Below are 57521 nucleotides of genomic sequence, written 5' to 3'. Positions count from 1 at the left end.
TTGGCGAAGGGTCGCGACAAGCCTGCGCGACGAACTCGGTCTGGCCACGGTACTGCTCGGCGGCCCGGCGGACATCGCTGCCGCTGCGCGCATCGCTGCCCCGGACAACGGTCTGATCGACCTGACCGGTAAGACGAGCCTGCGCGACAGTGCAGCGATCGTGTCCCGGGCCTCCATCGTCATCGGCGTCGACACCGGGCTGACGCACATGGGCATAGGCTTCGACCGGCCCACCGTGGCCATCTTCGGTTCGACCCGTCCCTATCTCGATCCGGTCCGGACAAACGTTCGTCCGATCTGGCTGGGCCTCGCCTGCTCGCCATGCAGGAGGCGTCCGACCTGCGGGGGTGCCTTCACCTGTCTGACGGACATCACGCCCGATCACGTCATGGACGAAGTCGGCGTACTGCTCGGTGAGCGTTCCTGCGCAGACACGATACCCCGTCCCCCGTTCTCCACTTCCGAGCCAACCACACTTCGGAGCATACGATGCCAACTCGCAATCTGACAGTCCTGCATGTAGAAGCGGGCAAGCACTTCTACGGTGGGGCGCTGCAAGTCGTCCTGATCATCGAGGGGTTGCGTCGACGGGGTATACACAACGTATTGGCCTGTCCGACCGGCAGCGAGATCGCACGCGCCGCAGCCCCTTTCGCCGAGATCGTCGAGATGCCGATGAACGGCGATGCGGACATTGGCATGGTTTTCAGGCTGAGCAAGCACATGCGCAGACTCGATCCGGATGTCGTGCATCTTCACAGCCGTCGTGGCGCAGACCTGTGGGGTGGCGTGGCCGCCAGCATGGCTGGCCTTCCCTGCGTGCTGTCGCGCCGCGTGGACAATCCGGAATCGCCAACGCTTGCGGCCCTGAAGTATTCGCTGTTCGATCAGGTCATCACAATCTCTGACGGGATCCGGGACATCCTCATAAACGAGGGCGTGCCTGACCACAAGGTGAGCACGGTACGCAGCGCGATCGACGCGTCGGGCTGGACTGCAGCAGTCGACCGGTCAGCATTTCTGACCGAGTTCGGTTTGCCGGAGGATGCACTCACAATCGGCATGATCGCGCAGTTGATCAGGCGCAAAGGGCATCGCCACCTTTTGGACGCCTTGCCGTCGGTGCTCGGCGAGTTCCCGAACGTCCATGTGCTGATGTTCGGACAGGGACCGATGGAGGCCGAACTTCGCGCGAGCATCAGCGTACGCGGACTCGAACATCGCGTCCGGCTGGTCGGCTTCCGGCGCGACCTCGCGCGCTGGATCGGTGGCCTGGACGTGCTCGCCCACCCCGCCGACATGGAGGGCCTCGGGATCGCGCTGCTACAGGCCGCGGCCGCCGGCGTACCGGTCGTTGCGAGTCGCGCGGGCGGCCTGCCCGAAGCGGTCGAGGACGGCGTCACCGGCCTGCTGAGCCCGCCGGGAGATCCCGTCCATGTCGGCTGGGCGCTGCGCACCCTGCTCGGCGACAAGGCGATGCGCGACAGAATGGGTCGCGCAGGGCGAAGACGGATCGAGCGCGAGTTCTCCATCGACGCAATGGTCGATGGCAATCTCGCCGTTTATCAGGACTGCATCCTGAACTGGGAGATGAAGCGTGCCGGTGGGCTCACTGCACGTCATAGCTAGCCGCGAGATGGGCGGCGCCGAGCGGTGGTTCGCGCGTTTCGTCCGTGCGCTTCAACGCGCCGGAGATCCGGTGAGAGCGCTGGTGCGCACCGGCAGCGACCTGTCCCGTCACCATCTCGACGGCATCGACACGATGAGCCTGCCGATGCGTACCGTATGGGACCCGATATCGCGCGGACAGGTCAGCCGGACCGCTGCACGCTGTGACGCGCCGATCGTGCAGACCTACATGGGACGCGCCTCTCGGCTCACACGGCTGTCGCGCACCTCCGGCAAGATCCATGTCGCGCGGCTGGGCGGCTATTACGGGCTTCACGCGTTCCGCCATGCGCATGCTTGGGTCGGCAATACACAGGGATTGTGCGACTGGATGGTTCACGAAGGTTTCCCCGCCGCTCGGGTGTTCCACATTCCGAACTTCGCCGAACCGGCGACGATCGCGTCGGCGCGGGAAAACGCCGAATTACGGGCGTCGATCGGTCTGACCGACGATTGGATGCTCCTGCACCCGGCCCGTTTCGTCCCGGTCAAGGGTCATGCGGAACTGCTTAAGGCGATCGCGCGGTTGCCCCGCACGATTGCGGGCCGACGTGCGCGCCTCGTGCTCTTGGGCGACGGTCCGTTGCGCGGACGACTCGAGCACCAGGCACGTGGTCTCGATCTGGGTGACCGTATCGTATGGGCCGGCTGGACGCAGTCGCCGGACCGATGGTTCCAGGCGGCCGATCTGGTGATCTTTCCTTCGCGCGAAGAGGAGACGCTCGGCAACGTGATCCTGGAAGCCTGGAGCCATCGCAGACCCCTTGTTGCCACAGCCTTTCGCGGCGCCCGGGAACTGATCAGACAAGGTGAAGACGGGATCGTCGTCCCCTGCGACGACTCCGAGGCCCTCACCGATGCGATCGTGTACGCGCTGACCGACGATGCGCTACGCAGCGAACTGGCCAAGCACGGAGCGCACCGGGTCGCGCACGAGTTCACGGAATCGGCCGTCGTGTCGCGCTATCGCGAGCTTTACCGCGCGCTTGCCCGAGCATGATCATGACCCGCCATCTCGAGGCCACTGTCCGATCGCTATCGATCAGTATCATGATGTATCACCAGATCGGTCCGTTCCCGAAGCTGAACCGGACAATGAACCTTCATCGCTCGACATACTGCCGTGTGGAACGGTTCAGGGCGCAGATGGGCTGGCTGGCACGCCACGGCTACACGGTGCTGTCGATGGACCAGGTGCTCGCCTGCGTGACCGGCCACAGGACCACACCACCACGTGCGGTTGCACTGACCTTCGACGATGGTTACGAGAACTTCGCCGAGCACGCGTGGCCGATCCTCAGGAGCCATCGCTTCCCCGCAACCGTCTATCTCATCTCTGGGCTGATCGGCCGTCCATCGAGCTGGTTTGCTGCCGACGGTCGCGATACGCCGCCGTTGATGTCGGGCGCACGCATCCGGCAGCTTGCCAGCGAGGGCTGCACCTTCGGCGCACACACGGTCAGTCATGCGAAGCTCGCAGAGCATGATACCGCGCGCATCCGCAGCGAAGTTCGCGATTGCAAAACCCAGATCGAGGATGTGCTCGGGCAGCGAATCAATCACTTCTGCTACCCCTACGGCAGCCATGATCTGCGCTGCCTCGACGCGGTTGCAGCGGCGGGCTATGCAAGCGCGACGACCTGCGTCCGCGCTTCCGCGAGCCTGGGCGACGACCCACTCGCGTTGCCGCGAAAAGCCATCTCCTATGGGGACAACCTGCTCGGCGTCGCGTGGAAGCTGCACATGAAGAACCACGCCAAGGAAGCGAAGGTGCGACGACCAAGGCAGATCGATCGGTGCGAACAGATCGACGCAGCGGCCACCGTTCAGGCGGATTCAAACGCGTGTAACATGTAACGTGCATGATCGGAGCGTCACTCTCACAGGAGACACGATCATGTCCTACCGTGAATTGGTCCATCAGCGCGATGCCGAGACGCTGGGCATCGTCAGACAGGCCGGCATGCTGGCCCTCGAGGCCGCCGAGGCGTTCGGCCGGTTGTCGCTGGAAACGCTGCACAATCGCGTGACCGCACACCACCAGTGGTCGCTCGCCCTCGCCGACGGACAGCCCGTCGACCTGCAGATACCGGAACACACGCATCACTACCTGCACAGGTCGTTTCACATATTCACCGAGCATTACTCGCAGTGGATGCGCCTGGCCGAGGCCCAGATGCAGATCGCTCAGCGCAATGCGCACGAGACACTCGAGCGCCTGCAGCAATGGTCGCCGCACGGGACCGAGTTCGCCGCACAGACCCTGGATGTGGTCGTCGACGCAACCGAGCATTCAGCCGAAAGCCTTGCGGACGCGAGCGTAGCGATCACGCAGGCGATGGACGCGCGCATCGCAGAGGCGCAACCGACGCGGCCGAGATCCACGCGACGCAGGATCAGCGGCACCTAGAGACGTAACGAAAACATGATCTGGATCATGGACACGTGGCACGCGATGACATGACCATCGGGGTTCATCCACCGCCGGAGCTGCGTGATGGACCCCACACGCCCACAACCCGTCCCTGTATCACGCCGTGATCTGATCGCATCGCTGTCCGCAGGGTGGGCGTCGTTCAGACTCGCACCGATGCTGAGCATGGGCTTTGCGGCCATCTTCAGCGTGATCGGCACCGTGCTGATCTCCGGTGCGATCGGCCTGGGGCTTGCGCCCATGAGCTGGGCGCTCGCTGGCGGATTCCTGCTGGTCGGACCGGTCATCCTGTCGGGATTCTTCGGCATCACCGCCGCGCTGCGCGAGCAGCGCAAACCCGCATTGCGGGATGTCGTGCGTGGCCTGGGCAGCGCGCCGCGCGGGCTGGTCGGACTGTCGCTGGTGTGCATCCTGCTGTTCGTGATCTGGATGACCGATGCCGGCATCCTTTACAGCTTCATGGTGGGCGACACCGCCAGCGAATGGGTGACCATTGTGCCGCTGACCGAAGCACTGCTGCGCTTCAAGCTCGGCGCCTTCACGATGGGTGCGGTCTTCGCGCTGATCGTGTTCTGCATCAGCGCCTATTCGGTGCCGTTGCTGCTGCAGCGCCGCGCCTCCCTGGTCACCGCGATCAGCGCCAGCGTGCGTGCGGTGTTCATGAGCCCGACCACCCATTTCGCCTGGGCCGTGCTGCTCGCGGTCGTGATCCTGATATCCGCGATGCTGACGCCACTGCTGATCCCAGCTCTGCCGCTGCTCGCGTTCGCGAGCGAGGAGCTGTATCGACGCACCTTCCCGCAGTAGAAGGCGCTCACCATGCCGCTTCCAGGCGTCTTGATCCGCATCATTGCACACCGCCCCAAGCCATGATCGAATGGCCTTCCAGGCTGTCCAACCCAGGTCTTTCGAGGTACATGATGCGTATAGCGTTCGCCGTTGCGCTGCTAATCGTGAGCAGTCCGTCCCTGGCCGAAACGTCGGTCGACAAACCCCTGCGCATGCCGGGCCTGTGGCAGATGAGCGCGGTCGTCAACGGTGTTCCGGACACGGTTCGAGACTTTCATTTCTGCGTGGAGAAGGACGCCGACCAACCGCTGGCGCACCCGAGCGTGTCGGTTCCCGACTGTGCAGGCCAGAGCTGGCGGCAGGATCGCCTGACCAAACACTTCAGCGCGAGTTGCGCAGACGATTCCGGAACCGTCACCATGCGTGGCGAGTTCGGCGGAGACTTCCAGTACAACTTTCAGGGCGACCTGACGCTGCAGTACGATCCGCCGCGCGAGGGCTTGTCGGACGTCACGATCCACTACGAGGGTCGGCGTCTCGCGCCGTGCAAGGACACGCTCAAACGCGGCGTCTTCCTGATCCAGGGCCAGGACGGCATCGGCAACCTCAATCTCTCCCAGTAGCGCTGCGCATCACACGCGGTTTACCACCCCACGCGTCGATCGACCCAGAGTCGCTCGGTTCCGGTGGGTCAGGCTCGCGACGACGCTGCAGTGACAACGGCGTCGCCGGACTTCCAGCGCCGCAACTCGGCGAGCCACGCGTCGGGACGTTCGACGATGGTCGAGACCTCACCCGACCACACCTTTCCGGCGTCGCCGTCCAGCGTGATCACATCACCTTCGGCCAGGGTCTCGCCGCCGAAGCGCGCTCGCGCATACTGATCGTCACATTGCAGCGCAGAACAGCCCACCAGGCAAACCTTGTTCATCTGGCGCGCGACGACGGCCGCATGGGACGTACGCCCGCCCATCGCGGTCACAATGCCGTCGGCGATCGCGATGCCCTCGATGTCGCCTGTCGCGATGTCGTCGCGCACCAGGATCACCGGCTGTCCGGCGGCATGCATTTCGCGCGCGCGCTCGACCGACAGCGCGATACAGCCGCTGACCACGCCCGGGCCGGTGGACAGCGCCCGCGCGAGTGGCGCCTGGTCGGGCGTGGTTGCGCGGCGTCGCCGCACCACGGTCTCCGCATCGATTCCGTCCAGTCGCGCAATCGCTTCGCCGGGCGTGATCAGGCCTTCCTTCGCCTGCTCGACCACGATCACGACCGCTGCCCAGGGGGTGCGCTTGCCGGTCCGACTCTGTAGCAAATACAGCACGCCGTCCTCGACCGTGAACTCGAACTCCTGCATGTCGCCGAACTCCGCTTCCAACAAGGTCGCGACCTCCTGCACCTCGGTGGCCACCGACGGCAGGCGTTGCGCGAGCAGGTCGGCCTCGCCCAGGGCGTGGCGACCGGACACCACGTCCTCACCCTGAGCGTTGAACTGGAAATCAACGTAGAGGCGCTTTTCGCCGGTGGCCGGGTCCCGGGTGAACGCAACGCCTGAACCGGACGTGCCGCCGCCGTTGCCGAACACCATCATCTGCACCGTCACCGCAGTGCCGAGATCGTCCGGAATGTCGTTCAGGCGGCGAAAGCTGGCCGCCTTGTCGCTCTCCCAGGAGTCGAACACCGCTTCGGTGGCCCGCAGCAACTGATCCTTGGGCGACTGCGGAAAGTCGCGCCCGGTCAGCCGCCGGAACAGGTCCAGGCTCTCGCGCGTGATCTCGCGCAGCGCATGGAAATCGAGTTCGGCAGGGGTAGTCACGCCAGCCACGGCCAGATGCGGCTCGACCAACTGTTCGAACGCGTTCGGCGACAGCGCGAAAACCACCTCGGCATAGCTCTTGATCAGGCGGCGATACGAATCCCACACCAGTCGCGGGTTGCCGGTCGCGCGTAGCAGGCCGTCCGCAGTCGCATCGCACAGCCCGATGTCGAGCAGCGTTTCCATCATGCCGGGCATCGACACCGGCGCGCCCGAGCGCACCGATACCAGCAGCGGGCGCCTGGTGCCGCCGAAGAACCGGCCGGTACGCTGCTCCAGGCGTCGCACATGATCGGCCAGCACCGCCTCGAGCCCTGAAGCCCGATGGTGTTGCTCACGCCACGCACGGCACCATGCAGTCGACAGCACGAAGGCCGGCGGTACCCGCATGCCGGCACCGGCCATGCGCGCAAGGTTCCAGGCCTTGAATCCGAGCGTGTCCGGCGACCCGGTCGGCGTCGGTGCACCCGCGCCGAAATGAAAGATCTCGTCGGCCAGATTGAATTCGTCCATATCCGTTCTCCTCATGCCGCAACGCGCGCAAGCACCTGGTCACGCAACAGTTGCACGCAATGCATCAGCGCGTCGGTCGCGCGCTCCAGGTTCGCCGCGATCGCGTCGAGCACGTAGAGCTGGCGCGACTCGATCGGCTCCGCGAGCAATGCGTGGCGAACCTGTCGCAGCGTGTCGTCGGCCATCTTCTCGAAGTCGACGACGCGATGCACCGCCTCGAGAAAGTCCTGCATGTCCTCGCGTGACATGCCCCGCCGCAGCACGCGCGCCGCGATCAGGGCCTTCAGGTACTCCTGCGTCGCCGACAAGGTCAGTCCATGCAGTGAAGCGAGCGGACCGATGGCCACGTGCACGTCGAGCCGACCCGGAATCAGCGTGCAATGAAACGCAGCCTCCTCCAGCTCGTCCGGTACGTCGTCCGCGCAGCGTATGATGTCGAGCAGCGTTTCGGCCTCCTCGACCTGTCCGCCCGCCTCATGCACGCGAATCACGAGTTCGTCGGCGCGGCGCTCCCAGAACTTTGCCCGCCGCGAATGAATGCCCATCAACCGATCGAAATCGGCAGACTCCAGTTGCAGCCAGCCATCGCGCAGACAGGACGCGATCTCGACCGTATATGACGCATGTTCGACGAGGAGATCGAACAGACCCTGCTCGGCGCTGCGGAAGTTGCCGAACAGTTCGGCACGCAGTTCGTCCCGCACTAGTTCGACCGGTCTGCCGGCGAGCATCGCCTGGCTGCAGATGCGCAGCGCAAACTGCAGAAACTCGCGCGCGCGCTCCAGGCCGATGATCTGGTAGAGCTGTTCGCCGTAGCGAAACGCGCCCCGACCGACCAGCTCCAGCGTCTCGAACAGCATCTGCTGCCCGCCGCAGCGCAGGAACGCCATATGGCCCAGATCGTTGGCAGCGGCCCATGCGAGCAGTTCGCGGGCCTCGTTCTTGGGCAGGAAGACCTTGATCTGCTTGCGCGCCTTGTTCCAGTCGATCAGGAACACCAGCCTGGATCCGAGCATCTGCAGAAACTGAAGCATCCCGGCACGGTCGCGCGCGACATGGCGGCCGACGCACAGATGATAGACGCCGTCCTCCATGCTCTGGTCGGCACGCGAGCGCGCATCCTCCCATTCGACCTTCCAGCCCCGGAACATGCCCTGGAAGAACAGCAGGCGCTGCAGATGCACGTCGGTGTAGGTCACGCTGACCGAATCCTCGCGCACATGCACGACCAGCACGTGCGCGTCGGTGGTGCCGATGTCGTTCTGGATCACCAGTACGTCGCCGGAGCGGGTCGCGGTGGTGCCCAGACCGGGATGCTCGAACTTCAGCGGCGCGGTGCGATGGATGCCGGCCATGAACGCACGCACCAGCTCCCGGTCGTCCGCAGCGATACCATAGACCGCGGCGCCGTCGACATGCTCTGCGGCCAGCCAGTTCTGCATCGTGTTGAGCGACTTGTGCGCATCCATGACCACCAGATGAAGGCTGTCACCGGCACTGCGGTCGCCGGACGTGATCGTCGCGATCGCATCCTCGTCCACCCAGTCGTCCCGGGGCGGTACCAGGCGCTCGAGCAGCCGCTCCAGCCGCCGGGAAAGCTCCCCCGCGGATGCGAACTCGGCTTCGTCGCCGACCGAAGCGAACGGCGCGAGCATGGCCTGCATGTCCTCGAAGATACCTGCATAGATGAGTTCCGCATTCGGTATGCGGTAGCCATCCGACTCGGCCACCGTCGCCCCGACCGCCGCATCCAGCTCAGCCGGCTCCACGCCGCTGGCCAGGCGCTCGCCGCGCAGTCCAGAGAACGGCAACTCGGGACGCCTGGCGTGCATTCGGGCCGCCTGCAGCAGCGCGAAACGGTACTTGAGACGATCATTGGCCGCCAGCGCACCATTGACCAGCGCCGGCAACGCGATGGCCTGCTCACCCAGGGCGAGAACAATCTTGCTCTTGACCGTCACGATCCGCCTCCATGCTTACGATAAGCCCCAAAGCTTAGCGTCTGCAGATTGCGTCTTCATTGCAGCATCCTGGCCATGACAGAGCGATCCGGATGCTCATGCGCTCATAAACGATTCTTAGCACAGCCTTCGACTCCGTTTGTTAGAATCCGCTTCGTCCAAATTCAAATGACGCGGCGGCCCATGGCTCAAGAGATCGAACGACGATTCCTCGTTCTGGACACCCACTTCCTCGCCGGATGCCGTGGCGAGCGGATCTTGCAGGGTTATGTCGCGAAGGAAGCCGGCGCGATGACGACCCGCGTCCGCATACGTGGCGAGCGCGCCTTCCTGACCCTCAAGGGTCCGAGCATTGGCATCGCCCGCGACGAATATGAATACCCGATTCCGCTTCCCGATGCCCGCGAGATCCTCGCACGTTACTGTTCTGGGCGCGTCGTCGAAAAGACGCGGCATGTGGTGCCCTTCGGGCGACATGCGTTCGAGGTCGACATGTTCCATGGCCGCCATGCCGGTCTGGTCATCGCCGAGGTCGAACTGATGCATGCTGCGCAACCGGTTCAATGTCCGCCGTGGCTCGGGCCCGAGATCACGGCCGACAAGCGCTTCGGCAATTTTGCGCTGGCGTCCAGCCCGTTGCCGGTGCTGGGTCTGGTGCCACCGGCCTGTGTTCACCGTCACGCAGGAGCGTTTCCCGAGGCGGGTCGAGACGGCCGTCACTGACCGGTTGCGGCCTGCCCGAAGGGACGGCCCGTCCTGACTCGCGCCCAGGCCGACCGCCTCCGCGCCGATTCAACCCAGATCCAGGGCATGCCGCACGCGTGCGCTCAGTTCCTCCGGCGTTCGGGAGATCACGTCCTCGGGCACCTCGAAGCGCGCCGTCAGACGCTCGAAGCCCTCGAAACCGTATGACACGATGAACGGATGCATGCCGGTGGCGGTGGCCGCGACGAAGTCCTTGTGCTCGTCCCCGCACGCGTAGGCACGCGCCGGGTTGATGTCGAACTTATTGCGCGCCTGCCGAAAGAACGGCGCCTTGCTGTCGCGCAGTGCAATGCACGCGGTGAAATCCAGGCCGGCCGAATCGATGCCACTGCGCTCGAACAGGCGCTTCAGCGTAACGTCGGGCTCATTGGTCACATTTCGGCTGACCAGCCCGACCCGGATGCCCGGAGCCGCAATCAGCGCATTGAGCAGATCCGCGAGACCGGGATAGATGCGCGCGCGCTCGCGGTAGACGTCGGTCAGCGTATCGAGCAGATCCTTACGCCGGCGCTTGCCGAACTGCTTGCGCAGATTGCCCGGAAACTCCCGCAGACCACCGAGATACTTGAACAGTGCGCGTCGCTTCTGGAAGCGATCGAGATCACCGATGCGCATGCCATGCGCGGCGAAAGTCTCGTCGATCGCGCTGAACGCGTCGATCAGCGTGCCGTCCGCATCGAAAACCACCAGGCGATCGGTACTCCCGAACATCACTTCCCTCCCGGCCCGGCCACGGGCCTTTCAGACAACTGCTCACCATCGGCGCCGGATCGCCCCTGTACCGCATGTCGTGCGGGATCGCCCTTAACGTCAGCGCAACCTTCGCATGCGAGGCTCGATACTTGAGTCAGGGTCATCGACCGCGACGAATACCGACCCGCCCCACCGCGCACCTCAGGCGCCACTCGCTTCCACGCATCCATGACGGCGACACCCCGATGACCCAACTGCGCGTTCTGATGGTATCCGATGTGTATTTCCCGCGCGTGAATGGCGTATCGACATCGATCGAAACCTTCGTCAGAGCACTGCCCGATTTCGGGGTCGATGTGACCGTGGTCGCGCCACGCTACGGCTCGGAGCCGAACACACCCGGCATCATCCGCGTTCCGGGGCGCCCTGTGCCGCGTGATCCCGAAGACAGACTGCTCAACTGGCGCGAGATGCATCGCCGCACCCGCGACGCGGCCGCAAGATGCGATCTGGTGCATATCCAGACGCCCTTCGTCGCCCATTACGCAGGACTGGCCGCGGCAACCGCAAACCACCTGCCGGTGATGCTCACCTACCACACGCTGTTCGAGGAATATCTGCACCACTACGCCCCGATGCTGCCTGCGAAGCTGCTGAAGTACGTCGCCCGGCGTTTCTCACGCGCGCAATGCAATGCGATGGATCGCATCGTCGTGCCGTCGAGCGCGATGCGCGAGCGCCTGCTCGCGTACGGCATCCACCGACCGGTCGAGATCCTGCCGACCGGCATTCCGCTCGACGACTTCGAAGGTGGCGACCGACGACGTTTTCGCGCGCGCCACGCCATTGCGGAGCACGCGCCACTGGCGCTGTTCGTCGGCCGGGTCGCGCACGAAAAGAACATCGGTTTCCTGCTCGACGTCACCGCGACGATGCGCGCCAGAATGCCAGACTTCATGCTGATGATCGCGGGCGAGGGGCCCGCCCGGGCCCCGCTCGAACGCGACGCGAAGCGCAAGGGCCTGACCGGAAACCTTCGCTTTGTCGGCTATCTCGATCGCCATACCGAACTGCCGGACTGCTACGCGGCGGCCGACGCGTTCGTGTTCGCATCCAGGACCGAGACCCAGGGCCTGGTGCTGATCGAGGCGATGGCCGCCCGATTGCCGGTCGTAGCTCTGGCCGAGATGGGGACCCGCGACATCCTCTTGCCGCAGCAGGGTGCGATCGTCGCGCCGGACGACGTAGACGGTTTCGCCACCGCACTGCACACGCTGCTGCAGGATCACGACCTGCACCGACGCCTCGCCGGTGACGCGAAAACCTTCAGCCAGAACTGGAGTTCGGCGGCCATGGCGAACCGACTGGCGGCGCTCTATCGCGACATTCTGGATGGGTCTGCACGGCGACCGACGGGCGACCGCAGGATCCGCGCTGACGCATATGTAGCGGATCGAAACCAGGCCTGAATGACATCCAGCTCCGCAGTCAAGCCCCATCGCGGATGAAGCCGATCAAATCATGGCGCGGTCGCAGCTTCTAAAGCCCGGGACGAACGATGGACGCCGGACGTGCAAGCGCCTGGCGTCTGTCCGTCGGGTTTCAGCCGCCGCCGAACAACCGTCCGAAGATGCGCGCGCCGCCGATGTAGGTGCCCATCGCCGACCCCAGCGTGGTCAGCAGAAACACCAGCAGCACGCGTGACACCCGGTTCTTCCACCAGCCCTTGAGTTCGGTCACGTCGCGGCGCAGCGTTGCGAAATCGCTGACCTGCGGTTTGCGCAGATAGAGTTCGACCGCGGCGGTGACGAAGCCGATGCCTATCGTCGGGTTCAGCGAAGTCAAGGGGGCGCCGAGGGCCGCGGCCAGGATGGTCAGCGGATGCGCCAGCGCAATGATGCCGCCGATTGCGGCCAGTCCTCCATTGATCAGAATCCAGTCGACTACCATCTGGTAACCCAATTGGGTGTTGCGCGTGAATCCGAACACGAAGCCGGCCAGGATCACGCCAATGATGACCCAGGGCAGCACCTTGGGCCAGCGCGCCTTGGGCGGGGACTGTTCCAGTTCTCGCAACGTCTCGGCGGGGGATTCCGTGCGCGTCTCCAGGTAGCGCGTGATGCCTTTCAGATGACCGGCGCCGACCACCGCCAGCACCTTGCGCGCACGGCCTTCGTCGACGATCTGCTGCAGGCGCGCTGCCATGTAGCGGTCACGCTCGTCGATCACCGGGCCGTAGATCGCTTCGGACTGTTCGGCGAACTCACTGAAGGTCGATTCGAGTACGTCGCCCTCCTTCAGCTTCTCGATTTCGCTCTCGGCTATCTTGTCCTTGCTCATCACGCCCGCGAACAGACCTGCGATCAGTTCGGTCCGCTGCCACCATGGCACCGCCTTGTAGGCACGTCGCAGCGTGAGACCGATCTCGCGGTCGATCAGCGCCAGCGTGAGGCCGCGATCGAGCGCACCGTCGATCGCGGCGCGCATCTCGGCGCCCGGCTCGATTCCGTACTGGTCGGCCAACCGCTGCTGGAAGGCGCCGAGCGCGAGGCTCGCAGCCACCATCGGCACCTTGCCGGAGCGAATCACGCTGAAAAGATCCAGCTTCCCCATCGCCCCCGGATCGACCATTGCGCGCTGACGACTGGCGCACAGTTCGATTGCGACGGTGTCGAAATGACCGGCATCGATCAACGCGGTGACGGTCCGGGCGCTCGCAGGGGATACATGTGCGGTGCCCAGCAGCGTGATCTCGACCGCACCGATGGTGAGCTGACGATGCGGTTCCTGTGCCAGCAATGCTTGCAGGTTCGATGACATGGGTTGGCAATCTACGAAAAGAGGGGCTTGGTGCAGCTTTCAGGCGGGTCTTTTCGGCCGAACGACGCTCAACGCGCCGCTTCGGCCCGCAGGCGCGGCAGGCACCGGAACAGCGCGGCGATCGTCTTGCCGTCGGTGATCCGGCCATCGTGCACCGCCCGTTCGGCCTCGTTCGCGTCGAACGGCAGCACTTCGAGGAATTCGCCCTCGTCACGCGCGTGGCCGACCTCGGTGAGCTCACGCGCCAGGAAGATCTCGATTCGCTCGTCCGAATAGCCGATGCACGGATGCATGACGCCGACGTATTCCCAGCGCGCTGCGGTGTATCCGGTCTCCTCGCGCAATTCGCGCTGCGCGCAGGCGAGGATGTCCTCGCCCGGTTCGATCTTGCCGGCCGGCAACTCGAAGAAAGCGCGCCCGAGTGGATAACGGAACTGCCGCTCGAACAGCAGTTGCCCGCCGGGGAGCACCGCAGCCACGACGACGGCACCGGGGTGCCGGATGTACTCGCGCATGGCCTCGGCGCCATCCGGAAGTCGCACCCGATCACGACGAACGTCGAGCAGCACGCCGCGGAAGACGTTCTCCGAGGCAAGCACCGTCTCCGCCAGCGGATCGTCGTCACGATGGCCCTGAGCGCCGACCTCCGCGAACCCTTCGCCTGCGCAAGGCTTCATCGAATCACAGCGATGCGATCAGCGCATACGCGCACAACGACATCAGACCCTGCGGCAGCAGGCCCAGAACCGCGATCGCCAGGCCATTGGCCGACAGCATGACCCTCACGTCGCTCGGCGCATGGATCGGCGAACTGTCCTCCGGCGCATCGAAGTACATGACCTTGACCACCCGCAGATAGTAGAACGCACCGATCAGCGACATCACCACCGCGAGCACGGCCAGCCAGATGTAGCCGGCGGCGATCACCGCCTGCAGCACCGACAGCTTCGCGAAGAAACCGATGAAGAACGGCACGCCGGCCATCGAGAACATGATGATCAGCATCATCAGCGCGAACCACGGCGAGCGCCGGCTCAGACCCTTGAAGTCATCGATGTTCTCGGCCTCGAAGCCGGCACGCGACAGCAGGATGATCATGCCGAACGAAGCGAGGCTCATGATCACGTAGGACACCGCGTAGAACATCGCCGAGCTGTAGGCATTGAGCGCGAAATTGCGATCGCCGTCGACCACGCCCGACAGCAGCCCGAGCAGCACGAAGCCCATGTGCGCAATGCCTGAGTACGCCAGCATGCGTTTCAGATTGGTCTGCGCGATCGCGGCGAAGTTGCCGAGGATGATCGACGCCACCGCGAGGAACATCATCATCGACTGCCACTCTTCGGCGAGTTCGAACAGGCCATACACCAGCAGGCGCATCGCCATCGCGAATGCGGCCAGTTTCGGCGCGGTCGCAATCATCAGCGTGACCGCGGTCGGCGCGCCCTGATAGACGTCCGGCACCCACATGTGGAAAGGCACGACCCCGAGCTTGAAAGCGAGGCCGGCCATCAGAAACACCACCCCGAACACCAGCACCGTCTTGTTCGCCGACTGATGGTAGATCGCCTGCGCGATGCCGGAGAACTCCATGCTTCCGGTCGCACCGTAGATCATCGACATGCCGTACAGCAGCAGACCGGACGCGAGCGCACCGAGCACGAAGTACTTCATCGCCGCTTCGGTCGAGCGGACCGACTCGCGGTCGAAGGCCACCATCGCGTACAGCGACAGCGACATCATCTCCAGCCCCATGTACATCGACAGCATGTGGTTGGACGTGACCATCACCATCATGCCCAGCGTCATCAGCAGCGTGAGCAGGAAGTACTCGGGTCGGTCCATGCTGCGATCGGCAAGATAGCCGCGTCCATAAAGCAGACCGATCGCGACCGCGAAGTAGATCAGCAGCTTCAGGAAGTCGCCCATCAGATCGGACACGAACATGTTGCTGAAGGTCAGCACCACCTGGCCGTCCAGCGTCGCGACCGTGATCACGGCCGCCACCAGCAGGGTGCCCTGCGTCAGGTAGTAGGCAAGGCTGCGTGCGATGCTGCGCGCGAAGGTGCTCGCCAGCATGATCACCAGCGCCATCACCGCGACGAAGATCTCGGCCGCTGCGGGGTAGAAGTCGGGGACAACAAAGTTCATCTTCTGACCAGTCCGGTAAGGGTTCTGAGCTGCTCTGTCAGAGCTTGCTCACGGCAACGTGCCGCAGGAGTTGATCGACGGAGGCATGCATCACCTCGGTGAAGGGGAACGGATACAGGCCCATCGCCAGCACGCACGCCGCCAGCACGAGCAGAATCGCGAACTCGCGTCCGTTGATGTCGGTCAGTTGCGCGACATGGTCGTTCGCGACTTTGCCGAACACCACCCGCTTGTACATCCACAAGGTGTAGGCCGCACCGAGGATCAGCGTGGTCGCGGCGACGAAGGCCACCCAGAAGTTGAACTGCACCGCACCGAGCACGACCATGAACTCGCCGACGAAACCGCTGGTGCCGGGCAGACCCGCGTTGGCCATCGCGAACAGCATGAAGAAGGCGGCGAACTTGGGCATGGTTCGCACCACGCCACCATAGTCCGCGATGTCACGCGAGTGCATGCGGTCGTACAGCACCCCGATGCAGAAGAACATCGCGCCCGACACGAAGCCGTGAGAGATCATCTGCACCAGCGCGCCCTCGATGCCGAGGCTGTTGAACATGAAGAAACCGAGCGTCACGAAGCCCATGTGCGCAATCGACGAATAGGCGACCAGCTTCTTCATGTCGGTCTGCACCAGCGCGACGAAGCCGATATAGACCACCGCGATCAGCGACAGCGCGATCACCAGCGGGGCCATCGCCTGCGCGGCATCCGGCACGATCGGCAGCGAGAAACGCAGGAAGCCGTAGGCGCCGAGTTTCAGTGCGATCGCCGCCAGCACCACCGACCCACCGGTTGGCGCCTCGACGTGCGCGTCGGGCAGCCAGGTGTGGACCGGCCACATCGGCACCTTGACCGCGAATGCGATCAGGAAGGCCCAGAAGATATAGGTCTGCGCGCTCATGCCCAGCGGCACCTGGTGCCATTCGAGGATACTGAAGCTGCCCCCGGCCTGCATGAACAGGTACAGCAGCGCAACCAGCATCAGCAGCGAACCCGCCAGCGTGTAGAGGAAGAACTTGATCGCTGCATAGACCCGGTTCGCGCCACCCCAGATACCGATGATCAGGTACAGCGGGATCAGCGACGCCTCGAAGAACACGTAGAACAGCACACCGTCGAGGGCCGAGAAGATCCCGTTCATCAGGCCCGACATGATCAGGAAGGCCGCCATGTACTGGGCGACCTTGTCCTGGATCACCTGCCAGCCGGCAGCCACCACGATCACCGTGATAAAGGCGTTGAGGATCACGAACAGCATCGAGATGCCATCCACGCCGAGGTGGTAGTTGATGTTGAAACGCGGGATCCACGACGCGTATTCCTGGAACTGCATCGCGCTCGTGCCGGTATCGAACAGCGCGAACAGCGGGATGGTCACGGCGAAACCGAGCAGCGCGACGGCCAGGGACAGTCCCCGCGCAAGCGGCGCGTTCCGGTCCGAGCCCGTGGCGAGCACAAGCAGTCCGCCCAGGATCGGTATCCAGATCGCGAGGCTGAGAAGTGGCATACCCGTCATTGTTGCTTTCCGTTCAGTGCGCCCGGCAGGGCGTGTTTTTCGGTACGAAGGATTCGTTTCAAGCCGCTCAGCCCAGGTTGAACCAGAAGGTGAGCATGATGAACAGACCGATGATCATCGCGAATGCGTAGTGGTACAGATGTCCGCTCTGGAACAGCCGCGACAGCTGCGCGAGCCAGCCGACCAGACGCGCCGACCCATTGACGATCACGCCGTCGATCAGACCCCGGTCACCACCCTTCCACAATCCGGCACCGAGCAGACGCGAGCCGCCGGCGAAGACCACCTCGTTGAAGCGGTCGAAGTAGTACTTGTTCTCGAGCAGCGTATGCAGCGGCTGGAAGCGGCGCTGGATCGCTGCCGGAATGTCCGGACGCTTCATGTAGAAGAACCACGACAGCGCGACCCCGCCGATCGCGAGCCAGAACGGCGCGGTCTGCAGACCATGCAGCGCCATGCCGAACGCGCCGTGGAAGGCGGCCTCGAGTTCACGCAGCCCGACATGGTTGTCGGCGACATGGATGGCGCTACCGAACCAATCCCCGAACAGCATCGGCTCGATCGTGAAGAAGCCGATCAGCACCGAAGGGATGGCCAGCAGGATCAACGGCACCGTCACCACCCAGGGCGACTCGTGAGGCTTCTGACCCGGCGCGAGGCCGTGGTGATGGTCGGACGCCGGTTCCTCGTCGTTATGATCACCATGATGGTCGTGATGTGCCTTGCCGAAGCGCTCCTCGCCATGGAAGACCAGGAAGTACATGCGGAAGGAATAGAACGCGGTCACGAATACGCCCAGCATCACGCAGAACAATGCGTAGCCCGCACCCGGGATGTTCGCCGCATGCACCGCCTCGATGATCGAGTCCTTGGAATAGAAGCCGGAGAACAGCGGGAAGCCGATCAGCGCCAGCGACCCGAGCAGGGACGTGATCCACGTGATCGGCATGTACTTGCGCAGGCCGCCCATGTTGCGAATGTCCTGGTCGTGGTGCATACCGATGATGACCGAGCCCGCCCCCAGGAACAGAAGCGCCTTGAAGAACGCATGCGTCATCAGATGGAACACCGCCGCCGAATAGGCCGATACACCCAGTGCGACCGTCATGTATCCGAGCTGGGACAGCGTCGAGTAGGCCACGACGCGCTTGATGTCGTTCTGCACGATACCGAGGAAGCCCATGAACAGCGCGGTGGTCGCGCCGATCACGAGCACGAAGGACAGCGCCGCATCCGACAGCTCGAACAGCGGCGACATGCGCGCCACCATGAAGATGCCGGCGGTCACCATCGTCGCGGCGTGAATCAGTGCCGAGATCGGGGTCGGGCCTTCCATCGAGTCGGGCAGCCACACATGCAGCGGCACCTGGGCCGACTTGCCCATCGCGCCGATGAACAACAGCACGCAGATCGCGGTCATCAGCGGCCAGCCGGTCACCGCCATGTTCATGCCGGCCAGTTCGCCGGCCTTGGCAAACACCTCCGCATAGTTGAGGCTGCCTGCATAGGCAGCCACCAGACCGATGCCGAGCAGGAATCCGAAGTCACCGACCCGGTTGACCAGAAAGGCTTTCATGTTCGCGTAGATCGCGGTCGGTCGGTCATACCAGAAACCGATCAGCAGGTACGACACCAGGCCGACCGCCTCCCAGCCGAAGAACAGCTGCAGGAAGTTGTTCGACATCACCAGCATCAGCATCGAGAAGGTGAACAGTGAAATGTAGCTGAAGAAGCGCTGGTAGCCCGGGTCCTCCGACATGTAGCCGATCGTGTAGATATGCACCATCAGCGACACGAAGGTCACGACCAGCATCATCATCACGGTCAGCGGGTCGATCAGGAAACCGATCTCGAAGGTCAGCCCGCCGCTTTCCATCCACACGTAGATCGAACCGTCGAAGGTGTTGCCGGCCTGCACGTCCTGGAAGATCACGAGCGACGCGATGAACGCGATCGCGACACCGGCGATGGTGACCATGTGGGCGCCGGCGCGGCCGATGGCCTTGCCGAACAGGCCGGCCACGATGGCGCCGAGCAAGGGAGCGAGCGGAACCAGGAGATAGAGCGCTTTCATGTCGTTAACCCTTGAGGCTGTCCAGATCATCCACGTGGATGGTCCGCAGGTTGCGGAACAGCACCACCAGGATCGCGAGGCCGATCGCCGACTCGGCCGCTGCGACGGTCAGGATGAAGAAAACGAAGATCTGCCCCGCCAGATCACCGAGAAAGTGCGAGAACGCGATGAAGTTCATATTCACCGCGAGCAGCATCAGTTCGATCGCCATCAACAGCACGATCAGGTTCTTCCTGTTAAGAAAGATACCGACCACGCTGATCGCGAACAGGATCGCGCTCAGGATGAGAAAGTGCGAAAGCGACAGCATTCAAGACTCCCTGGTCGCCCCGGCTTCCCGCCGAGGCTGTTCGTATTTCTTGTCGTGACTCTTATTCTTTCTCGGCCGGCATGGACACCAGTCGCACGCGGTCCGCGCGTTTGGCGCCGACCTGCTCGGACGGATTAAGATAGTGCTTGCCCTTGCGCTTGCGCAACGTCAGCGTAACCGCGGCGACCATCGCGACCAGCAGCACCAGCGAGGCCAACTCGAACGGGTACACATATTCCGTATATAGCAGGCGACCGATCTCGCGGGTGTTGCTGTATGCCTCGGTCGCGGGCGGCGGCTCGGGCATCGCCTGGTAGCCGAAATAGCTACCGCCGAGCACCAGCGCCATCTGCACGACGAGCAGCACGCCGACCAGCGCCGCGACCGGGAGGTTGCTCCAGAAGCCCTGCCGCAGGCGCTCGATGTTGATGTCCAGCATCATCACGACGAACAGGAAAAGCACCATCACCGCCCCGACATACACCAGCACCAGCGTGATCGCGAGGAACTCCGCCTCGAGCAGCAGCCACAGGCCGCTCGCGCTGAAGAAGGACAGCACCAGGAACAGCGCGGCATGAACCGGATTTCGGGCGGTGATCACGCGCAGGGCCGCGAAGATCAGGATCGCAGACATCACGTAGAAGACGAAGGTCTTGAATTCCATATTCTCTCTGGCGCCGATGGCGCCTTCCCCTTAACGATATTTCGCGTCGGCCTGCCGGTCCGCCGCGATCTGGGCTTCGTGCTTGTCCCCGACCGCGAGCAGCATCTGCTTCGTGTAATACAGGTCGCCGCGCTTTTCGCCGTGATATTCGAACACGCGCGTCTCGACTATCGCATCGACCGGACAGGCCTCCTCGCAGAAGCCGCAGAAGATGCACTTGGTCAGGTCGATGTCGTAACGGGTCGTTCTGCGTGAGCCGTCGTCACGCTGGTCGGACTCGATCGTGATCGCCATGGCCGGACACACCGCCTCGCACAGCTTGCACGCGATGCAGCGCTCCTCGCCGTTAGGATAGCGGCGCAGCGCATGCAGGCCGCGGAAGCGGTTGCTCTGCGGCGTCTTCTCTTCCGGGAACTGCACGGTGATCTTGCGGGCGAACAGATGCCGCCCGGTCAGTGCCATGCCCTTGACCAGTTCCTTCAGGAACAAGCTACCGATGTAATCCTTTGCACCCATCTTGAGCCTCTCAGTTCCAGATCGACAGCGGGGTCATCATCCACACTGCCACGACGATCACCCACACCAACGTGATCGGGATGAATACCTTCCAACCCAGCCGCATGATGTGGTCGTAACGGAAGCGCGGGAAGGTCGCACGCGCCCACAGGAACAGGAACAGGATGAACGCGGTCTTCAGCGCCAGCCAATGGAACCCGTCTGGCAGGAAACCCACGGGCGACAGCCAGCCGCCGAGGAACAGCACGGCGGTCATCACCGACACCAGGATCATGTTCGCGTATTCGCCGAGGAAGAACAGCGCGAAGGACATGCCGGAGTACTCGACCATGTGACCCGCGACCACCTCGGCCTCGCCCTCGACCACGTCGAATGGTGCGCGGTTGGTTTCGGCAATGCCCGAGATCACGAAGATCACGAACATCGGAAACAGCGGCAACCAGTTCCAAGAGAACACCGACAGGCCCATGTCGGCAAAACGGCCCTGCCCCTGCTGCAGCACGATGTCGCTGAGGTTCAGACTGGCCGAGATCAGCAGCACGCAGATCAGCGCGAAACCCATCGCGACTTCGTAGGACACCATCTGCGCCGCGGCCCGCATGGCACCGAGAAACGGATACTTGGAGTTGGAAGCCCAGCCGGCGATTATGACACCGTAGACTTCCAGGGACGTGACCGCGAGCAGAAAGAGCAGCCCCGCGTTGACGTTGGCCAGCACCACCCCTTCCGAGAACGGGATCACGGACCATGCGACCAGCGCCGGCGCGAGCGCGAAGACCGGGCCGAGAATGAACAGGCCCTTGCTCGCCCCGGACGGGATGATGATCTCCTTGAACAGCAGCTTCATGCCGTCGGCGATCGGTTGCAGCAATCCGGCCGGTCCGACCCGGTTCGGACCGATCCGCACCTGCATGAAGCCGATGATCTTGCGTTCGGCCAGCGTCAGGTACGCGACACACAGCATCAGCGGCGCAATGATCGCGAAGATCTTGACCAGCGCCCACAGCGGCGCCCAGGCCCAACCGAAGAACTCGGCGACGGGTTGCAGCATTCCATCCATCAGACACGCTCCAGGCTGATCAGTCCGCTCAAAGCACCGAGCGAAGCGGTGGTCGGATGCGCGGCTGCGACACGCACGCAGTCGGCGGCGACCCGGTCGTCAGCGACGACAGTCAGTTCCGCCGCCGCGTCACCCTGACGCAAGCGCACCCGCGTGCCGCCTTCCAGACCGAGCACGGCGAGCGTGGCCGGATTGACCCGCGCAACCGGCGCCGCGGCGTCGCGGGTGCGCTGCAGCGAACCGGCGCGCCGCACCAGAGGATCGGCAAAATACAGCGGCACGTCCGCCACACGTTCGAGCTGACCGGCCTGGACGACGTGATTCGCGATTGGCAGGCCGTCGATACGGTTGTTCAGGCGCTCGATCGGATTCGCCCCGAGCGCATCACGCGCCACCGCTTCCGAATCCTCGTAGTCGAAACCGCTCAGCGACAACAGGTTGCCGAGCACGCGCAAGACCTTCCATGCCGGGCGCGTATCGCCCCGGGGCCGCGCGACGGCGGCAAAACTCTGCACGATGCCGGCACAATTGACGAAAGTGCCCGAGGTTTCGCTGAACGGCGCGATCGGCAGCAGCACATCGGCCGTTTCGAGCAGCGCCGGCGAGCAGAATGCCGACAGCGCAACGACCAGGCGGGCATCGCCCAGAGCGCGCATGGTCGCGAAGCCATCGGCGAAATCGAGATCCGGCTCGCCGTTCAGCAGCAGATAGGCCTTGCGCGGCGACGCGATCATCCCGTTCGCATCCAGTCCGTCGCGACCCGGCACGGCACCGGCGAGGTATCCCCCGACGCTGTTGGCCGCCTCGCCGATGACGCCGAACACACCGTCGGACAGGCGCGCGATTTCCTGCGCGACCGTCATCAGTTCACCCGCACGCGCATGCTGCTGCGCGAGATTGCCGAGCCATACCGCGGCTTTGCGACCGCCGGCGAGTTCGCGCGCGATCGCCTGGGCGTCCTCGGAAATCGCTTCCGGGCGCAACGTCGCGAAAGCGTCATCGACAGCGGTGTCCTTGAGTTGGGCCAGCGCAAAAGCGACCTGCACCAGGGTGCCGACCATCGCGGACGGCGCGACCCGCGCGCGCGCCGCGATCGGCAGCAGCCAGTCGTCCGCAGTCGGATGAACGACGCTGACCCGCAGGCCCCGCTTGGCGGCCTGCCGCACACGCTGCGCCAGCAGTGGCGAGTCCTTGCGCAGGAAGCTGCCGACCACCAGCAGACGGTCCAGAGTGCCGACCGCATCGATGTCCATGCCCAGCCACGGAATTCCTGCCCGCAGCGCATCGGCACCGAAATCCGACTGACGCAGGCGGAAATCGACATTGTCGCTGCCGAGCGCACGGGCAAGCTTCTGCAGCAGGTGGAGTTCCTCGACGGTCGAATGCGGCGATCCGAGCGCGCCCAGCGCAGCCGGACCGTGCTCGCCGAGGACCGATCGGATGCCATTGGCGGCAAACTCGAGCGCCGCCTGCCAATCCACCTCGCGCCACTCGCCGTCGTGACGGATCATCGGCGCGGTCAGGCGATCATCGCTGTTCAGCCCTTCGTAGGAAAAACGATCCTTGTCCGACAGCCAGCACTCGTTGATCGCCTCGTTCTCCAGCGGCAGCACGCGCTTGACCACGTCATGCTTGACCTGCACGATCAGATTGGAGCCGAGCGAATCGTGCGGACTGACCGACTTGCGTCGCGACAATTCCCAGGTGCGGGCGGCGAAACGGAAGGGCTTGGAGGTCAGTGCACCAACCGGGCACAGGTCGATGATGTTGCCGGACAGTTCCGAATCGACCGTCTTCTCGATGAAGGGCATGATCTCGGCGTGCTCGCCACGGAAAGCCTGGCCGAGTTCCATCTCGCCGGCAATCTCCTGCGTGAAACGCACGCAACGGGTGCAGTTGATGCACCGGGTCATGTCGGTGGCCACCAGCGGGCCGAGGTTCTTGTTGAATACGACCCGCTTCTCTTCCTCGTAGCGGGACTGGCTCGCGCCGTAGCCGACCGCTAGATCCTGCAGCTGGCATTCGCCGCCCTGGTCGCAGATCGGGCAGTCCAGCGGATGGTTGATGAGCAGGAACTCCATCACCCCCTTCTGCGCCTTGATCGCCTGCTCGGAGCGGGTAAAAACCTTCATGCCGTTGGTCGCCGGCGTCGCGCATGCCGGCAGCGGCTTCGGCGCCTTCTCGACCTGCACCAGACACATCCTGCAGTTGGCCGCGATCGACAGCTTCTTGTGATAGCAGAAATGCGGGATGTAGATTCCGGCCTTGTTCGCGGCTTCCATGACGGTGACACCGTCATCGACTGTCACCGCCTTACCGTCGATTTCGATTTCTAGCATGAGGGGCTCACGTAGATTTGACTTCCCTGGTATTGCACTTCAGGCGGCACCAGACATTTCTTGTGCTCGATGTGATACCGGAACTCGTCACCGAAATGCTTGATGAAGCTTTGCACCGGCATCGACGCGGCGTCACCGAGGGCGCAGATGGTGCGGCCCATGATGTTGGTAGTCACCGAATTCAGCAGATCCAGGTCGTCCGGGCGACCGAGTCCGTTTTCGATCCGGTGGACCACGCGATACAGCCAGCCAGTGCCCTCGCGACATGGGGTGCACTGTCCGCAGGACTCTTCGAAATAAAAGTACGACAAGCGCTCGAGCGCCTTGACCATGCAGGTCGTCTCGTCCATCAGGATCACCGCACCGGACCCCAGCATCGACCCCGCCTTGGCGATCGAGTCGTAGTCCATCGTGCAGTCCATCATGATGTCGGCCGGCACCACCGGGGACGACGATCCACCCGGAATCACGCCCTTGAGCTTGCGTCCGCCGCGCATGCCGCCGGCCATCTCGAGCAGTTCGGCAAACGGGGTGCCCATCTCGATCTCGTAGTTGCCGGGACGATTGACATGTCCGGACACCGAGAACAGCTTGGTCCCGCCGTTGTTCGGCTTGCCCAGCTCCAGGAAGCCTTCCCCGCCCATGTTCATGATGAACGGGATCGACGCGAAGGTCTCGGTATTGTTGATCGTGGTCGGCTTGCCGTACAGGCCGTAGCTGGCCGGGAAAGGCGGCTTGAAGCGCGGCTGTCCCTTCTTGCCTTCGATCGATTCGAGCAGCGCGGTCTCCTCGCCACAGATGTAGGCGCCGTAGCCGTGATGCGCGAAAAGTTCGAACGAGAAGTCGCTGCCCAGGATGTTCTGGCCGATGAAACCGGCTGCACGCGCTTCGTCCAGCGCCTCCTCGAAACGCTGGTAGATCTCGAAGATCTCGCCGTGAATGTAGTTGTAGCCGCGCGTCGCACCCATCGCGTAGGCGGCGATCGCCATGCCCTCGATGACGCTGTGCGGGTTGTAGCGCAGGATGTCCCTGTCCTTGAAGGTGCCGGGCTCGCCTTCGTCCGAGTTGCACGCCACATACTTGTCACCCGGAAAGGCGCGCGGCATGAAGCTCCACTTCAGGCCGGTCGGAAAGCCTGCCCCGCCGCGTCCGCGAAGTACCGACGTTTTGACCTCGGCGATCACGTTATCGACAGGAACCTTGTCGTCGATCAGCCGCCTGAGCGCCGAATATCCGCCACGGGCAACGTAGTCTGCCAGGCGCCAGCTGCGGTCGCCGTCGAGGCCGGCAAGAATGAGATTGCGCTCGCTCATTTGGTGTCCAGATCGGCCAGCATCTGGTCGATCTTCTCCTTCGTCATCCAGCTGCACATACGGTGGTTATTCACCAGCAGCACTGGCGCATCGCCGCAGGCCCCCATGCACTCGCCTTCCTTCAACGTGAACCTGCCGTCGGGCGTGGTCTCGTTGAAGCCTATGCCGAGCCTGTCCCTGAGGTAGTCTGCAGCATGCACGCCCCCCGACAACGCGCACGGCAGGTTGGTGCATATCGTGATCTTGTGGCGGCCGACCGGCTCCAGGTCGTACATGTTGTAGAAGCTCGCGACCTCGAAGGCGGCGACCGCCGGCATGTCGAGGTAGTCCGCCACGAAGCCGATGGTTTCGGTCGATAGCCAGCCCTTCTCGACCTGCGCGATCCGCAATGCAGCCATCACCGCCGACTGCTTGCGGTCCGCCGGATACTTCGCGATCTCGCGATCGATCTGTTGCAGTGATTCCTGACTCAACATGTCTTGCCCGTCTTCCCGATTAGCTGCGATCCGTATTGTCCGGTCTGCCCTTAGCGGTCGATCTCTCCGAACACCACATCCATCGTGCCGATGATCGCGACGACGTCCGCGATCATGTGGCCGCGCGCGATTTCGTCCATGGCCGCAAGATGTGCGAAGCCCGGGGCCCGGAGCTTGATGCGGTAAGGCTTGTTGGCACCGTCCGACACCGCATACACGCCGAACTCCCCTTTGGGATGTTCGATGGCCGCATAGACTTCGCCCTCCGGTACATGCATGCCTTCGGTGAAGAGCTTGAAATGATGAATCAGCTCTTCCATGTTCGCTTTCATCTTCTCGCGCGGCGGCGGGGCCACCTTGTGGTTGTCCACGATCACCGGCCCCGGATTGTTGCGAAGCCAGTCTATGCACTGACGGATGATGCGGTTGGACTGCCGCATCTCCTCCATCCGGCAAAGGTAGCGATCGTAAGAGTCGCCTGTCTTGCCGACCGGGATGTCGAAATCGAGCCGATCGTAGACCTCGTAGGGCTGCTTCTTGCGCAGATCCCAAGCGATGCCCGAACCGCGCAGCATCGGCCCGGAAAAGCCCCAGGCCAGCGCCTGTTCCGGTGTGACCACGCCGATCCCGACGGTGCGCTGCTTCCAGATCCGGTTGTCGGTCAGCAGTGTCTCGTACTCGTCGCAGTATCTGGGGAACCGGTCAGTGAAGTCCTCGAGAAAATCGAGCAGCGAACCCTGACGCGTCTCGTTCAGCTCGCGCACCAGCTTCTCGTTCTTGAAGCGATTGACCTCGTATTGCGGCATGCGGTCTGGCAGGTCGCGATAGACCCCGCCCGGGCGGTAGTAAGCGGCATGCATGCGCGCACCCGACACCGCCTCATACACATCCATCAGGTCCTCGCGCTCCCGGAAAGTGTACAACACCATCGTCATCGCGCCGATGTCGAGCGCATGGGTGCCGATGTTGAGAAGGTGGTTCAGGATGCGGGTGACCTCGTCGAACATCACGCGGATGTATTGCGCGCGCTCCGGGACCTCGATACCGAGCAGCCGCTCGATTGCCATGCAGTAAGCATGTTCGTTGCACATCATCGACACGTAGTCGAGTCGATCCATGTAGGGGACGGACTGCACCCAGGTGCGGGTCTCGGCGAGTTTCTCGGTGCCGCGGTGGAGCAGACCGATATGCGGATCCGCGCGTTCGACGACTTCGCCGTCGAGTTCAAGGACCAGTCGCAGCACACCGTGCGCGGACGGATGCTGCGGGCCGAAGTTGATAGTGTAGTTGCGGATCTCAGCCATGGCCGACGTCCCCGTAGTTCTCTTCGCGAACGATGCGCGGCGTGGTCTCGCGCGGCTCGATGGTGACCGGCTGATAGACCACCCGACCGGCCTCCGGGTCGTAACGCATCTCGACATAGCCTGAGATCGGAAAATCCTTGCGGAACGGATGGCCGACGAACCCGTAGTCGGTCAGGATGCGGCGCAGATCGGGATGGCCGCTGAACATGATGCCGTACAGATCGAACGCCTCACGTTCGAACCAGTTCGCGCTCGACCAGACCGACACCAGCGAATCGAGAACCGGGAAGGCCTCCTCGACCGCATAGGTGCGCAGGCGCAGACGCCAGTTGTGCGTAATCGACAGCAGATGAACCGATACGGCGAAGCGCAGCCCGCCGCGTTCGCCGTTGCTGTAGGTCGAATAGTCCAGCCCCGACAGGTCCATCAGCTCCTCGAACCCCAGCTCCGGCTGATCGCGCAGCGTCTGCGCCACCCACAGGTAGCGATCCGCCGCGACCTCGATGGTCACTTCACCCCGGTCGGTCACGACCGACAGCAGGTCGTCTCCGAAGCGCTCCCGGAGCAACTGGACCAGACGTTCAAGCTTTGCACTCATGAATGGACCCCGTCAGCGCGCGATGGTGTTGGTGCGCTTGATCTTGTTCTGCAGCTGGATGATGCCGTAGAGCAGCGCTTCGGCCGTCGGGGGACAGCCGGGTACATAGACATCGACCGGCACGATGCGGTCGCAGCCGCGGACCACCGAATAGGAGTAGTGATAGTAACCCCCGCCATTGGCGCAGGACCCCATCGAGATCACCCAGCGCGGCTCGGCCATCTGGTCGTAGACCTTGCGCAGTGCCGGCGCCATCTTGTTGCACAGCGTGCCGGCGACGATCATCAGGTCGGACTGGCGCGGACTAGGGCGAAACACCACCCCGAAGCGGTCGAGATCGTACCGGGAGCAGCCCGCATGGATCATCTCGACCGCACAACAGGCCAGACCGAAGGTCATCGGCCACAGGGACCCAGTGCGGGTCCAGTTGATGACCGCATCAAGCGAAGTGGTGACGAACCCTTCGCGAAACACCCCTTCAATGCTCATACCTTACTCCCAGTCGAGTGCGCCGTTCTTCCACTCGACGATGTAGCCGATGACCAGCACGGCCAGAAACACCATGACCGAACCGAACACGAACCATGCCACTTCGCCGGCCGCGATGAACTCCTGAAACACGGTCGCCCATGGAAACAGAAAGGCGATCTCCAGATCGAACAGTATGAACAGAATGGCGATGAGGTAGTAGCGCACGTCGAACTTCATGCGGGCGTCTTCGAACGCCTCGAAACCACACTCGTAAGGAGAGAGCTTTTCGCCGTCGGGGCGATGGGGCGCAAGGAGGCGACCCAGGATCAGCGGCACGAAACCGAAGCCGAGCCCCACGAGGATGAACATCAGAACAGGAAAATAACTTCCCAGCATCGCGCTACCCCGTGTCAGATCGATTTTTTATCCACATCACAAAACACGATTTTTGTGCTTTGCAACATGACGTCGTCCGCACAGGCGGGCGATCTTTGTTTTTTGGTGCCGACGGTGAGACTCGAACTCACACGGCCTAAGCCACCACCCCCTCAAGATGGCGTGTCTACCAATTTCACCACGTCGGCACAGCTTGTTACAGATGCGGGATTATACGTACTTTTGCGCAGTGCGCAAATCCCGCCCAAATGCATTTCGGCTTACCGGGGGATGGATCCGGCGCGCGAATCACCCCCTTCGGCCGGAGCCGTCGGGATCGCCTCAGCCCCGGACGGCGCAGGCACGGGCGACACGCTTTCCATGATACTCGCCGGCGGCGCGGTCACGGTGCTTGCAAGATAGGCCAGCCCGAGGCTGGTCAGGAAGAACACCGTCGCGAGCATCGCGGTGGCGCGGCTCAGAAAGTTGGCCGAACCGGATGAACCGAAGATACTGCCGGCCCCCCCGCCTCCGCCTCCGCCACCACCGAAGGCCGCGCCCGCGTCCGCACCCTTGCCATGCTGCATCAGCACGAGACCGATCACACTCAGGCCGACGATCACGTGTACCGTCAGCACAATCGAAAATACGTAGCTACCCATCTGGTCCTGTCACTCCGTCGTCAAATCATGCTCGACCTGCCGGCGCCTGCCCGACAAATCGCCAGAAACTCGTCTTCGACCAGTGATGCCCCACCGATCAAGCCACCATCGCAATCCGGGAGCGCGAACAACTCCGCAGCATTGTCTGCCTTGACGCTGCCGCCATAAAGAATCGCGACGCCCGCCGCATCGGCGACCCGCTCCGCGAGCCAGCTCCGCACCCACGCCAGCACCGCCTGCACCTGCTCCGGCGATGCGCTGCGGCCGGTTCCGATCGCCCATACCGGCTCGTAGGCGATCACCACATCGGACAGCGCGGTCGCATCTAGGCACGCAGCGATCGCATCGAGCTGCCGACCCAGCACTGCCTCGACCCGCCCCCCATCCCGCTCGGCCAGCGTCTCGCCGATGCAGATGATCGGCGTCATGCCGGCCGCACGCACGACCTCGGCCTTGTCCGCCACGAGACCGTCGGTCTCGCCGCACAGGCTTCTGCGTTCGGAATGACCGACGATGACATACCGGCATCCGACGTCGGCCAGCATGCCGACGCTGACCTCCCCGGTGTACGCACCGTCCTGATATGCGCTGACATTCTGCGCACCGACACTCACCGTCGATCCCTGCAGCACCCCAGCCGCCAACGGCAGATAGGGATAAGGCACACAGATCGCACAGCGAACACCGCCAGGCGCACCGTCTCGCACCGCCGCAAGAAGCTCGCGCGCAAACGATGCGCGACCATTCATCTTCCAGTTGCCGACGACAAGCGAGCCTTTCATGTGCGCGCCTCGGAAAAGCCGTGAATTATAGCCGGCCGGCCGGCTGCCGGCAAAACATCCTGACGGGCCGGTTCACTAAAGGCCCTGAGTGGCCGGGATCAGCGCCCACCGGGACGTTCGCGCGCCAGCATACCGCCTCGGCCCCCTGCTCGAGCAGATTCAGGAAAAACCGCTCCGCAGCCTGTGCCGCATCCGAACAAACCGAACCCAGCACCACGCGGGACAGGCGCCCGGAAACGGGCAGCTTGGCCTGCACCGGGATGAGCAGCAAAGGAACGCATGTCAGCCGGGCGAAAAGTCGACCGCCACGACGATGTGTCTGAATCCCTGCATGCGCTTCTCCTCGTCCTCCGACATCGGCATTGACTCACTCCGGCGGAAGCACCGGGCCCTCGACCACCAGTCTCTTCCAGCGCCCGAACCCATCCAGCCCCACGCTCAACCCGACCTCCCGCAGCGAACGCTCGACATGGATGCGAATACCTTCCACCATCGATATCGAGTATTCCGATGGATCGCGTGGAGCGCCCAGCTCCGCAACCGGCACGCGCGCCGATCCGCCACAACAGCCATGCTTCAGGGTACAGCGCACCGTCAGGTCACCGCCGTGCAGTGCGACCCACGATGACGTCGACGGATCGATGGCGATCGCACTCATGCGCGTGCAGGCACCGCGGCCGGAAATCGATCACGGGTCCGGTTGGCGATGCGCACCAGCGCCAGCATGACCGGCACCTCCACCAGCACTCCCACCACGGTCGCAAGCGCCGCGCCGGACTGCAGGCCGAACAGTGCGATCGCCGCAGCCACCGCCAGCTCGAAGAAATTGCTCGCCCCGATCATCGCACCCGGCGCCGCGACATTGTGCGGAACCTTCCACGCCTTCGCCCAGCCGTACGCGATGAAGAAAATCAGGAAGGTCTGCAGCGTCAGCGGGATCGCGATCAGCAGGATGTGCAGCGGATTGTTCAGGATCACCTCGCCCTGGAACGCGAACAGCAGTACCAGCGTGACAAGCAACGCAGCCGGCGTCACCGGGCCGATCCTGCGCAGGAACACGTTGTCGAACCACTCGATGCCGTGCTTGCGAATCAGCATGATCCGCGTCGCGTAACCGGCCGACAGCGGGATCACGATATACAGCAGCACCGAAAGCGCCACCGTATCCCACGGCACGACGATGTTCGACACGCCGAGCAGGAACACGACGATCGGCGCGAACGCGAACAGCATGATCAGGTCGTTCACCGCCACCTGCACCAGCGTATAGGCCGCGTCTCCGCGGGTCAGGTAACTCCACACGAACACCATCGCGGTGCATGGCGCCGCACCGAGCAGGATCGCACCGGCCAGATACTCGCGCGCAAGGTCTTCCGGAATGAAGGGCTGGAACACCACGATCAGGAAGAACCATGAGATCGCGAACATCGTGAAGGGCTTGATCAGCCAGTTCACCGACGTCGTGATGACCAGCCCCTTGGGCTGGCGCCCCACACCGAGGATCGCGGCGAAGTCGATCTGCACCATCATCGGAAAGATCATGGCCCAGATGAGCACCGCGACCGGCAGCGAGACCTGCGCGTATTCCATCTTCGACAGCGCGTCCGGCACCGCCGGCAGCAACTGCCCGAGAGCCACCCCGGCCACGATGCACAGTGCCACCCATACGGTCAGATAGCGTTCGAAGAATCCCAACCCGCCGCCTTCGACGGGCTCCTTGTCTTTGTCAGTCATCGATGCACCCGTTATTCCAACAATCAGTGATCGTCACGCACAAAAATGCGGCGAAGGTCGCCCGACCATGGCTTTCAGCCGCGCGCTGTCCCGCCTGATCTGACCCGATTGACACTGGGCTTCGACCGCAGCGTCGACGATCGCCCGGCCCCAGTCGGGAAGATCCCCGGCCAGCCGATAATGAACCCACTGCCCCCGGCGCTCGTCCATCACCACTCCGCCCTCACGCAGCATGGCCAGATGGCGTGAAATCTTCGGCTGAGAGAGTTCGAGCGCGTGGGTGAGTTCGCAGACGCACAGCGACTGCTCCATGCGCAGCAATACGACGCAGCGCAAACGGGTGGGATCGGACAGCAATCGAAACAGCGAATCGGGGCTCATGACTGGAGAGCCTAGCATATATGGATTATCAGATATATCGTCGCGTGCAACCGACCTTCAGACGACGTGAACCGGTCCGGCACCGCGCGCGGCATGCCCGTCCTTGACCTCGCCCGAGCTGATGCGTAATGGCTGTCGTCGAACCGCGGCATCGGGCTTCTGCTTTGTCAGCGTTGCACTACACTGAAAAGGCAATAACCATTATTTCACTGGAGACAACATGGACGTCATCGCCAACATCCTCGCATCCTTTCGCAGCAACATCCCGGCAAGCAGCAAGACTGCGGTCGCAATCGACCGGGGTGCCACGCCTGAGGAGATCTCGACGCTGGCCACCGAGGAAGGTCTGCACGCGCTCGCCGGCGCGTTGTTCGAGGCCTGTGAGCAGGGTCTGGATGCAGAAACCGGCCAGGACCAGAGCGTCAGCAGCGTGATCGACGCTCGTCTGCATGAGTTTCGCCTGCAACTGCCCAAGGACTCCGAAACCGCGAAGCTGATCGACGCGGGCGCGTCGCTCGAGGAAATCTCGGAGGCAGCCGAAAAGGAAGGTCTGGACTCGCTGGCTGCGATGCTGGTCGAGGCCGAGCAGGAGGGTTCGCTGGGCAAGGCTTGATCGACGCCCGCATCGTCCGTCTTCTGTCGGGCCGGCACTGCATGCCGGCCCGAGGCAGATCCGCTGTCGTCGTCAGCCGCCGAGTCCGGGCACCCGTTGCTGCAGTGCGTCGCGCTCCTCGGCTTTCGGCGCTTCGACGATCGCGCGCAGTTCGAGCTCGAACACCAGCGTTTCCTCCGGCCCGACCGGTCCGCCGCCGACCACGCCGTATGCGAGTTGCGGCGGGATCACGAGCCGGACGTACGAACCGACCGGCATGCCGACCAGCGCCCGCTGCCATCCCGCGATCGTCTTCGCGATCGGTACGATCGCCGGGTCGCCACGGCGGAAGGTATCCTCGAACACCCGCCCGTCGATATGGGCGCCCCGATAATGCACCTCGACCCAGTCCTCGGCGGCAGGAGTCGGACCTTCGCCGACTGTCCGGAACTCGACCTGCAGCCCGTCCGGCAACTCGATCACACCTGGCCGGGCACGATTGGCACTGCGGTAGGTCGCCCCTTCCTCCGCATTCAGATCGGCCAGCAGCACCCGCGACTCGATCTGCTCCGGCGTGAGCCCGCAGCTGCGCGCAAACACGGCGACCATCACCAGCGCGGCCAGACTGAACAGGATCGCCCTGAGCATCAGCGCTGCACCGCCCCCGCCATCAGTCGAGGCCGCCCGGTCGCTGCGGCACGCCCGACGACCGCTCGGCCGCCCACCCCGGCGCCTGACGCTCCAGCGCCCAGCGAACCGTCCGCTCCAGCACGGCCTGGCGCTCGGCGTCACCGAGCGTCTCATTCAGTGCCTGATGGATGCGCGCACCCGTCTGGTCCCCGCCCGATGCGGCCAGCGCAGCCCAGAAAGCCGCCTCCCGCACGTCCACCGGCACGCCCGCACCGTCCAGATACATCTGCGCGAGCCAGCCCTGCATCTGCGGATGCCCGTCCTCGGCGCTGATGCGGGTGTACCGCGCCGCGAGATCCGCATCCTGAGGATGACCGCCGATGCCTTCCACATAGAGACGCGCGAGGAAGAAGGCCGCGAGCGACTGACCGCTTTCCAGCGCGGGTTCGAGCAACGATCGGGCCTCGTCGACCCGTTCGACCGCAATTCCGCCGACCGCATCCGCAATCAGCACCGAAGCCAGCGCGATGTTGGCCGGGAGATAGCCACCGTCGATGCCATGCCGGAACCAATGTTCGGCGCGGGCACGATCGGGTGTGAGCTCGGAGCGACCGAGGTACATCCACCCGAGCTTGATCGAGAACTCATGCACGCCGCCCTCGGCCAGTACTGCGTAGTGACGCGCCGCCGCCTCGTGATCGACCGCTACGCCATGGCCATGTTCGTACATCCAGCCGAGGTAGGACTGCGCGCGCAACGACCCCAGCGCGGCGGCGCGCTCGAACTCGTCCCGCGCACCGCTCCAGTCGGGCGGGTTCTGCTGCATCAGGACGTGGGCCTTGGTTTCGATCGTCCGCACGTCGGCGGAACCGGTCGCAGCATGCACGGCCGGACCGAGCGTCCACACGAACGCGGCCAGCAGGACGGCCGCGAAGCGAATAATGGCGCGCTTGCTCAACCGTAGCGCCCGGTGATGTAGTCCTCGGTGGCTTTCTTCTCGGGACTCACGAACAGTTTGCGGGTGTCACCGTACTCGATCAACTCACCCAGGTACATGTACGCGGTGAAATCCGACACCCTCGCCGCCTGCTGCATGTTGTGGGTCACGATCAGAATCGTGAACTGCTCCTTCAACTCCTCGACGAGTTCCTCGATCTTGGACGTCGAGATCGGATCCAGCGCCGAGGTCGGCTCGTCGAGCAGCAGCACTTCGGGTTCGATCGCGATCGCACGGGCGATGACCAGACGCTGTTGCTGGCCGCCGGACAGGCCGAATGCATTGGTCTGAAGCCTATCCTTGACCTCGTTCCACAATGCGACGCTCTTCAGCGAATGCTCCACGACCTCGTCGAGCACGTTCTTGTCCTTCACGCCCTGCAGACGCAATCCGTATGCGACGTTCTCGTAGATCGACTTCGGGAACGGGTTCGGCTTCTGGAAAACCATGCCGATCTTGCGCCGCAATTCGGCCACGTCCACATGCTTGGCGTAGATGTTCTCGCCGTGCAGGTTGATCGCGCCCTCGATGCGGCAGGAGTCCACCAGATCGTTCATGCGGTTGAAGCAGCGCAGCAACGTCGATTTGCCGCAGCCCGACGGACCGATGAAGGCGGTCACGCGCTTGGCCGCGACCTTCATGCTGACCGACTTGAGCGCCTTGTCGTTGCCGTAATAGAGATCGAGGTTCTCGACCGTGATCGCGATCTCCTCCTTGTCGAGCGACAGGTGCTGACGATCGGTGTCCGAGAAAAGTCCGGCGTTCATGCCGCTCGGCTTCCTGGCGATCTCGGGGGTGGCAAGCTGGTTCATCGTGTTTCTCCGATCCGTATCTGAGTTCTGCATGGCTGGTTGACCTGGGAACGCCGGCGATCAATCGCCCTCTGCACGGTACTTCTCGCGCAGATGGTTGCGGATGGTGATCGCACTGAGGTTGAGCGCGATGATGAGCAGCACCAGGATCAGCGCAGTCGCATAGACCAGGGCTTCGGCCGCTTCGGCGTGCGGACTCTGGAAACCGACGTCGTAGATGTGGAAGCCGAGGTGCATGATCTTTCGTTCGAGGTGGATGAACGGGAAGTTACCATCGATCGGGAGCGTCGGCGCGAGTTTCACGACGCCGACCAGCATCAGCGGCGCGACCTCGCCCGCGGCCCTCGCGATCGCCAGGATGAGCCCGGTCATCATCGCCGGCGTCGCCAGCGGGACAACCACCTTCCACAGCGTCTCGCCCTTGGTCGCGCCGAGCGCGAGTGAACCCATGCGGATCGTCGAGGGAATCCGCGACAGGCCCTCCTCGGTCGATACGATCACGACCGGCAGCGTCAGCAGTGCCAGCGTCAGCGAGGCCCAGAAAAGGCCGGGCGTCCCGAAGGTCGGGGCCGGCAGCGCCTCCGGATAGAATGCGCTGTCGATCGCGCCTCCGAGCACATAGACGAAGAAACCGAGGCCGAACACGCCGAACACGATCGATGGCACCCCGGCGAGGTTGTACACCGAGATCCGGATCGCCTTCAGCAGCGCTCCCTGCTTCGCGTATTCGCGCAGGTAGATGGCCGCGAGCACACCGAACGGCGTCACGATGATGGACATCACCAGCACCATCACGACGGTGCCGAAGATCGCCGGGAAGATGCCACCCTCGGTATTGGCCTCGCGCGGATAACCAAAGATGAAGTCGAAGAAGGACCTGACGTAGAAACCGACCTTGGCCGGAATCGACATGTTGTTCGGCTGCCACGCATTGACGATGCGATCCAGACCGACGGTGACCTCGGTTCCGTCCGCGACGACGAGCACCAGCGCATCGCGTTTGACGTCGGCCAGCAGTTCGTTCAGCCGGGCCTGCAGCACCGCATACTCGGCGTTCAGCGACTCGCGACGCTGCGCGAAGTCGCGCTCGAGCTCAGGGGTCAGCGTGCCGCGCAGTTCGGCGCGACGCTGGTCGAGGCGCACGCGCTCCAGCCTGAAGTTGATGTTGCCGATCGCACCGCGCTCGATGCTGCGAATCTCGTCGAACAACGCATTGCTGCGCTTCAGCCGCGTCTGAAACTCCGGCCACAAGGTATCACGCTCGGCAATCACCTGCCCGTGCTCGAGCAGACGCATCGGAAAGCCGTAGAAATCGCCCCATTCACGCCGCTCGAGGACAGCGATCTCCTTCGGGAACGTCCATTCCCCCATGAAATCGGCGACGAAAAACGTAAAGTCACGACCGGTCACGTCCCGGTTGCCGAGCTTCAGCAGATGCCGGGTCGCCAGGAGCTGGTCTTCCGGAAGCCGGACACCCGCTTCTCGCAGCGACTGCGCGGTCAGCGTCTCGGACCTGCGCAGTTCCCCGATCACGCGGACCTGCTCGCCATTGGGCTGCAGATACGTCGTGCTGATGACGTTGTGCGGCCAGAAATGGCCGAAGCCCCGCACCAGGATCAGCGCCAGCAGGCCGAACACCATGATCATGCTGATGCTGACCGCGCCACCGTTCAACCAGATCCACGGAGATCCGCTTTTCCACCACTGTTTCATTTCATCGACCTCGTCGGATCTGATCAAAGGGACGCGTAGCGCTTGCGCAGGCGCTGGCGCACGACTTCAGCCGCCGTGTTCAGCACAAAGGTGAAGGCCAGCAGCACCAGCGCGGACAGGAACAGGACCCTGAAGTGGGTCGAACCGACCGCCGTCTCCGGCAGTTCCACCGCGATGTTCGCGGCCAGTGTGCGCATGCCCTCAAAGATGTTGAAGTTCACGATCGGACTGTTACCCGAGGCCATCAGCACGATCATGGTCTCGCCGACCGCACGGCCGAAGCCGATCATCACCGCCGAGAAGATGCCTGGACTCGCGGTCAGCAACACCACGCCGACCACGGTCTGCCAGCGGGTCGCGCCAAGCGCGAGCGAACCCTGGGTCAGGTGTCGCGGCACGTTGAACACGGCGTCCTCGGCGATCGAGAAGATCGTCGGAATCACCGCGAAACCCATCGCGAGCCCGACGATCAGCGCGTTGCGCTGGTCGTACGGGATGCCGACGTTGGTCAGCCACTGCCGCATCGAGCCGTCGAAGTAGGTCACCTCGATCCAAGGACTGATGCCGATCGCGAACCAGCCGGCCACGAGTACGACCGGAACCAGCAACGCCGCCTCCCAGCCGCCCTGGATCACGTTGCGTACCGATGCGGGCGTGTGGCTGATCGCATAACCGAAGATCAGGATGGCGAGCGGGATGAACAGCAGGCAGGTGATCAGGATCGGCAGGTTGTTCTCGATATAGGGCGCGAGCCAGATGCCCGCGAGAAAACCGAGAATCACCGTCGGCAAGGCCTCCATCAGCTCGATCGACGGCTTCACGATCTTGCGCATCGGCACCGACATGAAATAAGCGGTGTAGATCGCGCCCATGATCGCGATCGGCGTGCCCAGCAGCATCGCGAACAACGCAGCCTTCAGCGTTCCGATCGACAGGGGCACCAGGCTCAGCTTGGACTCGAACGCGTCGTCGGCTGACGACGACTGCCAGATGTACGCCGGCGCATCGCGTCCCTCGTACCAGACCTTGCCCCACAGCCCGCTCAGTGAGGTCTGCGGGTGGGGATTGTCGATCGCGAGTACCTGCACGGCACCGTCCGTACCGCTTTCGACCAGCGCGGTGCGATTGATCGGCGACATCGCGATTCGGTTGATCGGCCTGTCCGCCACATCGACGATCTTCAGCGTCACGCTCGAAGTCGCGTAATGCAGGCCGACCGAGCCACTCGCGTCACCCGCCATGAAACCCTTGCGGCTGTGCTCGGGCTCAATGAAGGTGATCGCGCCGGGTTGCGATCTGAACGACCGGATCTGCGTCAGCCTCATCGATCCCGAGGCTTCGTCGCGCACCAGAATCCATTGCGCCAGGCTGCCATCCGAGCCGCCGACGATCACCGACCGCGAGCCCACGAGCATCTCTGCGGCCGTCACCTCGACACCCGCGGGAACGAGCTCCATCCGCTCGACCAGTCGCGGACTGTTGCGATTCACGATATCAAAGTGATGCAGCACGCCGGACACGTCGATTGCAAACAGATCACGCAGCGATTCGTTGACCAGCAACTGGCGCACCGGCGCGCCGATGTTGGGAAGATTGAAGTCCTGGCGCCGGATCTCGATGGTACCGGTCAGCATGCTGGTCGACGTGCTGAACAATGCCATGGAGATGTCGCCGTCGGTCGTACCGGCAGCGACGATGTAGCCGCCGCGTCCATCGACGATCTCCAGCGCGGAGTACTGAGCACCGCCCTCGTGCCCGAAGGTCAATGGCTCCTCCCCGAGCGGAAAGTTCAGGCGCGGTGTGACCACGCGCACGCCCTGCGGATAAGTCAGTTCGTAATCGACTCTGACCGGCAGGATCGATCCATCCGAGAAGCCATACACGAACAGACTCTTGCGGCTCTCCGAACGACCGAAGCTGGTGATCGTCGCATCCTCCGGCATCGGCACCTGCTGACGCGACAGTACGCGACCGTCACGCGCGTCGAAGAATGTGATGACCCCCGACCCGGCGAACCGACCACCGATCTCTTCGAAGCGGTCCAGCGTCAGATGTAGCGTCGGCGAGGCATGATCGTCGCCCGGCACGGTGAACACCACCGTGGGTTCGACGCTCACCGGCTTCAGCAGCGGCAGCGTTTCGTAGAACAGATAAAGGAAGATCAGCGCCAGCGCGACGATCACACCCAGGCCACCTGCACCGACCCCGTACCGGGACAGGCCATCGCGAAAACTCCGGCGCTTCCGCAATTTCTGCCGCTCGCCCTCGCTTGGCAACAAGGACTCGCGCGTGGCCGGACTCTGGGGCGCAATCGCTGACATGCTCATCTACTCCTGATGTCGGGTCGGAACAACAACGAGAAAAAGCCGGTTCCTCGGCAAAAAACGGGGCTTCGTCGCATCCACGACGAAGCCCCTTATCAACTCAGGGCGCTGTTATTCGAGCCCTTTCTCCTTGCGGAAACGCTCGGCGACGGTGGCCGGTATGGTCACGTAGCCGTCACGATTCACGACCTCCTGCCCGTCCTTCGAAAGCACCATGCGGAAGAACTCCTTCTCCAGCGGCGCCATGCCGGTGTTCGGATTGGCGTTCGCATAGACGAGCAGGAAGCGCGCCAGCGGATAGGTGCCATTCACCGCGTTCTCGCCGTTGGCTTCGGCGTAGCCGCCGCCGTGCTCCTTGGACAGCGGCACGACACGCACGCCCGAGGTCTTGTAGCCGATGCCGGAATAGCCGATACCGTTGATCGTCTGCTCGACACCGCGCACGACCGCCGACGAACCCGGCTGCTCATTGATCGTCGATTTGAAGTCACCGCCGCACAGCGCGTGCTCTTTGAAGAAACCGTAGGTGCCGGACACCGCATTGCGGCTGTAAAGCGTGATGTCACGATTGGCCCAGCTGCCGGTCAGGCCGACCTGGCCCCAGGTCGTGATGTCGTCCGCGTAGCCACAGGCGCGCGTCGCGGAGAAGATCGCATCGACTTGCGGAAGCGACAGACCCTCGATCGGGTTGTCCTTATTCACATACACGGCGACCATGTCGATCGCGACCGGGACCTCGGTGGGCGCATAGCCATGACGGTCTTCGAACGCGCGGATCTCGGACTCGCGCATCGGGCGGCTCATCGGGCCGAAGTTCGCGGTGCCTTCGATCAGCGCCGGAGGAGCGGTCGAGGAACCCGCGCCCTGGATCTGGATATTGACATTCGGGTAGAACTTGGCGAACTCTTCGGCCCACAGCGTCATCAGATTGTTCAGGGTGTCCGATCCGATCGACGTCAGGTTGCCGGAAACACCGGAGACACGCTCGTAGTTCGGCAGGGCCGGATCGACGTCGGCAGACGCGATTCCGGCGGACAGCCCCAGCGCGGCGGCAATACCCAGGACGAGGGTTTTTTTCAGCATCATGTCAATCTTCCTCTCAGGTGAGTGATGGCCACGAACCAGGCGCGTCCGATCGACACGCCCAAGTTTCGAGAACCCGATTGTCACGATGCAAGGTTACAAAAAGATTAAATTCACAATTCGATGCGTAAGGCACGGCCTGGCTTCGACCCGGTTACGGCGCCCCACCGACCGTCGACCGACTCGGCGCAACCGTGTCTGCCAGGCTTCCGGCAGCGCGTAGGGCTCAGCCTGCGGCCTTCTCGACCGCGGATGCGATGCTGTGCGCCAGACGCCCGACCTGTGACGCGTCCCGCCCCTCGACCATGACCCGCAACAGCGGTTCGGTGCCGGACGGACGCAGCAACACCCGCCCGCTGTCACCGAGCTCGGAAACCGCGACGCGGGTGGCCGCATCGATGGCCGGATCGGCGCGCCAGTCGAAGCCGCTCGCGAGCCGGACGTTGACCAGCTTTTGTGGATAGAAGACCAGGTCGCCACACGCATCGGCGAGCGTCTGGCGATGCCGCTTCAGCGCCGACAGGACCTGCAGTGCCGACACGATGGCGTCTCCGGTGGTGTGCCAATCGAGGCAGATGATGTGGCCGGAGTTCTCGCCGCCCAGCCTCCAGCCGCGTGACTGCAGCAGTTCGAGCACGTAACGATCGCCGACCTTGGCCCGGTCGAAGGGCACACCGAGGCGGCCGATCGCATGTTCGAACCCGAGATTGCTCATCAGCGTGCCGACCACACCGTCAAGGCGACCCTGGGCCTTACGATCGGCCGCGATCACGTAAAGCAGCTTGTCGCCATCGTAGATCTCGCCGGCCGCATCCACCATGACCAGCCGATCCCCGTCCCCGTCGAGCGCGATGCCGATGTCCGCACCGCTCGCCAGCACCGCATTGCGCAGGCTCTCCGGCCGGGTCGCGCCGACGCCGTCGTTGATGTTGAGGCCGTCGGGTTCGACACCCACCGAATGGACCTCCGCCCCCAGCTCATGGAAAACGCTCGGCGCGATGTGATAGGCCGCACCATGCGCGCAGTCGAGCGCGATCTTCATGCCACGCAGGTCGAGTTCGTTAGGGAAGGTGCTCTTGCAGAACTCGATGTAGCGACCGGCCGCATCCTCGATACGGCGGGCCTTGCCGAGTTTGGTCGACTCGACGCACCCCATCGGCTGATCCACGTGCTCCTCGATCTCGATCTCGACGCTGTCGGGCAGTTTGGCCCCCTCGGCCGAGAAGAACTTGATGCCGTTGTCGTAAAATGGGTTGTGCGACGCCGAGATGACCACACCCGCCTGCAGCCGCAACGCCCGCGTCAGGTAAGCGACGGCCGGGGTCGGGACCGGGCCGGCGAGCATCACATCGACACCGGCTGCGGCGAAACCGGACTCCAGCGCGGCCTCCAGCATGTAGCCCGAGATGCGCGTGTCCTTGCCGATCAGCACCGCCGGACGCTCGCCGTGCGGCAGATTCTCACGCCGAACCAGCGCCAGTCCGGCCGCGTAACCGAGTCTCATCACGAATTCCGGCGTGATCGGCGCCTCGCCGACCAGTCCCCGCACACCATCAGTCCCGAAATACTTGCGCCCCATCACCCGTCACCGTCGTTGATCAATTGACCAATTATGACATCAAGCCAGCGCGGAACCGCACGCATTCAGTGTCCGCATGTGACAGCATTCACCGTGACCGCCAAAGCAAAACCGGCCACGCAGGGCCGGTTTCGTCATTGATTGCAAGGGGGCGTCAGGCCACGGGCGCCGGCGCATTCGGCTCGGCCCCCGGCGCGTCGTCCTTCGGACGCGGCGGCGGAGATGCAACCTGCTTCGGCGGACGCGGAGGACGACCTTCGACGATGTCGTTGATCTGATCCGAATCCAGGGTTTCCCACTCCAGCAAGGCTTGGGTCATCGCCTCGATCTTGTCGCGGTTCTCCTCGATCAGGCGACGCGCAAGCGCGTACTGCTGATCGATGATGCGACGGATCTCGGCATCGACTTTCTGCATCGTGGCTTCCGACACGTTTCGATGCGTGGTGACCTGGCGACCGAGGAAGATCTCACCCTCCTCCTCGCCATACACCATCGGCCCGAGGTTGTCCGACATGCCCCACTGCGTCACCATGCGGCGCGCCAGATCGGTCGCGCGGGCGAAGTCGTTCGATGCGCCGGTAGTCATCTGGTCCATGAAGATCTCTTCGCAGATCCGCCCGCCGAACAGCACCGCGATGGTCTGCAGCAGACGCTCCCTGTCCTGGCTGTAACGATCGGTCTCCGGCAGCTGCATCGTCACGCCCAGCGCGCGACCGCGCGGAATGATCGTGACCTTGTGCACCGGATCGGTCTTGTCGAGCAGCTTGGCGACCAGCGCGTGACCCGACTCGTGATACGCGGTGTTGCGCCGTTCCTCTTCGGGCATGACCATGGACCGGCGCTCCGAGCCCATCATGATCTTGTCCTTGGCGCGCTCGAAGTCGTCCATGTCGACCAGACGCTTTGCACCGCGCGCAGCGAACAGGGCCGCCTCATTGACCAGGTTGGCCAGATCCGCACCCGAGAACCCGGGCGTGCCGCGGGCCAGCACGACAGGCTCGACGTCAGGCGCGATCGGGACCTTGCGCATATGCACCTTCAGGATCTGCTCGCGACCCCGGATATCGGGCAGCGGCACCACGACCTGACGGTCGAAGCGACCCGGGCGTAGCAACGCCGGATCGAGCACGTCCGGACGGTTGGTCGCCGCGATGACGATGACACCGGTCTGGCCCTCGAAGCCGTCCATCTCGACCAGCAACTGGTTCAGCGTCTGTTCGCGCTCGTCGTTGCCACCACCCATGCCGGCACCACGCTGGCGGCCGACTGCGTCGATCTCGTCGATGAAGATGATGCACGGCGCGTGCTTCTTGGCCTGTTCGAACATGTCGCGCACGCGGGCCGCGCCGACACCGACGAACATCTCGACGAAATCCGATCCCGAGATGGAGAAGAACGGCACCTTGGCCTCACCGGCGATCGCCTTCGCAAGCAGCGTCTTGCCGGTACCGGGTGAGCCGACCATCAGCACGCCCTTCGGGATGTGCCCGCCGAGCTTCTGGAAGCGTGACGGATCACGCAGGAAGTCGACCAGCTCGGAAACTTCTTCCTTCGCTTCGTCGCAACCGGCAACATCGGCGAACGTGATCGAGTTGGCCGATTCGTCGAGCATGCGGGCCTTGGACTTGCCGAACGAGAACGCCCCCCCACGACCGCCACCCTGCATCTGGCGCATGAAGAAGATCCATACACCGATCAGCAGCAGCATCGGGAACCAGGACACGAAGATGCTCATCAGGAAAGACTGGTCTTCGTCGGGCTTGCTCGCCGTCACCGCAACACCGGCGCGCAACAGGTCGGACACCATCCAGATGTCCTGCACGCCCGGCGTGTACACCGTGACCTGTCGGCCTTCCAGCGTCGTCGCCTTCACGACGCGCCCGTCGAGTACCGCCTTGGCGATCCGCCCGGCGCGTGCCTCGTCCATGAACTGCGAATACTCCATGGTGTTCGGCGCGACCTGGCGCGTATTGAACTGGTTGAAGACCGTCATCAGCACTACGCCGATCACCATCCAGATCGCAAGATTCTTGAACAGATTATTCAACGTCTTTTCCTTGTATGCCCTGCAAGGGCGGCAAAAAGCTGACCCATTCTATTAGCGATCGTTCCCCCTAGCAAACCAATCGCTGCGATCAACGAAATCAATGAGTCCGGACGCTGGAAGGAGAAGAACTTGCGCCCCGCAGCGCTCAGGCTGCTCAGCGTTCGCAATCCGACCTCATCGACCGTGAACGCTTCTCGCTCACCTTCCATAGACAGTAGATGGACGACGACGTTCCGCAGCGCAGACGTTCGCACCGCCTTTGCGAGCCACGCGCTGCCGTCACCCCTTCAGCCTCGCCAGCAGGGCCTCGAACCCCGGATACGAGGACGGCTCGATCGCGAACTTTCGCGCATGACGACTCCACGAAGCGCCACTGACGAGCGCGTCGACGAAGCCGACCGTGTCGTGGATCCAGCTCCCGCCTACGAAGGTGACGCCGCGTGCGAACAACGGGTCGGGAAGACACCCGGCACTGGGCCCGACCAGCGCGACCTGCGTGGCCTGGCGGCAACAGTCGAGGACGCTGTCGAGCGTGTCGTTGAGCAGCACCGTGCTCGTGGACAACACCTTGTTGCAGGCACGCAGTTCGGATGGATCCAGGCTGACCCGAAACCCGGCGTGTTCACCCGCGAGCTCGGGCTTGAGCTCGACCACAGTGAGCTTCGCCCCGGACGCGACCACCCTGGGGACCAATGGCTTGAAGAATCCGACCATGCCGATGCGGTCCGACCCGCAGGGTGCAAGGCCACCGACCGAATCCATGCTCGAACCCGGCTCGAATCCGGCGCGATCGAACAGGCAGCGGGTCAGCGCATTGATCGCCGCGAATCCGACGGTGCGCTGGACCGGACGCGGGCTTCGGCACTGGCCGGCCAGTTCGAGCGCCCCCAGGCCCTTCAGCCCGACGCACCCGTCGTCACGGACCAGACGCGCCAACGTGTCGTCGAGCAGCACATATGACAGGCCGATCGAACCATCCTCCAGCTCGAGCGCACAGAACTCGCCCTCCTTGCCGCCGGCGAGATCCGGATGGGGCAAGTGCAAGGCGACGACCCGCGGCAGCGGGCCCAGCACTTGCGCACGCTCGAGCAGCGCAATCAACTCATCGGCAATCGTCATCGGACGTTCCTTCGGATTCGGGAGGATGGGACGGAACCGGGCCGGGGCCGAGTCCCGACGCGGTCAGGCGCAGAGAGGCCGACGGGTCGGCCCCGGTGCCGCCGTGCAAGGCTGCGGCGATCAAACCGGATCTCGCGGAATATAGGCCCGCCCGCTGATTCGCATCGCGTCGGACACGGCCGACCCGGACACGGTCGCATCGCGGTTCTGCCGGTTGCGCAATGCCCCCGGGAAATAGCTCGCGGTCAGGCTGCTGCTATGTACTGGAGATGCCCCGTCCGACCCGCCGAAACGCCGCCAGTCGCGCACCCAGAAGACATCGTCGGTGATCTCGAGCAGCCCGATGGTCTCCCGGTCACCGATGAGTATGCCCTGAACCCGCAGTCCGGCTTCGTCCCTGGCCCGGTTCACGCGCTCGGCCAGCGACGGCGTCGTACCGAACTCGCCGTCGGATGCGATCAGCAGATCGGCAAGCTGCCAGTTGCTGTCGCCCAGCCGTTCCAGAACGCGCTCCAGCGGTCCGCAGATGTCGGTCCCCCCCTGAAAGCTGCCGGCCAGAAACCGCGCCAGTTTCATCAAGCCGCGCTCATCCATGGCCAGATCCAGCTCGACGATCTCGTCCGGACCGCCGAACGCAAACACATGACAGGCGCGCCGCTGGGCGTGCGCGACCCGGGCGACTTCGAGCACCACCGCCTTCGCCACCCGTTCGGCTCCACCCCGCATCGATGCGCTGGTGTCCACGCACACCAGCATCGGGCCCATCTCGCGCCGTGGAGCCGGACGCGGCCCGGGCAGCCGGGTCGGCGCCTGCTCGTGCCGAAGCGCCTGCATCCGGTCGTCGTCTTCATAGGTCAGCAGCGCGCGCTCGGCATGGCGCGCATGCCACACCAGGCGCAAGCGCGGATGCATGAACATGATGGACTCGCTCGGCAACATCCGCGCGAACCGTTCGGATCGGCACACCCCGCGGGTTTCACCCGGCAGTTCGGGCACATGGACCGTGCGCGCGCGCGGATGCAGGGCCGAGGCCAGCTGGCTCATGGCCTGTTCAGGCTGCCCGTCGCCTGCCGGATCGGCCACGTCGATCGCCCGCCCCAGGCGCCGGATGATCGCGGTCAGTTCGGGCAGCCCTTCGATCAGGGCCCGGATGCGAACCACTGACTCCCAGTCGCTGCTGCGCAACAGTCCGCGCAACATGTCCCAGCGACAGTTCTTCAGCAGATCGCCGGGATCGCCGAAGATCTCGATCAGTGCGTCGATGTCCGCGGATCGTTCGACCCAATCCTGCTCGAAGGCGGCCAGCGCGCGGGCGATCGCATGCGGCTCGTCCTCACCCCGGTCCTCGTAGTCGACGATCAGATCGACGTGAAAGAGAAGGCTCTGCACGACGGCCTCGGCAAGGGGCTCGCAAGCCATGCAGTGCTGTTGCAGTCCCAGGCGCTCGAGCGTTTCGCACAGGGATGTCGCGAGCGGCTCACCCGGCCAGCGTGCCGCCGTCTGCCACGGCACGCGACCGGCCAGCAGCGCCTCGCGCCAGTGCTCGAGCGCAGCCAGGCGGGGTTCGAGCATGCCGCGCGAATGGGTCAGGCTCGCCAGCCACACGCCGCGCGGCAGACGCTCCAGCGGTGCAAGCCGCGTCTCGAGCGACTCGAAGATCAGCGACCGCGGCGCATCGACGGCACGGTTCATCGCGCCGTCGCCTCAAACCGGCGCATGCGAGACCGGCTCCGGAATCGGGCCGCTGTCGACAGGCAGGCGTGGCAAGGCCTCGAAACCGGCACGCGTGGCCTTCATGCGTTCGGCCAGTTCGGCAACCGCCGCAGCGGTCACGCTCAGACAGGTATCGGTCGATGCCGCGAAACCCGCATCCATCCACACACTCGCCGCGAGATACCGGGCCAGTTCCTGCCTTCGGCCGGCGATCTCGTCCGCATAGACCGTGATCCGCTTAAGCACTGCATCGATCTGGGCGGTACGCGCCCCAATATGCATCGGACCGTAACGGCGTCTGCGACCGGCGCTCATTCTGAGCGCCTGACCCCCGCCCTTCGCATCTCCGACCTCCTCCGCCAGGCCGGTCGGCGAGAAGCGCAGCCGCCCGGCGTCGTCGTAGTCGAGGTCGTGCGCTTCCCGCTCGACCGATAGCTGCGCCTCGAAGGCTTCGACGACACGGGTCAAGCGTTCCGGCGCATGGGCCTGGCGCACACCCAGCCTGTGCTGCAGCCATTGCGAGACGTCTGCCTGGTCCTCCGCCCCGGTACCGATGCACCATGGCAGCAACCACAGGTCCCAGATGCTCACCGCCTGTCGTCCTTCGCACGCGCACGCGGTTCGCAGCAGCCGCACGATCTTCACCCAACGACGGTCCGAGACATAGCGTCCCTCCGCGTCCGGCCACTGCCGAAGCTCGGCCAGAAGCCCTGCCACCTCGTCCGGCAGCGCGACCGCGTCGGCACGCACTGCGATCTCGGCGCGATCGTCGGCACCGAGGGCCTCGTCGCAGCGCAGCGGGTCGGTCGGGACGCCAGCGTCGATCAGGCGCCGAAAGCCATCCGCGCTGACGGGCGAGACCGGCAGACGGAGCAGGAAACGGTCGAAGAACGCTTCCGCGACCTCATCCTCCGGGATCACGTTGGTCGCGCCGATCACGCTGATCAGGGGACACCGCATCCGGCCCGCGCCGTTGTCGAACTCGCGCTCGTTGAGCAGCGTCAGCAATGCGTTCAGGATCGCACTGTTCGCCTTGAAGACCTCGTCGATGAACGCGATCGACGCTTCGGGCAGAAAACCGGCCGTGTGTCGTTCATAGCGGTCCTGCTCGAGTGCACTGATCGACAAGGGTCCGAACAACTCCTCGGGCACCGAGAAGCGGGTCAGCAGGCGCTCGAAATAGGCCGCATCGACAAAGGCGAGATGGAGCCGGCGCGCCAGTTCGCTCTTCGCCGTGCCCGGCGGACCGATCAGCAGCGTGTGCTCGCCCGCCAGCGCAGCGAGCAGCGCGAGTCTGACCTCGCGTCTGCGTTCCACCAGGCCCTGTTCGAGCCGGGCGAGAATGCGTGACAGGCGTTCCTGCAAACCGTGCATGCCGGTCCCTTCGATGGGTTCGACGACACTGCATGATAGCCAAACCGCGCGAATCTGCCTTGATCCAGGCGAGGTTTCGACCGCTTCAGTCGCAGGCCTGCAGCAGCGCGGCCCCCAGCGCACCCGAGGATTGCGCACCCGAGATCGCAAGCTTGCGATTGAAAATGAAGAACGGCACGCCGGTCACACCCTGTTGCTGAATCTGCGCGGCCATGCGCTCGACCGTGGCGGCATCCCGATCGCTGTCCAGATAGCCCGTCACCGCATCGCGCCCGTCTCCGATCGCGACCGCGATATCCGCCAGCACGTCGATGTCGCCGATGTCCCGACCCTGCTGAAAATGGGCTTCGAACAATGCACTCGCCAGTGCCGCGACCTGTTCCGGCCGATAACCGAGCGACTGGGCGCGATAGGTCAGGCGATGTGCGCGCAGGGTATTGGGCCGGGTCTGGATGCGATCGAAGGCAAACTCCAAGCCATCCGGGGCCGCCGCTGCTGCGACCCGCGCCAGGACCTCGTCCGCGCCGCGACGTCCGCCGAACTTGGCCTCCAGAAAGGGCCGATACGGCTCACCGGCAGCCGGCGTATCCGGGTTCAGGAAGAACGGCAGCCAGTTTACCCGAAGCACGACATCCGGGCGCGATGCACCGAATGCCGCGATCGCCTTATCCAGCCTGAACTTGCCGAGAAAGCACCAGGGACAGACGAAGTCCGAAACCAGGTCGATGTCGAGGGTCATGTTCTCATTCACTCCAGATGGAAACAGCAGGCGTCGCGGCCGACACGCGGCGATGGAACGGCCGGTTCCGGCCGGTCAGGCACGTCGGTCGAGCCCGAGCAGATAGACCTCCGCGCTGCGATCACGCGAAGCCTTCGGCTTTCGCACCTGCAGACTGCGAAAATGCGTTGCGGCCTCCGCACGGAACTCCATGAAGCCCGGCCCCTGGAAGACCTTGACCAGAAATCCGCCGCCCGGCCGCAGATGCCGAATCGCGAATTCCAGCGCCAGTTCGGCCAGATTGACAGATCGCGCCTGATCGGTCAGCTCGATCCCGGACATGTTGGGCGCCATGTCGGACATCACCACGTCCACTGCCGCGCCGTCCAGGCGGGCCTCGAGCGCTTCCAGCACCACGTCGTCGAGAAAGTCACCCTGAATGAATTCGACGTTGACGATCGGCTCTATCGGCAACAGGTCCAGCGCGAACACCCGCCCCTTCGGTCCGCATCGCTTGACCGCCACCTGGCTCCATGACCCGGGCGCCGCACCGAGGTCGACCACGGTCATGCCGGGCCGAAGCAGGCGGTCGCGATCGTCGATCTCGGTCAGCTTGAAGGCCGCCCGCGAACGCAAGCCCTCGGCCTTCGCACGCTGTACATAAGCGTCGTTGACATGTTCCATCATCCAGGCCTTGCTGGTTCTGGTACGCTTCATCGGAGTAGAATCCGTTTCCCGAAAGATTGAGAAAAATCAATGACTGAGCTTACACCGGCACGACGACGCGCGTTGCGCGCCAGTGCCCATCACCTTAATCCGGTCGTCAGTGTCGCCGACAACGGCCTGACGCCGGCCGTGATCGCCGAGATCGAGCGATCGCTGCAGGCGCATGAACTGATCAAGATAAAGGTTCACGGCGCGGAGCGCGATCAGCGCGAAGAACTGATGGCCGATGTGTGCAGGCAGCACGACGCCCATCCGGTGCAGCACATCGGCACGATTCTGGTGATCTGGCGCCAGCGCCGCGAAGATGACGCGAGCGGCAGCACCGCCCGTCCCGATAAGCTCGCCGGTGACAGGCGTCCGTCGAAAGCGAAATCCGCCCGCGCCTTCTCTGCGACCGCAAGACGCGCCGCGCTGTCGCAGGCAGCGGCCACGAAGAAGCATCAGGCCAGCCGCGGCACTGGCCGTGGCCCCGCGGCGAACAAGCCCGGCTTCTCCCGCGGTCGTGGTTGAGCGCGGGGTACGCCGACATTTCAGCGCGGGCGCGACAATACCGTCGGAGTCGCCTCCACCGCTCGGTGGAGGTTGGCATCCGACCGCCTCCTAGGAGACTGTCGGACTTGAGGCTGATCTACTGCGCCGGTGGGAGAAGCGGTCCATATCTGCCCGATTTTTCGTTGCATAGAACCACTATGCGCCTCAAAATCGACCAGATCTGTCCTCGCTTTCCCACCCGGCTCGTGACGATCGCTCAAGTCCGACAGCCTCCTAGACGTACCGAACGTCCACGATCTCGTACTCGCGGATGCCGCCCGGCGCCCTGACCTCGGCGACATCGCCGGTGTACTTGCCGATCAAGGCCCGCGCAATCGGGGAACTCACCGAAATCTTGCCGGCTTTCACGTCCGCCTCGTCCTCGCCTACGATCTGGTAGGTCACAGTATCCCCGCTGTCCAGATCCTCGAGTTCCACGGTTGCACCAAATACGCATCGACCATCGGCGTCGAGCAGCGTCGGATCGATGATCTGCGCATTCGCAAGCTTGGACTCGAGTTCCTTGATCCGCCCTTCCAGGAAACCCTGCCGTTCCTTGGCCGCATCGTATTCCGCGTTCTCGGACAGATCGCCATGCGAGCGTGCTTCAGCGATCGCCGAGATCACGCTGGGTCGCTCGACCGTCTTGAGGCGATGCAGTTCCTTGCGCAGCGCCTCGGCGCCGGCAACCGTAAGGGGAGTCTTGTTCATGATTCGAGATTCAGTTCAGCATGCAGCGACTGCAGGCTGTAGACTTCGAGGCCTTCGAGGTGGTGCATGCCCATGCACGCCGCGCGCGCGCCCTCGATGGTCGTGTAGACGGTGAGCTTGGCCGCCAGCGCGCTGGTGCGGATGGACCGCGAATCCATGATCGCCTGGCGCTTCTCCTCGACCGTATTGATGACCAGACAGACTTCGCTGTTCTTGATCAGGTCGACCACGTGCGGACGCCCCTCGGTCACCTTGTTCACGACCCTGACCGCGATGCCCGCCGCTTCGATCGCGGAAGCGGTACCGCGCGTGGCGACCAGCGAGAAACCCAGTTCGGTCAATGCACGCGCGACCTCGACCGCGGCGGGTCTGTCGGCAGGCTTCACGCTGATGAAGGCGGTCCCCTTCTGAGGCAGGCGGATACCGGCGGCGAGCTGCGACTTCACGAAGGCTTCGGCAAAACTCCGACCGACGCCCATCACCTCGCCGGTTGATTTCATCTCCGGCCCGAGGATGGTGTCCACACCCGGGAACTTGATGAACGGGAAGACCGCCTCCTTGACCGAGTAGTAGGCAGGCACGATCTCGGCCTGCACCCCCTGGTCGACCAGCTTCTGCCCGGCCATGCAACGCGCCGCGATCTTGGCCAACGGCAGGCTGCAGGCCTTGGACACGAATGGCACGGTGCGCGAAGCGCGCGGATTCACCTCGAGCACGAACACCACCGCGTCGTCGCCCTCGCCCTGGATCGCGAACTGCACGTTCATCAGGCCCACCACGTTCAGCGCACGTGCCATCGCTTCGGTCTGGCGGCGCAGTTCGTCCTGCAGCGCGGCCGACAGCGTGTACGGCGGCAACGAGCAGGCCGAATCGCCGGAGTGCACGCCCGCCTGCTCGATGTGCTCCATGATGCCGCCGATGATGACCTGCTCGCCATCGGACAGCGCGTCGACGTCGACCTCGGTCGCGTCGTTCAGGAAGCGGTCGAGCAGCACCGGCGATTCGTTGGAGACCTTGACCGCCTCGCGCATGTAGCGCTCCAGGTCGCGCTGCTCATGCACGATCTCCATCGCGCGCCCGCCGAGCACATAGCTCGGGCGCACCACCAGCGGGTAACCGATCTCGGCGGCCAGACGCACCGCCTCGTCCGGCGTGCGTGCGGTCCGGTTGGGAGGCTGCCTCAAGCCCAGGTCGTTCAGCAGTTTCTGGAAACGCTCGCGGTCTTCGGCCGCGTCGATCATGTCCGGGCTGGTGCCGATGATCGGCACCCCGTTGGCCTCGAGCGCGCGCGCCCGCTTCAACGGCGTCTGGCCGCCGAACTGCACGATCACGCCGACCGGTTTCTCGATGTGCACGATCTCGAGGATGTCTTCCAGCGTAATGGGCTCGAAGTACAGCCGGTCGGAGGTGTCGTAGTCGGTCGAGACGGTCTCCGGATTGCAATTGACCATGATGGTCTCGTAGCCGTCCTCGCGCAGCGCGAGCGCCGCATGCACGCAGCAGTAGTCGAACTCGATGCCCTGGCCGATGCGGTTCGGGCCGCCGCCGAGCACCATGATCTTCTTTCTGCCGGTCGGCTGCGCCTCGCACTCGTCCTCGTAGGTCGAATACATGTACGCGGTCGAGGTCGCGAACTCCGCCGCACAGGTATCCACGCGCTTGAAAACCGGGCGCACCCCCAGCGCATGGCGATGAAGCCGCACCGCGGTCTCGTCGGCCGACAGCAGCTTGGCCAGACGGCGGTCCGAGAAACCCTTGCGCTTCAGACCACGCAGGTCGTCCACCTTCAGCGCCTTCAGGGAGCGGCCCGACAGGGCCTTCTCGGACAGCACGATGTCCTCGACCTGGGCCAGAAACCAGGGGTCGATCCTGGTCAGACCAAACACCTGCTCCAGCGTGTACCCCTCGCGGAACGCCTGACCGACATACCAGATCCGCTGCGCGCCCGGGTTGATCAGCTCGTGCTCCAGATCCTCCCGGTCGGTCTCGACCTCGTCCAGTCCGTAGGCCCCGACCTCGAGGCCGCGCAGCGCCTTCTGCAGAGACTCCTGGAAGTTGCGGCCCATGGCCATGACTTCGCCGACCGACTTCATCTGCGTGGTCAGACGGTCATTGGCCTGCGGGAATTTCTCGAAGGCGAAGCGCGGGATCTTGGTTACGACATAGTCGATCGACGGCTCGAACGAAGCCGGGGTCGCGCCGCCGGTGATGTCGTTCTTGAGTTCGTCCAGTGTGAAGCCGACCGCGAGCTTGGCCGCGACCTTCGCGATCGGGAAACCGGTCGCCTTGGATGCGAGCGCCGACGAACGACTGACGCGAGGGTTCATCTCGATCACGATCATGCGGCCGTCGTCCGGGTTGATCGCGAACTGCACGTTCGAGCCTCCGGTATCGACGCCGATCTCGCGCAGCACCGCGATCGATGCATTGCGCAGGATCTGGTACTCCTTGTCGGTCAGCGTCTGGGCCGGCGCAACCGTGATCGAGTCGCCGGTGTGCACGCCCATCGGGTCGAGGTTCTCGATCGAGCACACGATGATGCAGTTGTCGGCGCGATCGCGCACGACCTCCATCTCGAACTCCTTCCAGCCGATCAGCGACTCCTCGATCAGCAGTTCGCTGGTCGGGCTGGCCTCGAGGCCGCGCTTGCAGATCTCGTCGAACTCTTCCATGTTGTAGGCGATGCCGCCGCCGGTACCGCCGAGGGTGAAGCTCGGGCGGATGATGACCGGGAAACCGATGCCACCCTGCACCTGCAGGGCTTCTTCCATGCTGTGTGCGATCCCGGAACGGGCCGAGCCCAGGCCGATCCGGGTCATCGCATCCTTGAACTTGAGCCGGTCTTCGGCCTTGTCGATCGCCTCGCGCGAGGCGCCGATCAGTTCGACCCCGAATTTCTCGAGCACGCCGTGACGCCCCAGATCCAGCGCGCAGTTCAGCGCGGTCTGCCCGCCCATCGTCGGCAGCACCGCATCGGGGCGCTCCTTTTCGATGATACGCTCGACCACCTGCCACGTGATCGGCTCGATGTATGTGACGTCGGCGGTCTCCGGGTCGGTCATGATGGTCGCCGGGTTCGAATTGACCAGGATGACCTTGTAGCCCTCTTCACGTAGCGCCTTGCAGGCCTGTGCCCCGGAGTAGTCGAACTCGCAGGCCTGACCAATGATGATCGGACCCGCGCCAATGATCAGAATGCTGTGTATGTCTGTGCGCTTAGGCATTGCCTAACCTCGAAAATACCGGATGAAGCGGCAGCCCGGGGCTGCCGGCAGGAGTCATTTGCCCGCTTCGAGCATGCGCACGAAGCGATCGAACAGGTAGGCGACGTCATGCGGCCCCGGGCTGGCTTCGGGGTGGCCCTGAAAAGAGAAGGCCGGCACATCGGTACGCGCCAGGCCCTGCAGGCTGCCGTCGAACAGGGAGACATGCGTCACACGCAGATTGTCCGGCAGGGCTTCCGCGTCCACCGCAAAGCCGTGGTTCTGGCTGGTGATCATTACCTGGCCCGAATCGAGGTCCTTGACCGGATGATTCGCGCCGTGGTGACCGAACTTCATCTTCATCGTGCGGGCTCCGGACGCGAGCGCAAGCAGCTGGTGACCCAGACAGATGCCGAAGGTCGGAATGCCACGTTCGCAAAAAGCACGGATGGCCGTGATCGCATAGTCGCAGGGCTCGGGATCGCCGGGGCCGTTCGACAGGAAGATTCCATCCGGCGACAGCGCCAGAACCTCGGCGGCCGGCGTCCGCGCCGGCACCACGGTCAGGCGGCAACCGCGGCTGGCCAGCATGCGCAGTATGTTGCGCTTGACCCCGAAGTCGTAGGCCACGACATGGAATCGCTTTCCGGTCGGGCTGGAATAGCCTTCGTCCAGCGTCCACTCCCCCTCCGACCAGTCGAAGGACTCGGTCGCGCTGACTTCCCTGGCCAGATCCATGCCGGCCAGCCCCGGGAAGGCGCGCGCGGCGGCTACTGCGTCAGCCGCATCGAGCGCCTCGCCCGCCTTGGCGGTGACGATGCACCCCGCCTGAGCGCCTTTCTCGCGCAGGATGCGGGTCAGCTTGCGGGTATCGATATCGGCGATCGCGACGACGTTTTCCGCCTTCAGGTAGGCGTCCAGGGTCTGGTTCATGCGGAAATTCGACGCACGAAGCGGCAGGTCGCGAATGACCAGCCCGGCCGCATGGATGCGCCCGGCCTCGACGTCCTCGCGATTGACGCCAGTATTGCCGATGTGCGGATAGGTCAGCGTCACGATCTGGCGCGCGTAGCTGGGATCGGTCAGGATCTCCTGGTAGCCTGACATCGAGGTGTTGAAGACGACCTCACCGACGGTGCTGCCGGCTGCGCCGATTCCCTTGCCATGGAATACCGTTCCATCGGCAAGCGCCAATAATGCGGACTGGACAGCAGTCACGAAAAACTCCTGAGTTCAACCGAATGAAGGGCAATCCGGCCCAGGAGGCCGTCTGGCCTGGGGCCGACCCCATACGTGAAAAAACGGGACGAGCCATTCGGCCAATCCCGCTATCCAATTCGGCCGATTATAGCCTTCGCCGGAGCCCCGCGCAAACGCGCCCACCGAACGGGACACTTGGACTACCGAGCATTATCGAACGGTTTGCCCCCCGGCGCGACACCGGCGTGATGCCGGGGCACGCGATCCGGGTCATCTCGACGTTCAACGCAGGCCGAGTACGTCCTGCATGTCGAACAATCCCGCCGAACGCCCATCCAGAAAGCGTGCCGCGCGCATCGCGCCCATCGCATAGGGCATGCGGCTGCCGGACTTGTGCGTGATCTCGATGCGTTCACCGATACCTGCAAACAAAACGGTATGGTCACCCACCACGTCGCCGCCACGAATCGTCGAAAAACCGATGGTCTCGGCCTTGCGCTCGCCCGTGACACCCTCGCGTCCATAGATCGCGCATGCCTCGAGATTCCGACCGAGTTCCCGCGCGACCACTTCGCCCATCCTGAGTGCGGTGCCCGACGGTGCATCCACCTTGAAGCGATGATGCGCCTCGATGACCTCGACGTCATAGCCTTGGTCGAGAATCCGCGCCGCAACCTCGAGCAGCCTGAACACCGCATTCACGCCGACCGCCATGTTCGGGGCGAAAACCACCGGAACCTGTTGGGCCGCTTCGGCAATCACCGCCTTCTGGTCCGCGGAAAAACCGGTCGTGCCGATCACGATCGACTTGCCGAGTTCGCGCGCCACCGCGACATGGGCGAGCGAACCTTCCGGGCGGGTGAAATCGATGACGCAATCTGCGGCGGCGATCGCGACGCGCGCGTCGTCACCGATGATGACGCCACAGGGCGCCCCGGTCATCTCGCCAGCATCCCGCCCGACGAAGGGGTTATCGGCGCGATCGAAGGCGGAGACGAGCGCAACGCCCTCGTCATTGATCGCGGCTTCGATCAACATCCGACCCATGCGTCCGGATGCACCGGCTATCGCCACGCGAACCTGCTTCATTGAGGCATTCTCCATTGCTGCAATCAAGAGTCCGGATGAGGTCCGGGTCGCACTCAGCGACGCTCGCCCTGCGGCGGCGAGACCTCGATCACGCGACTGCGCTCGGCCACGCGCGCATCGGGCGCGTCGGCGCCCCCAACTCCGGCTTGCACATCGCCGGTGACATGGTCGAGCAGACCGTCGACGAAGAACACGCTGAGGATGCGCCGTTGAGATTCACCGCGTCCCGGCTGGAAAAGGTACACATAGTCCCAACGGTCCTCGCGGAAGACGTCGACGACCAGCGGCGTACCGAGCAAGAAGCGCACCTGATCCCGGGTCATGCCCTTCTTGAGGCCGGAAACCATGTTCTGATCGACGTAATTGCCCTGGCGAATATCGATCCTGTATGGATTGACGCTGCCGGCAAGCTTGTCGAAGGAGCAGCCTGCGAGCACAGCGATGGCGGACAAGGCAACGACGAGGGATTTTGAGCGCATTAGGGGGTCTTGATCGACTGTTTGTTGCGCCTTACGGCGAATCATTCTCAGAAAAGAGCAAAAAATATATCATACGCGGGCTCAGGCCTGTGCCTGATCCCTTTGAGGGGCGCCCGTCGCTCTGCGCAGCTAAGCGCGCGTCGCGTCTTGCAGAGCACGCCGTGCGCCTCCGGGAGAACCGGCGAACCGGCGAGTGCCGACGTTTTCTTGAGAGCCACCCGACTGGGGCGACAATGACCGACAATTCGAGAAATCTGAAAAATATCGGCCTCAAGGCTACCTATCCCCGACTCAAGATACTGGACCTCTTTCAACACTCCGATCAGCGCCATCTCACCGCCGAGGATGTCTATCGAACACTGATGGGCGAGGGAATGGACATCGGATTGGCCACCGTCTATCGCGTCCTGACCCAGTTCGAACAGGCCGGGCTGTTGGAACGGCACTATTTCGAAGCCGGCAAGGCGGTATTCGAACTCAACGAAGGCGGACATCACGATCACCTGGTGTGCCTCGAGTGCGGCGCAGTCGAGGAGTTCTTCGACGCGGAAATCGAGAAGCGCCAGATTCGCATCGCGCAGGAGCGCGGCTTCGAAGTGAAAGAGCACGCACTCTATCTCTACGCCGAATGTCTGAAGGCGGACTGCCCAAACCGAAAATAGCGCTGCATCCGATTCGACCCGCGTCACGCCG

54 protein-coding genes and 1 tRNA gene (1 of these 55 cut by a window edge) are annotated in these 57521 nt (G+C 63.9%); 12 read left to right on the top strand and 43 right to left on the bottom strand.

Annotated features, from left to right (window positions below):
- The 7 genes from ACKVEX_RS03905 to ACKVEX_RS03875 form a co-directional block, all read left to right on the top strand.
- Positions 1–508, top strand: the 3' end of a protein-coding gene (locus ACKVEX_RS03905; RefSeq protein ID WP_473214383.1) for a glycosyltransferase family 9 protein. It extends 614 nt beyond the left edge of the window; the window shows 508 of its 1122 coding nt (coding positions 615–1122); its start codon lies off the left edge, out of view; it ends in the stop codon at positions 506–508.
- Positions 490–1629 carry a glycosyltransferase family 4 protein gene (locus ACKVEX_RS03900; protein WP_473214382.1) on the top strand — a complete coding sequence of 380 codons (1140 nt, stop codon included), beginning with the start codon at positions 490–492 and terminating at the stop codon, positions 1627–1629. The genes ACKVEX_RS03905 and ACKVEX_RS03900 overlap by 19 nt, the downstream gene beginning before the upstream one ends.
- Complete coding sequence (locus ACKVEX_RS03895; protein ID WP_473214381.1) at positions 1598–2668, top strand: glycosyltransferase; 1071 nt, start codon at positions 1598–1600, stop codon at positions 2666–2668. The genes ACKVEX_RS03900 and ACKVEX_RS03895 overlap by 32 nt, the downstream gene beginning before the upstream one ends.
- Before the next feature lie 2 nt (positions 2669–2670).
- On the top strand, positions 2671–3525 hold the full coding sequence (locus ACKVEX_RS03890) for a polysaccharide deacetylase family protein (protein ID WP_473214380.1): 855 nt from the start codon (positions 2671–2673) through the stop codon (positions 3523–3525).
- A gap of 40 nt (positions 3526–3565) precedes the next feature.
- A complete protein-coding gene (locus tag ACKVEX_RS03885; protein ID WP_473214379.1) occupies positions 3566–4078 on the top strand; it encodes a hypothetical protein in 513 nt (170 codons plus the stop codon).
- Positions 4079–4165: 87 nt separating this feature from the next.
- The gene (locus tag ACKVEX_RS03880) at positions 4166–4909 is read left to right on the top strand and encodes a DUF2189 domain-containing protein (RefSeq protein ID WP_473214378.1); all 744 of its coding nucleotides are present in this window, start codon (positions 4166–4168) and stop codon (positions 4907–4909) included.
- Positions 4910–5019: 110 nt separating this feature from the next.
- Positions 5020–5514, top strand: coding sequence for a DUF3617 domain-containing protein (locus ACKVEX_RS03875; RefSeq protein ID WP_473214377.1), 495 nt, complete (start codon positions 5020–5022; stop codon positions 5512–5514).
- A 68-nt stretch (positions 5515–5582) separates the two neighbouring features.
- Here the strand turns inward: ACKVEX_RS03875 and ACKVEX_RS03870 are convergent, their stop codons facing one another.
- Together ACKVEX_RS03870 and ACKVEX_RS03865 are read right to left on the bottom strand one after the other, a co-directional pair.
- Positions 5583–7220 carry a PEP/pyruvate-binding domain-containing protein gene (locus ACKVEX_RS03870; RefSeq protein ID WP_473214376.1) on the bottom strand — a complete coding sequence of 546 codons (1638 nt, stop codon included), beginning with the start codon at positions 7218–7220 and terminating at the stop codon, positions 5583–5585.
- A gap of 11 nt (positions 7221–7231) precedes the next feature.
- Entirely contained in the window at positions 7232–9181 is a 1950-nt protein-coding gene (locus tag ACKVEX_RS03865) for a hypothetical protein (RefSeq protein ID WP_473214375.1), read from the bottom strand.
- Between the two features lie 183 nt (positions 9182–9364).
- Here ACKVEX_RS03865 and ACKVEX_RS03860 point away from each other — a divergent pair, with 183 nt between their 5' ends.
- Positions 9365–9904: a CYTH domain-containing protein gene (locus ACKVEX_RS03860; protein ID WP_473214374.1), complete on the top strand. Its 540-nt coding sequence runs from the start codon at positions 9365–9367 to the stop codon at positions 9902–9904.
- Positions 9905–9973: 69 nt separating this feature from the next.
- Here the strand turns inward: ACKVEX_RS03860 and ACKVEX_RS03855 are convergent, their stop codons facing one another.
- On the bottom strand, positions 9974–10657 hold the full coding sequence (locus ACKVEX_RS03855) for an HAD family hydrolase (RefSeq protein ID WP_473214373.1): 684 nt from the start codon (positions 10655–10657) through the stop codon (positions 9974–9976).
- Positions 10658–10884: 227 nt separating this feature from the next.
- On the opposite strand from ACKVEX_RS03855, the gene ACKVEX_RS03850 reads away from it, so the two are divergent.
- On the top strand, positions 10885–12108 hold the full coding sequence (locus tag ACKVEX_RS03850; protein ID WP_473214372.1) for a glycosyltransferase: 1224 nt from the start codon (positions 10885–10887) through the stop codon (positions 12106–12108).
- A gap of 133 nt (positions 12109–12241) precedes the next feature.
- Here the strand turns inward: ACKVEX_RS03850 and ACKVEX_RS03845 are convergent, their stop codons facing one another.
- The 22 genes from ACKVEX_RS03845 to ACKVEX_RS03740 all read right to left on the bottom strand — a co-directional run bounded on the left by ACKVEX_RS03845 (position 12242) and on the right by ACKVEX_RS03740 (position 32188).
- Positions 12242–13459 carry a TraB/GumN family protein gene (locus ACKVEX_RS03845; RefSeq protein WP_473214371.1) on the bottom strand — a complete coding sequence of 406 codons (1218 nt, stop codon included), beginning with the start codon at positions 13457–13459 and terminating at the stop codon, positions 12242–12244.
- Between the two features lie 68 nt (positions 13460–13527).
- A complete protein-coding gene (locus ACKVEX_RS03840) occupies positions 13528–14136 on the bottom strand; it encodes an NUDIX domain-containing protein (protein WP_473214370.1) in 609 nt (202 codons plus the stop codon).
- A 4-nt stretch (positions 14137–14140) separates the two neighbouring features.
- Positions 14141–15610, bottom strand: coding sequence for an NADH-quinone oxidoreductase subunit NuoN (gene nuoN / locus ACKVEX_RS03835; RefSeq protein WP_473214369.1), 1470 nt, complete (start codon positions 15608–15610; stop codon positions 14141–14143).
- 37 nt (positions 15611–15647) lie between these two features.
- On the bottom strand, positions 15648–17129 hold the full coding sequence (locus tag ACKVEX_RS03830; RefSeq protein ID WP_473214368.1) for an NADH-quinone oxidoreductase subunit M: 1482 nt from the start codon (positions 17127–17129) through the stop codon (positions 15648–15650).
- Between the two features lie 67 nt (positions 17130–17196).
- Entirely contained in the window at positions 17197–19203 is a 2007-nt protein-coding gene (nuoL, locus tag ACKVEX_RS03825; protein WP_473214367.1) for an NADH-quinone oxidoreductase subunit L, read from the bottom strand.
- Between the two features lie 4 nt (positions 19204–19207).
- On the bottom strand, positions 19208–19513 hold the full coding sequence (gene nuoK / locus ACKVEX_RS03820) for an NADH-quinone oxidoreductase subunit NuoK (protein WP_473214366.1): 306 nt from the start codon (positions 19511–19513) through the stop codon (positions 19208–19210).
- 61 nt (positions 19514–19574) lie between these two features.
- Positions 19575–20177 (bottom strand): NADH-quinone oxidoreductase subunit J, encoded by a 603-nt coding sequence (locus ACKVEX_RS03815; RefSeq protein WP_473214365.1) that lies wholly within the window; start codon positions 20175–20177, stop codon positions 19575–19577.
- 30 nt (positions 20178–20207) lie between these two features.
- A complete protein-coding gene (gene nuoI, locus ACKVEX_RS03810; protein ID WP_473214364.1) occupies positions 20208–20693 on the bottom strand; it encodes an NADH-quinone oxidoreductase subunit NuoI in 486 nt (161 codons plus the stop codon).
- A 10-nt stretch (positions 20694–20703) separates the two neighbouring features.
- Entirely contained in the window at positions 20704–21753 is a 1050-nt protein-coding gene (gene nuoH, locus ACKVEX_RS03805) for an NADH-quinone oxidoreductase subunit NuoH (RefSeq protein ID WP_473214363.1), read from the bottom strand.
- On the bottom strand, positions 21753–24092 hold the full coding sequence (gene nuoG, locus ACKVEX_RS03800) for an NADH-quinone oxidoreductase subunit NuoG (protein ID WP_473214362.1): 2340 nt from the start codon (positions 24090–24092) through the stop codon (positions 21753–21755). The genes nuoH and nuoG overlap by 1 nt, the downstream gene beginning before the upstream one ends.
- The gene (nuoF, locus tag ACKVEX_RS03795) at positions 24086–25405 is read right to left on the bottom strand and encodes an NADH-quinone oxidoreductase subunit NuoF (protein ID WP_473214361.1); all 1320 of its coding nucleotides are present in this window, start codon (positions 25403–25405) and stop codon (positions 24086–24088) included. Before nuoF ends, nuoG begins: the two co-directional genes overlap by 7 nt.
- Positions 25402–25881 carry an NADH-quinone oxidoreductase subunit NuoE gene (gene nuoE / locus ACKVEX_RS03790; protein ID WP_473214360.1) on the bottom strand — a complete coding sequence of 160 codons (480 nt, stop codon included), beginning with the start codon at positions 25879–25881 and terminating at the stop codon, positions 25402–25404. Before nuoE ends, nuoF begins: the two co-directional genes overlap by 4 nt.
- A 50-nt stretch (positions 25882–25931) precedes the next feature.
- Positions 25932–27185, bottom strand: a complete 1254-nt coding sequence (locus ACKVEX_RS03785) for an NADH-quinone oxidoreductase subunit D (protein ID WP_473214359.1) — start codon at positions 27183–27185, stop codon at positions 25932–25934.
- On the bottom strand, positions 27178–27783 hold the full coding sequence (locus ACKVEX_RS03780) for an NADH-quinone oxidoreductase subunit C (protein WP_473214358.1): 606 nt from the start codon (positions 27781–27783) through the stop codon (positions 27178–27180). The genes ACKVEX_RS03785 and ACKVEX_RS03780 overlap by 8 nt, the downstream gene beginning before the upstream one ends.
- Before the next feature lie 12 nt (positions 27784–27795).
- Entirely contained in the window at positions 27796–28272 is a 477-nt protein-coding gene (locus ACKVEX_RS03775; RefSeq protein WP_011765130.1) for a NuoB/complex I 20 kDa subunit family protein, read from the bottom strand.
- Positions 28273–28275: 3 nt separating this feature from the next.
- Positions 28276–28650: an NADH-quinone oxidoreductase subunit A gene (gene ndhC / locus ACKVEX_RS03770; protein WP_473214357.1), complete on the bottom strand. Its 375-nt coding sequence runs from the start codon at positions 28648–28650 to the stop codon at positions 28276–28278.
- A 103-nt stretch (positions 28651–28753) separates the two neighbouring features.
- Positions 28754–28838: transfer RNA gene (locus ACKVEX_RS03765), tRNA-Leu, on the bottom strand.
- Between the two features lie 72 nt (positions 28839–28910).
- The gene (secG, locus tag ACKVEX_RS03760) at positions 28911–29291 is read right to left on the bottom strand and encodes a preprotein translocase subunit SecG (protein WP_473214356.1); all 381 of its coding nucleotides are present in this window, start codon (positions 29289–29291) and stop codon (positions 28911–28913) included.
- Between the two features lie 20 nt (positions 29292–29311).
- On the bottom strand, positions 29312–30073 hold the full coding sequence (tpiA, locus tag ACKVEX_RS03755; protein WP_473214355.1) for a triose-phosphate isomerase: 762 nt from the start codon (positions 30071–30073) through the stop codon (positions 29312–29314).
- A 367-nt stretch (positions 30074–30440) separates the two neighbouring features.
- Positions 30441–30731: a CC/Se motif family (seleno)protein gene (locus ACKVEX_RS03750; protein ID WP_473214354.1), complete on the bottom strand. Its 291-nt coding sequence runs from the start codon at positions 30729–30731 to the stop codon at positions 30441–30443.
- Positions 30728–31807: an ACR3 family arsenite efflux transporter gene (gene arsB, locus ACKVEX_RS03745; protein ID WP_473214353.1), complete on the bottom strand. Its 1080-nt coding sequence runs from the start codon at positions 31805–31807 to the stop codon at positions 30728–30730. Before arsB ends, ACKVEX_RS03750 begins: the two co-directional genes overlap by 4 nt.
- A 33-nt stretch (positions 31808–31840) precedes the next feature.
- On the bottom strand, positions 31841–32188 hold the full coding sequence (locus ACKVEX_RS03740) for a metalloregulator ArsR/SmtB family transcription factor (protein WP_473214352.1): 348 nt from the start codon (positions 32186–32188) through the stop codon (positions 31841–31843).
- 220 nt (positions 32189–32408) lie between these two features.
- Between ACKVEX_RS03740 and ACKVEX_RS03735 the strand changes: the two genes are divergently transcribed.
- On the top strand, positions 32409–32801 hold the full coding sequence (locus ACKVEX_RS03735) for a hypothetical protein (protein ID WP_473214351.1): 393 nt from the start codon (positions 32409–32411) through the stop codon (positions 32799–32801).
- Between the two features lie 72 nt (positions 32802–32873).
- On the opposite strand, the gene ACKVEX_RS03730 is transcribed toward ACKVEX_RS03735, so the two are convergent.
- From ACKVEX_RS03730 to ACKVEX_RS03670, 13 genes are all read right to left on the bottom strand, one after another.
- Positions 32874–33428: an FKBP-type peptidyl-prolyl cis-trans isomerase gene (locus ACKVEX_RS03730; RefSeq protein WP_473214350.1), complete on the bottom strand. Its 555-nt coding sequence runs from the start codon at positions 33426–33428 to the stop codon at positions 32874–32876.
- Positions 33429–33450: 22 nt separating this feature from the next.
- Positions 33451–34368 (bottom strand): tetratricopeptide repeat protein, encoded by a 918-nt coding sequence (locus ACKVEX_RS03725; protein ID WP_473214349.1) that lies wholly within the window; start codon positions 34366–34368, stop codon positions 33451–33453.
- Positions 34365–35219, bottom strand: coding sequence for a phosphate ABC transporter ATP-binding protein PstB (gene pstB, locus ACKVEX_RS03720; RefSeq protein ID WP_473214348.1), 855 nt, complete (start codon positions 35217–35219; stop codon positions 34365–34367). Before pstB ends, ACKVEX_RS03725 begins: the two co-directional genes overlap by 4 nt.
- A 60-nt stretch (positions 35220–35279) precedes the next feature.
- Entirely contained in the window at positions 35280–36932 is a 1653-nt protein-coding gene (gene pstA / locus ACKVEX_RS03715; protein ID WP_473214347.1) for a phosphate ABC transporter permease PstA, read from the bottom strand.
- A gap of 23 nt (positions 36933–36955) precedes the next feature.
- Positions 36956–39253: a hypothetical protein gene (locus ACKVEX_RS03710; RefSeq protein ID WP_473214346.1), complete on the bottom strand. Its 2298-nt coding sequence runs from the start codon at positions 39251–39253 to the stop codon at positions 36956–36958.
- A gap of 114 nt (positions 39254–39367) precedes the next feature.
- Positions 39368–40342 carry a PstS family phosphate ABC transporter substrate-binding protein gene (locus ACKVEX_RS03705; protein WP_473214345.1) on the bottom strand — a complete coding sequence of 325 codons (975 nt, stop codon included), beginning with the start codon at positions 40340–40342 and terminating at the stop codon, positions 39368–39370.
- A gap of 223 nt (positions 40343–40565) precedes the next feature.
- Entirely contained in the window at positions 40566–41918 is a 1353-nt protein-coding gene (gene glmM, locus ACKVEX_RS03700) for a phosphoglucosamine mutase (protein ID WP_473214344.1), read from the bottom strand.
- Between the two features lie 154 nt (positions 41919–42072).
- Complete coding sequence (ftsH, locus tag ACKVEX_RS03695; RefSeq protein ID WP_473214343.1) at positions 42073–43965, bottom strand: ATP-dependent zinc metalloprotease FtsH; 1893 nt, start codon at positions 43963–43965, stop codon at positions 42073–42075.
- Between the two features lie 279 nt (positions 43966–44244).
- A complete protein-coding gene (locus ACKVEX_RS03690; RefSeq protein WP_473214342.1) occupies positions 44245–45084 on the bottom strand; it encodes a Rossmann-like domain-containing protein in 840 nt (279 codons plus the stop codon).
- Positions 45085–45204: 120 nt separating this feature from the next.
- The gene (locus tag ACKVEX_RS03685) at positions 45205–46776 is read right to left on the bottom strand and encodes a VWA domain-containing protein (RefSeq protein WP_473214341.1); all 1572 of its coding nucleotides are present in this window, start codon (positions 46774–46776) and stop codon (positions 45205–45207) included.
- Positions 46777–46788: 12 nt separating this feature from the next.
- Entirely contained in the window at positions 46789–48171 is a 1383-nt protein-coding gene (locus ACKVEX_RS03680) for an AAA family ATPase (protein ID WP_473214340.1), read from the bottom strand.
- 85 nt (positions 48172–48256) lie between these two features.
- Complete coding sequence (locus tag ACKVEX_RS03675; RefSeq protein ID WP_473214339.1) at positions 48257–48910, bottom strand: DsbA family oxidoreductase; 654 nt, start codon at positions 48908–48910, stop codon at positions 48257–48259.
- A gap of 75 nt (positions 48911–48985) precedes the next feature.
- Positions 48986–49606 (bottom strand): RlmE family RNA methyltransferase, encoded by a 621-nt coding sequence (locus tag ACKVEX_RS03670; RefSeq protein WP_473214338.1) that lies wholly within the window; start codon positions 49604–49606, stop codon positions 48986–48988.
- Between the two features lie 39 nt (positions 49607–49645).
- On the opposite strand from ACKVEX_RS03670, the gene yhbY reads away from it, so the two are divergent.
- Positions 49646–50125: a ribosome assembly RNA-binding protein YhbY gene (gene yhbY / locus ACKVEX_RS03665; RefSeq protein WP_473214337.1), complete on the top strand. Its 480-nt coding sequence runs from the start codon at positions 49646–49648 to the stop codon at positions 50123–50125.
- Positions 50126–50380: 255 nt separating this feature from the next.
- Here the strand turns inward: yhbY and greA are convergent, their stop codons facing one another.
- From greA to ACKVEX_RS03640, 5 genes are all read right to left on the bottom strand, one after another.
- A complete protein-coding gene (gene greA / locus ACKVEX_RS03660; RefSeq protein WP_473214336.1) occupies positions 50381–50857 on the bottom strand; it encodes a transcription elongation factor GreA in 477 nt (158 codons plus the stop codon).
- On the bottom strand, positions 50854–54081 hold the full coding sequence (gene carB, locus ACKVEX_RS03655) for a carbamoyl-phosphate synthase large subunit (RefSeq protein ID WP_473214335.1): 3228 nt from the start codon (positions 54079–54081) through the stop codon (positions 50854–50856). Before carB ends, greA begins: the two co-directional genes overlap by 4 nt.
- 54 nt (positions 54082–54135) lie before the next feature.
- A complete protein-coding gene (carA, locus tag ACKVEX_RS03650; protein WP_473214334.1) occupies positions 54136–55278 on the bottom strand; it encodes a glutamine-hydrolyzing carbamoyl-phosphate synthase small subunit in 1143 nt (380 codons plus the stop codon).
- A 264-nt stretch (positions 55279–55542) separates the two neighbouring features.
- Positions 55543–56349, bottom strand: coding sequence for a 4-hydroxy-tetrahydrodipicolinate reductase (gene dapB / locus ACKVEX_RS03645; RefSeq protein ID WP_473214333.1), 807 nt, complete (start codon positions 56347–56349; stop codon positions 55543–55545).
- A 53-nt stretch (positions 56350–56402) separates the two neighbouring features.
- Positions 56403–56828: an outer membrane protein assembly factor BamE gene (locus ACKVEX_RS03640; protein WP_473214332.1), complete on the bottom strand. Its 426-nt coding sequence runs from the start codon at positions 56826–56828 to the stop codon at positions 56403–56405.
- Between the two features lie 233 nt (positions 56829–57061).
- Here ACKVEX_RS03640 and fur point away from each other — a divergent pair, with 233 nt between their 5' ends.
- Positions 57062–57490 carry a ferric iron uptake transcriptional regulator gene (fur, locus tag ACKVEX_RS03635; RefSeq protein WP_473214569.1) on the top strand — a complete coding sequence of 143 codons (429 nt, stop codon included), beginning with the start codon at positions 57062–57064 and terminating at the stop codon, positions 57488–57490.
- Positions 57491–57521 lie beyond the last annotated feature (31 nt).

Origin of the sequence: Denitraticella aggregata (genome assembly GCF_048158365.1) — a bacterium.
Classification (GTDB): domain Bacteria; phylum Pseudomonadota; class Gammaproteobacteria; order Burkholderiales; family Rhodocyclaceae; genus Azoarcus_F.
This window is presented reverse-complemented; position numbering and strand designations above follow the sequence as displayed.

Bases quoted from the DNA above. Each gene is read 5' to 3' on its own strand.
- ACKVEX_RS03640 (WP_473214332.1), bottom strand. From the start codon at position 56,828: ATGCGCTCAAAATCCCTCGTCGTTGCCTTGTCCGCCATCGCTGTGCTC.
- ACKVEX_RS03850 (WP_473214372.1), top strand. From the start codon at position 10,885: ATGACCCAACTGCGCGTTCTGATGGTATCCGATGTGTATTTCCCGCGC.
- ACKVEX_RS03680 (WP_473214340.1), bottom strand. From the start codon at position 48,171: ATGCACGGTTTGCAGGAACGCCTGTCACGCATTCTCGCCCGGCTCGAA.
- glmM (WP_473214344.1), bottom strand. From the start codon at position 41,918: ATGGGGCGCAAGTATTTCGGGACTGATGGTGTGCGGGGACTGGTCGGC.
- ACKVEX_RS03670 (WP_473214338.1), bottom strand. From the start codon at position 49,606: ATGAAGCGTACCAGAACCAGCAAGGCCTGGATGATGGAACATGTCAAC.
- ACKVEX_RS03735 (WP_473214351.1), top strand. From the start codon at position 32,409: ATGGACGTCATCGCCAACATCCTCGCATCCTTTCGCAGCAACATCCCG.
- carB (WP_473214335.1), bottom strand. From the start codon at position 54,081: ATGCCTAAGCGCACAGACATACACAGCATTCTGATCATTGGCGCGGGT.
- ACKVEX_RS03875 (WP_473214377.1), top strand. From the start codon at position 5,020: ATGATGCGTATAGCGTTCGCCGTTGCGCTGCTAATCGTGAGCAGTCCG.
- nuoG (WP_473214362.1), bottom strand. From the start codon at position 24,092: ATGCTAGAAATCGAAATCGACGGTAAGGCGGTGACAGTCGATGACGGT.
- ACKVEX_RS03855 (WP_473214373.1), bottom strand. From the start codon at position 10,657: ATGTTCGGGAGTACCGATCGCCTGGTGGTTTTCGATGCGGACGGCACG.
- yhbY (WP_473214337.1), top strand. From the start codon at position 49,646: ATGACTGAGCTTACACCGGCACGACGACGCGCGTTGCGCGCCAGTGCC.
- ACKVEX_RS03885 (WP_473214379.1), top strand. From the start codon at position 3,566: ATGTCCTACCGTGAATTGGTCCATCAGCGCGATGCCGAGACGCTGGGC.
- ACKVEX_RS03845 (WP_473214371.1), bottom strand. From the start codon at position 13,459: ATGTCATCGAACCTGCAAGCATTGCTGGCACAGGAACCGCATCGTCAG.
- nuoE (WP_473214360.1), bottom strand. From the start codon at position 25,881: ATGTTGAGTCAGGAATCACTGCAACAGATCGATCGCGAGATCGCGAAG.
- ACKVEX_RS03870 (WP_473214376.1), bottom strand. From the start codon at position 7,220: ATGGACGAATTCAATCTGGCCGACGAGATCTTTCATTTCGGCGCGGGT.
- secG (WP_473214356.1), bottom strand. From the start codon at position 29,291: ATGGGTAGCTACGTATTTTCGATTGTGCTGACGGTACACGTGATCGTC.
- nuoF (WP_473214361.1), bottom strand. From the start codon at position 25,405: ATGAGCGAGCGCAATCTCATTCTTGCCGGCCTCGACGGCGACCGCAGC.
- nuoH (WP_473214363.1), bottom strand. From the start codon at position 21,753: ATGGATGGAATGCTGCAACCCGTCGCCGAGTTCTTCGGTTGGGCCTGG.
- nuoN (WP_473214369.1), bottom strand. From the start codon at position 15,610: ATGAACTTTGTTGTCCCCGACTTCTACCCCGCAGCGGCCGAGATCTTC.
- tpiA (WP_473214355.1), bottom strand. From the start codon at position 30,073: ATGAAAGGCTCGCTTGTCGTCGGCAACTGGAAGATGAATGGTCGCGCA.
- ACKVEX_RS03900 (WP_473214382.1), top strand. From the start codon at position 490: ATGCCAACTCGCAATCTGACAGTCCTGCATGTAGAAGCGGGCAAGCAC.
- ACKVEX_RS03830 (WP_473214368.1), bottom strand. From the start codon at position 17,129: ATGACGGGTATGCCACTTCTCAGCCTCGCGATCTGGATACCGATCCTG.
- pstB (WP_473214348.1), bottom strand. From the start codon at position 35,219: ATGAACCAGCTTGCCACCCCCGAGATCGCCAGGAAGCCGAGCGGCATG.
- ACKVEX_RS03710 (WP_473214346.1), bottom strand. From the start codon at position 39,253: ATGTCAGCGATTGCGCCCCAGAGTCCGGCCACGCGCGAGTCCTTGTTG.
- fur (WP_473214569.1), top strand. From the start codon at position 57,062: ATGACCGACAATTCGAGAAATCTGAAAAATATCGGCCTCAAGGCTACC.
- ACKVEX_RS03730 (WP_473214350.1), bottom strand. From the start codon at position 33,428: ATGCTCAGGGCGATCCTGTTCAGTCTGGCCGCGCTGGTGATGGTCGCC.
- pstA (WP_473214347.1), bottom strand. From the start codon at position 36,932: ATGAAACAGTGGTGGAAAAGCGGATCTCCGTGGATCTGGTTGAACGGT.
- ACKVEX_RS03675 (WP_473214339.1), bottom strand. From the start codon at position 48,910: ATGACCCTCGACATCGACCTGGTTTCGGACTTCGTCTGTCCCTGGTGC.
- ACKVEX_RS03740 (WP_473214352.1), bottom strand. From the start codon at position 32,188: ATGAGCCCCGATTCGCTGTTTCGATTGCTGTCCGATCCCACCCGTTTG.
- greA (WP_473214336.1), bottom strand. From the start codon at position 50,857: ATGAACAAGACTCCCCTTACGGTTGCCGGCGCCGAGGCGCTGCGCAAG.
- nuoK (WP_473214366.1), bottom strand. From the start codon at position 19,513: ATGCTGTCGCTTTCGCACTTTCTCATCCTGAGCGCGATCCTGTTCGCG.
- ACKVEX_RS03750 (WP_473214354.1), bottom strand. From the start codon at position 30,731: ATGAGTGCGATCGCCATCGATCCGTCGACGTCATCGTGGGTCGCACTG.
- ACKVEX_RS03840 (WP_473214370.1), bottom strand. From the start codon at position 14,136: ATGAAGCCTTGCGCAGGCGAAGGGTTCGCGGAGGTCGGCGCTCAGGGC.
- ACKVEX_RS03860 (WP_473214374.1), top strand. From the start codon at position 9,365: ATGGCTCAAGAGATCGAACGACGATTCCTCGTTCTGGACACCCACTTC.
- ACKVEX_RS03880 (WP_473214378.1), top strand. From the start codon at position 4,166: ATGGACCCCACACGCCCACAACCCGTCCCTGTATCACGCCGTGATCTG.
- nuoI (WP_473214364.1), bottom strand. From the start codon at position 20,693: ATGGGTGCAAAGGATTACATCGGTAGCTTGTTCCTGAAGGAACTGGTC.
- nuoL (WP_473214367.1), bottom strand. From the start codon at position 19,203: ATGAAAGCGCTCTATCTCCTGGTTCCGCTCGCTCCCTTGCTCGGCGCC.
- ACKVEX_RS03690 (WP_473214342.1), bottom strand. From the start codon at position 45,084: ATGACGATTGCCGATGAGTTGATTGCGCTGCTCGAGCGTGCGCAAGTG.
- dapB (WP_473214333.1), bottom strand. From the start codon at position 56,349: ATGAAGCAGGTTCGCGTGGCGATAGCCGGTGCATCCGGACGCATGGGT.
- ACKVEX_RS03685 (WP_473214341.1), bottom strand. From the start codon at position 46,776: ATGAACCGTGCCGTCGATGCGCCGCGGTCGCTGATCTTCGAGTCGCTC.
- ACKVEX_RS03815 (WP_473214365.1), bottom strand. From the start codon at position 20,177: ATGGAATTCAAGACCTTCGTCTTCTACGTGATGTCTGCGATCCTGATC.
- ACKVEX_RS03705 (WP_473214345.1), bottom strand. From the start codon at position 40,342: ATGATGCTGAAAAAAACCCTCGTCCTGGGTATTGCCGCCGCGCTGGGG.
- ndhC (WP_473214357.1), bottom strand. From the start codon at position 28,650: ATGCTGGGAAGTTATTTTCCTGTTCTGATGTTCATCCTCGTGGGGCTC.
- ACKVEX_RS03890 (WP_473214380.1), top strand. From the start codon at position 2,671: ATGACCCGCCATCTCGAGGCCACTGTCCGATCGCTATCGATCAGTATC.
- arsB (WP_473214353.1), bottom strand. From the start codon at position 31,807: ATGACTGACAAAGACAAGGAGCCCGTCGAAGGCGGCGGGTTGGGATTC.
- ACKVEX_RS03780 (WP_473214358.1), bottom strand. From the start codon at position 27,783: ATGAGTGCAAAGCTTGAACGTCTGGTCCAGTTGCTCCGGGAGCGCTTC.
- ACKVEX_RS03785 (WP_473214359.1), bottom strand. From the start codon at position 27,185: ATGGCTGAGATCCGCAACTACACTATCAACTTCGGCCCGCAGCATCCG.
- ACKVEX_RS03775 (WP_011765130.1), bottom strand. From the start codon at position 28,272: ATGAGCATTGAAGGGGTGTTTCGCGAAGGGTTCGTCACCACTTCGCTT.